Below are 54,897 nucleotides of genomic sequence, written 5' to 3'. Positions count from 1 at the left end.
AATTGATCGACGATCCAGTGAATAAGATCTAAGTTATTCACAATTATTTCGCGCTAGATAGTGAGATCAACACATCTTGCCCCAAGATTGCCCACACAATGATCCACATTTGGTCAAAAATGCACAGATCTTGCTTCTGGTGATAACTCTGTGAATGAAATTTCTGTGCTTGATTCTTTTTGATCGTATTTCCCCACTTTTTGATGACGCTTTCATCGCTCATGCTTCTCGATTGGCGACGATTTATACCAAATAGGATCTTATTACTCTCTGGACTAGGTTATTGCACTTGGTTATTTATTTAATTGAGCTAAGTGACAGTAGTATTTCCTACCATAAAAGTTTGGAGATGTATTATGAAACACTGGATTAAGATGGCGGTTGCTGTTATCGCTTTGTCTGCTACAACCGCTCAAGCGACAATCGACACTGCCGCAACTGAAGTAAAAGTCGGCATGTCAGGCCGCTACTTCCCATTTACCTTTGTTAAGCAAGACAAGCTTCAAGGTTTCGAAGTCGATATGTGGGATGAAATAGGCAAACGTAACAACTACAAGATCGAATACGTCACCGCAAACTTCTCTGGTTTATTTGGTCTGCTAGAAACCGGTCGTATCGATACTATCTCAAACCAAATTACGATGACGGACGCACGTAAAGCAAAATTCTTATTCGCTGACCCTTACGTCGTCGATGGTGCGCAAATCACAGTGCGTAAAGGCAATAACAACATTCAAAACGTTGAAGATCTCGCAGGAAAAACCGTTGCGGTTAACCTAGGTTCTAACTTTGAACAGCTCCTACGTAACTATGACAAAGACGGCAAGATCAACATCAAGACCTACGACACGGGAATTGAACACGACGTCGCACTGGGTCGTGCAGATGCATTCATCATGGATCGCCTTTCTGCGCTAGAGCTGATCAAGAAAACTGGTTTGCCTTTAGAACTTGCTGGTGAACCTTTTGAAACCATCGAGAACGCTTGGCCATTCGTGGACAACGAAAAAGGTCGCAAACTTCAGAATCAAGTGAATAAAGCACTCGCTGAAATGCGCGCCGACGGAACAGTAGAGAAAATTTCTGTGAAATGGTTTGGTGCCGACATCACTAAGTAAAACTTCTCTTCTTTTAGGGTGCGGAACGTTATCTCGCACCCTTTTTTAACTCAATGACAAGGTGGAACTTCGTAGTCCACCTTTTCTTTTCTCAAGGTAATACGTCGTATGGGATTTGATTTTAATTACATGTTGGAGCTATTACCGATACTGCTCAAGTATCTTGGTACCACCATGGAAATGGCAACATGGGGATTGATGTTTTCACTCATTTTGGCCGTGATTTTAGCTAACATTCGCGTATTCAAGCTGCCAGTTCTCGATCAATTGAGTCAACTTTACATCAGCTTCTTTCGCGGAACACCGCTCTTAGTACAGCTGTTTTTGCTTTACTACGGCTTACCGCAAGTCTTTCCATTTATGGTGGGATTGGATGCCTTTTCAGCGGCAGTCATTGGTTTAACTCTGCACTTCGCCGCGTATATGGCAGAAAGCATTCGTGCCGCCATCATTGGTATTGATCGCAGCCAAATGGAAGCGAGCTTATCTGTCGGTATGACGACGCCCCAGGCAATGCGTCGTGTCATTCTGCCTCAGGCAACTCGTGTCGCGCTGCCATCGCTAATGAACTACTTTATCGACATGATTAAGTCGACTTCCCTCGCATTCACACTTGGCGTGGCAGAAATCATGGCCAAAGCACAGATGGAGGCGTCCTCTAGCTTCCGTTTCTTTGAAGCTTTCCTAGCCGTTGCACTGATTTACTGGGGCGTAGTGGTTATTTTGACTCGAGTGCAGATTTGGGCAGAAACGAAATTAAATAAGGCGTATGTACGATGATCAAACTAGAAAATATCCACAAGCGCTTTGGTGATACAGAAGTGCTCAAAGGCATCGATCTCGACATAAAACAAGGCGAGATCATTGTGATTATCGGCTCTAGTGGTACAGGTAAATCAACGCTACTTCGCACTGTGAACTTCCTTGAGCAAGCAGACCAAGGCCGAATTACCATTGATAATATTTCTGTTGATACGCAGAAGCACACTAAAGCAGAAGTGTTGGCATTACGCCGTCGAACTGGGTTTGTTTTCCAAAACTACGCGTTATTTGCTCATATGACGGCTCGCCAAAACATTGCAGAGGGCTTGATCACCGTGCGTGGTTGGAAGAAAGACGACGCTCATAAGCGCGCGCAAGAGATTCTGGATGACATTGGCCTTGGTGATAAAGGCGAAAGTTATCCAGCGGCACTGTCAGGTGGTCAACAGCAGCGAGTAGGTATCGGTCGAGCCATGGCGTTGCAGCCAGAATTGCTACTATTTGATGAACCAACTTCTGCATTGGATCCAGAATGGGTCGGAGAAGTTCTCTCATTAATGAAGAGGTTAGCGAATCAACATCAGACGATGCTGGTGGTCACACACGAAATGCAATTCGCCAAAGAAGTCGCCGACAGAGTGATCTTTATGGCCGATGGTAATATTGTCGAACAAGGTTCTCCACAGGATATTTTCGACAATCCACAAGATCTTCGTTTGCAAAAATTCCTTAACCAAGTGGGAATAGAGTAAAGATCAAGCATCAAGATCAATCGATCCTTGAGATTTTACTCACACTACGTATAATCGCCCGGCCGGAATTTCATACGCATGAGTCATTGACACATTATGTGAGTGTGATTACAATTCCGCCTCTTTGTTGAGAGGCGTCGGTTGTTCTTCTCTATATAAAGAGCTTCTTTATATAAAGAAAGCATATTGCCCACGCCGGGTTTAACAAGAACCTAAAACTACTGATCAGTAAAGGTAATTATCATGAAACGCACTTTTCAACCTACAGTTCTAAAGCGCAAGCGTACTCACGGCTTCCGTGCTCGCATGGCAACTAAGAACGGTCGTAAAGTTATTAACGCACGTCGTGCAAAAGGCCGTGCGCGCCTATCAAAATAATCGCTAGTTTATTTTGAACACGTACGCGTTTAATCGGGAGTTACGTTTGTTAACTCCCGAGCATTATCAAAACGTCTTTCAGCAAGCTCATCGAGCTGGCTCGCCTCATTTCACCATCATTGCTCGTAATAACGACCTATCTCATCCTCGACTAGGTTTAGCCGTTCCGAAAAAACAAATCAAAACTGCCGTTGGCCGAAATCGTTTTAAACGTTTGGCTCGCGAAAGCTTTCGTAACAAACAACATCAGCTTCCAAATAAAGATTTTGTTGTGATTGCTAAGAAAAGCGCGCAAGATTTAAGCAATGAGGAAATTTTAAAGTTGTTTGATAAGCTATGGCATCGCCTGTCTCGCCCCTCTCGTGGATAGCCATTGGGCTCATTTATCTCTACCGTTGGTTTATAAGCCCTCTGATTGGTCCTCGCTGCCGATTTACTCCAACCTGCTCAACTTATGCTTTAGAAGCACTGAGAGCTCACGGTTTTGTAAAAGGGTGTTGGTTATCAGGCAAACGTCTATTAAAATGCCACCCTTTGAATGAAGGGGGGTATGACCCCATTCCACCAGTCCAAAAACAAGACAGAGATAAATAACGATGGATTCTCAACGTAATATCCTGCTCATCGCTCTGGCACTGGTTTCTTTCTTGCTATTCCAACAATGGCAAGTCGCAAAGAATCCAGCACCTCAAGCGGTTGAACAGGCTCAATCAAGCAGTACTCTACCTGCACCATCTTTTGCGGATGAGCTTGATCCAGTTCCGGGTCAACAACAAGCATCAGCAAAAACTATCACAGTAACGACTGATGTTTTGACTCTGTCGATCGACACCGTTGGTGGCGATGTGGTACATGCCGATCTAAACAAATACGATGCTGAACTAGATTCATCCGATCCTTTCGTTCTGCTTAAAGACACTCAAGGTCACCAGTTCATCGCCCAAAGCGGTCTAGTGGGTCCTCAGGGTATCGATCTAAGCAGCACGAACCGTCCTCACTACAACGTGAGTGCAGACAGCTTTACGCTCGCTGACGGTCAAGATGAACTGCGCGTTCCAATGACTTTCACGACAAACGGCATCGAATACACGAAAACTTACGTTCTGAAACGTGGCAGCTACGCGTTAAACGTAGAGTACGATATCGTGAACAACTCTGGTAACAACGCAACCTTTGGTATGTACGCTCACCTGCGTCAAAACCTAATGGATGCGGGTGGCAGCATTACAATGCCAACTTACCGTGGCGGTGCTTACTCGACAGAAGACGTTCGTTACAAAAAATACAGCTTTGAAGATATGCAGGACCGTAACCTGTCTATCAACCTAGCAAACGGTGAAGGTTGGGCAGCAATGATCCAGCACTACTTCGCTGCCGCGTGGATCCCACGCAACGAACCAGGCACAAACCTATACACTCGTGTTATTGGTAACCTAGGCGATATCGGTGTACGTATGCCGAACAAAACCATCGCAACAGGTGATCAAGCTCAGTTTGAAGCAACACTTTGGGTTGGCCCTAAACTGCAAAAAGAAATGGCTGCAGTGGCACCAAACCTAGACCTAGTAGTGGACTACGGCTGGCTATGGTTCATCGCGAAACCACTTCACTCACTGCTTGCTTTCATTCAAAGCTTCGTGGGTAACTGGGGTGTGGCAATCATCTGTTTGACCTTCATCGTTCGTGGTGCAATGTACCCACTAACGAAAGCGCAATACACGTCTATGGCGAAAATGCGCATGCTACAGCCTAAGCTGCAAGCAATGCGTGAGCGCATCGGTGATGACCGTCAGCGCATGAGCCAAGAAATGATGGAACTGTACAAGAAAGAGAAAGTGAACCCACTGGGTGGCTGTCTACCTCTTATCCTACAGATGCCTATCTTCATCGCGCTATACTGGGCACTAATGGAATCGGTTGAGCTTCGTCACTCGCCATTCTTCGGTTGGATTCACGACCTTTCAGCGCAGGACCCATACTACATCCTGCCACTACTGATGGGTGCGTCAATGTTCCTAATCCAGAAGATGAGCCCAACGACGGTAACGGATCCAATGCAACAGAAGATCATGACCTTTATGCCGGTTATGTTTACGTTCTTCTTCTTGTTCTTCCCATCAGGTCTAGTTCTATACTGGTTGGTGTCGAACATCGTTACGCTAATCCAGCAAACTTTGATCTACAAAGCGCTGGAGAAAAAAGGCTTACACACCAAGTAACCTTTGCATAAAAACATGAGAAAGGCGGCCAAAAGGTCGCCTTTTTGTTTTTGGCTGATTACAATTCAGCTAATTAATGGTTATGGCTCCCTAGGCTCTGTTGACCTATAGCCCAGCTCAAAAGGCAAGATTATGACTACAGATACGATTGTCGCCCAAGCAACCGCACCAGGCCGTGGTGGTGTTGGCATTATTCGTGTTTCAGGCCCTAAGGCCAACCAAGTGGCGCTCGAAGTAACGGGTAAGACACTCAAGCCACGCTATGCCGAATACCTGCCATTTCAAGCAGCGGATGGAACTGTACTCGACCAAGGCATTGCACTGTACTTCCCTAACCCACATTCTTTTACAGGTGAAGACGTACTTGAACTGCAAGGCCACGGTGGCCCAGTAGTAATGGATATGCTTATTAAGCGTATCTTGGGTATTGACGGTGTGCGTGCCGCTCGACCTGGTGAGTTCTCAGAGCGTGCATTCTTAAACGATAAGATGGATTTAACCCAAGCAGAAGCGATCGCGGACTTGATTGATGCAAGCTCTGAAGAAGCGGCAAAATCGGCGTTACAATCATTGCAAGGTCAGTTCTCACAGCGTATTCAAACGTTAGTGGAGTCTTTAATCTATCTGCGTATATACGTAGAAGCGGCCATCGACTTCCCAGAAGAAGAAATCGACTTTCTTGCCGATGGTAAAGTATCAGCAGATTTGCAAACCATCATCGACAACCTAGAAGCGGTGCGCAAAGAGGCCAATCAAGGCGCGATTATGCGTGAGGGGATGAAAGTCGTGATCGCCGGTCGTCCTAACGCTGGTAAATCAAGCCTACTTAACGCATTGTCAGGCAAAGAGTCCGCCATCGTAACTGATATCGCAGGTACCACTCGTGACGTCCTACGTGAGCATATCCACATTGATGGCATGCCTCTGCATATCATTGATACAGCTGGTCTGCGTGATGCTTCTGATGAAGTAGAGAAAATCGGTATCGAGCGTGCATGGGATGAAATCGCCCAAGCAGACCGTGTTCTGTTTATGGTAGATGGCACCACAACCGACGCAACGGATCCAAAAGAAATTTGGCCGGACTTTGTCGATCGCCTGCCAAGTAACATGGGCATGACAGTGATCCGCAATAAAGCGGATCAAACAAATGAAGAGATGGGGATCTGCCATGTTAACGATCCAACTCTGATTCGCCTATCAGCAAAAACGGGCGCTGGTGTTGATGCCCTGCGTACGCATTTAAAAGAGTGCATGGGCTTCTCTGGTAATACAGAAGGTGGGTTTATGGCGCGCCGTCGTCACCTAGACGCCCTCGAACGTGCCGCTCAGCACCTCCAAATAGGCCAGGAACAGCTTGAGGGCTTCATGGCTGGAGAAATCCTAGCAGAAGAGCTACGTATTACTCAGCAGCACCTCAATGAGATTACCGGTGAGTTCAGCTCTGATGACCTCCTCGGCCGAATCTTCTCTTCATTCTGTATCGGTAAATAACCAAAACGCGCGGTGTTAAGCATAAGTTTAACACCGCGCTTCTTTTTATGCTGACGCACGACAGTTATCCAAAGCGCCAGTATGGCTCAATAAAGGAAGACACATGATCCACATTATAACAGGCAGTACGCTAGGTGGCGCAGAATACGTTGGTGATCACATTAGTGATCTCCTCAACGAAAACGGATTTGAAACAACGATCCACAACCAACCCGAACTGACCTCGATCGATAATCAAGGCACATGGCTTGTGATCACCTCTACTCATGGTGCGGGTGATTACCCAGATAACATTCAACCGTTTATTGCTGCTTTACAAAATACACCACCAAAGATGACGAATGTAAAGTTTGCGGTAATCGCCATCGGTGACTCAAGCTATGACACATTCTGTGCCGCTGGTCAGCACGCATATGACTTACTAGAAGATATTGGTGCAACACCGATGGCTGATTGCTTTAAAATAGATGTACTTAGCCACGCAGTTCCTGAAGACGCTGCAGAAGCATGGTTGCAAGAGAACTTAAGCCAATTTTCAGCTTAACCTGTCTTTCATAGAGTCGCGTCGCGGCTCTATTTTCTCTCCTGACTACGACCCCCTCTTCATTTTTCTTGTTCAACCGCTCAAAAAACGCCCAAACCATCTGTGGATAAGTCAGGGAAGATCCAGTGATTTTCCTTTAGTTATCCAAATAATAACTTAGATCCGTTTTTACCCCTGTGCATAACCATCGATTTTGATCTCAGGTAATCCTCGATCTGATCAACGCATGATCACAAGATATGATCCAAAAAAGATCCATGATCTTGTTGATCATTTTTCAGTTATCCACAGAAATGGTCGATCCTAATAATAGATCTAATAAAAGATCATATATATAGATCTTATATATATAGTCTTTGAGACTAAAATTTGAAAAGCGAGAAAACGATTCTCTCTCTCCGATAAAAAAGGTAAAATACCGCTCTTTTTTATCTGCCCATTAAATCCTTTGAATACCTGAGGTCAGTTCATGCTTTATCACGAAAACTTTGACGTCATTGTTGTCGGTGGCGGACACGCAGGAACGGAAGCCGCGCTCGCATCTGCACGCACAGGACAAAAAACGCTCCTTCTCACCCATAACATCGATACATTAGGCCAAATGTCTTGTAACCCAGCGATTGGTGGTATCGGTAAAGGTCACTTAGTAAAAGAAGTGGATGCTATGGGCGGTCTAATGGCACAAGCCATTGACCATGCAGGTATTCAATTCCGAACACTTAATGCCTCAAAAGGCCCTGCGGTTCGTGCAACTCGCGCTCAAGCAGACCGCGCATTGTACAAAGCGTATGTACGCAATGCGTTAGAAAACGCGCCAAACTTAACGCTATTCCAACAATCGGTCGATGATCTGATTGTGGAACAAGATCGTGTCACTGGCGTTGTGACTCAAATGGGTCTTAAGTTCCGTGCAAAAGCGGTAGTATTAACGGTCGGTACTTTCTTGGGGGGTAAGATCCATATTGGTCTTGAAAGTTCAGCGGGTGGCCGTGCAGGGGATCCTCCATCGATCGCATTAGCGGATCGACTACGTGAACTACCATTCCGAGTGGATCGTTTGAAAACGGGTACACCACCGCGTATTGATGCTCGCAGCGTTGATTTCTCGGTGCTTGAAGCTCAACATGGTGACAATCCAACACCTGTATTTTCATTCATGGGCAAACGTGAACATCATCCGCGTCAAATCCCATGTTTTATTACGCACACCAATGAGCAAACTCATGAGGTGATCCGCAACAACCTAGATCGTAGCCCAATGTATGCAGGCGTGATCGAGGGTATCGGTCCGCGTTACTGCCCTTCTATCGAAGACAAAGTGATGCGCTTTGCAGATAAAAACAGTCACCAAATCTTCATTGAGCCAGAAGGTCTCACGACACACGAACTTTACCCGAATGGTATCTCCACGAGTTTGCCATTTGACGTGCAAGTTCAAATCGTTCGCTCAATGAAAGGGTTTGAAAATGCGCACATCGTTCGTCCAGGTTACGCAATTGAGTACGATTTCTTCGACCCACGTGATTTGAAGCAAACTTACGAAACCAAATTCATCAGTGGTTTGTTCTTTGCGGGTCAAATCAACGGCACGACGGGTTACGAAGAAGCAGCCGCACAAGGTCTAATGGCGGGTCTGAACGCGAGTTTGTACAGCCAAGACAAAGATGGCTGGAGTCCACGTCGTGACCAAGCCTACGTCGGCGTATTGATTGATGACTTGTCAACAATGGGTACCAAAGAGCCTTACCGTATGTTTACCTCTCGCGCGGAGTACCGTTTGTTACTGCGTGAAGACAATGCCGATCTGCGTTTGACAGAAAAAGCGCGTGAACTTGGTTTGATTGATGATGCTCGTTGGGCACGTTTTAATGAAAAAATCGATAACATGGAGACTGAGCGTCAACGTCTAAAATCGACGTGGATGAACCCGAATTCTGTCGGTATCGATGAGCTGAACAAGTTATTGAAGACTCCAATGGCACGTGAAGCAAGCGGTGAAGATCTTTTGCGTCGCCCAGAGATCACATACTCACAGCTCACTCAGCTCGATGCATTCGCACCTGCTCTGGAAGATCAACAAGCGGCTGAGCAGGTTGAAATTCAAGTGAAGTACGATGGTTACATTAAGCGTCAGCAAGATGAGATCGAAAAATCACTGCGCCATGAGAACACTAAACTGCCAACAGACTTGGATTACAAAAACGTAAAAGGTCTGTCGAATGAAGTGGTTGCTAAATTAAGCGATGCAAAACCAGAGAGTATTGGTATTGCATCTCGCATTTCTGGCATTACGCCAGCGGCAATCTCTATTCTGCTTGTGCATTTGAAAAAACATGGTTTGTTGAAAAAAGGTGAGGAAGAGTAATGAGCGCTTTACGCACCAAATTGGATGCTCTGATCGCACAAACGGATTTAGAAGTATCTGAAAAACAACGCGAGCAGTTAGTCGGTTACGTCGAACTGCTTGATAAGTGGAACAAGGCATACAACTTAACGTCAGTGCGCGATCCACTTGATATGTTAGTGAAACATATTCTTGATAGCATCGTCGTTAGCACTCACTTGCCGGGTGAGCGTTTTATCGATGTGGGCACCGGTCCTGGGCTGCCAGGTATCCCGCTTGCCATTATGAACCCCGGAAAGACGTTCTTTTTGCTTGATAGCCTTGGTAAACGTATTCGCTTTATCAAGCAAGTTATCCATACGTTGGGGCTTCAAAATGTGACGCCAATTCAAAGTCGTGTGGAAGAGTTCCAGCCAGAAGAAAAATTTGATGGCGTTTTGAGTCGAGCTTTTGCTTCAATGACGGATATGGTGGAATGGTGTCATCATCTGCCTAAACAAGATTCTGGGGTGTTTCTCGCATTGAAGGGACAACACCCTAAAGATGAAATAGATCTGCTTCCTGAATGGTGCAGTGTGACCGAGATCATATCTTTAGCTGTTCCTGAGTTGGAAGGTGATCGTCATCTAGTAATCTTATCGCGCAAGGAAAATTAGCGAGGTAATCGTGGGTAAAATCGTAGCAATCGCCAACCAGAAAGGTGGGGTCGGCAAAACAACAACGTGCATTAACTTAGCCGCTTCGATGGCAGCAACAAAGCGCAAGGTTTTGGTGATCGATCTCGACCCCCAAGGGAATGCTACGATGGCCAGTGGTGTCGATAAATACATGGTCGACGCCACCGCGTATGATCTTCTTGTAGAAGATGCCCCGTTTGATCAGGTCGTATGCACCGAAACATCTGGAAAATATGACCTGATTGCAGCAAATGGCGATGTTACCGCTGCTGAAATCAAGTTGATGGAAGTGTTCGCTCGAGAAGTGCGTTTAAAAAATGCACTTGCGTCAGTTCGCGATAACTATGATTTCATCTTTATCGATTGTCCCCCTTCTCTAAACCTTCTTACAATCAATGCTATGGCCGCAGCGGATTCTGTGCTGGTGCCGATGCAATGTGAATACTTTGCGTTAGAAGGTTTAACTGCTCTTATGGATACAATCAGCAAGTTAGCGGCCGTGGTCAATGAAAACCTCAAAATCGAGGGTTTACTGCGTACTATGTACGATCCTCGTAACCGCCTGTCTAATGAAGTATCCGACCAACTTAAAAAACACTTTGGTAGTAAAGTTTACCGTACTGTGATCCCACGTAATGTGCGTTTGGCCGAAGCGCCGAGCCACGGTAAACCTGCAATGTACTATGACAAGTACTCTGCTGGCGCCAAAGCGTATCTTGCTCTAGCGGGCGAAATGCTCCGCCGCGAAGAAATCCCAGTTTAACTCTAACCTAAGGAATTCATCCTATGTCTAAGCGTGGTCTTGGAAAAGGACTGGACGCGCTGCTTTCGACCAGTTCATTAGCGCGTGAAAAACAGCATATAGCATCGCACAGTCAAGCGTTGTCGGCTGACGGCGAGCTCGTGGATTTAGCGATTAGCCAATTGCAGCCAGGTGTGTACCAACCGCGTAAAGATATGGCACCAGAAGCGCTAGAAGAGCTGGCGGCTTCGATTCAGTCGCAAGGCATCATTCAGCCTATCGTGGTTCGCCAAGTGCCGAGCGGTCAGTTTGAAATCATTGCGGGTGAGCGTCGATGGCGCGCTGCAAAACAAGCGGGCTTGAAGCGTGTACCTTGTTTGGTCAAGAAAGTCGAAGATCGCGCGGCGATTGCGATGGCGTTGATTGAAAATATTCAGCGCGAAGACTTAAACGTTATTGAAGAAGCGCAAGCACTTGAACGCCTACAAGACGAATTCACGCTTACGCATCAACAAGTTGCCGATGTGATTGGCAAATCAAGAACGACGGTAAGTAACCTATTACGTCTAAATCAATTAGAGAATGACGTAAAAGGTCTGGTTGCCAACAAAAAATTAGAAATGGGTCATGCTAGAGCGCTATTGGCGTTAGATGGCGAGCAACAAGTCGAGATTGCACAGCTTGTTGCCAAGAAACAAATGACCGTTCGCCAAACCGAACAGTTAGTAAAAAAGTGCTTAGCCCCACAAAATGAGCAAAAAGCGCAACAAGAAGATATCGAAGCAGAGCAAATGTCGCATAAATTGAGTCTGCTGCTTGATGCTAAGGTTTCCGTTGTTCGCGCTGCAAGTGGCAAAGCGAAGCTAACGATAAGTCTTGATGAGCCTCACAAATTGGAGCAACTAATTGCCAAGCTAGAGGCCTAAGTGAGATAATTGATTTAGGTCAATTAATTAAAATAATCGAATTTTGTGTAAAAGTTGTCGGTTTGTAAACAAAAATGTAAGTTTTTGATGCAATATAATTGCATTCAAGCGGACTCACCGTATAATTTTTGCCAATTTCCCAGCACAGTGAGTTTAGTGCGAAGTGGATATTATTAGAGGTACGAATACATGGTAGCTGCGTTAGCTAGACCAGGACGAGAGCTCGCAAAGCAATTGTTAATGATCCAGTCTGGCGCGGTTATTTTTGTGGCTGCAGGAATGGCGATAGCCGTAAATCCTGAATGGGGACTTTCAGCGCTAGTGGGCGGTGGCATTTTTGTTGTTGCCAATGCCGTCTTTGCGTTATGTGCTTTTATGTTTAGTGGGGCTCGCGCTGCCAAGCGTGTCGCGGCGTCTTTCTATGCGGGTGAAGTTCTGAAAATCCTCATCACGGTTGTGTTGTTCTACGTAGCCTACATGTATATGCAGGTGGAACTTGTTCCCCTCAAACTAACCTATTTGCTGGTACTAGGTATTAATATCTGTGCACCAGTGCTATTCATTAACAACAAAAAATAGGATGAGTTATGGCTGCGCCAGGTGAAGCGCTAACATCGTCCGGATACATTGCCCACCACTTATCAAACCTTTCTTTAGCTAAGTTAGGCTTGGTAGCGGATGAAGCAAGTTTCTGGAACGTACATATCGATAGCCTGTTTTTTTCTTGGTTTACGGGTTTAATTTTCTTAGGAATTTTTTACAAAGTAGCGAAGAAAACAACAGCAGGTGTACCGGGTAAGCTTCAGTGTGCTGTAGAAATGATCGTTGAATTTGTCGCGGAAAACGTCAAAGACACGTTCCATGGACGCAACCCACTGATCGCGCCTTTAGCACTGACTATCTTTTGTTGGGTATTCTTGATGAACGTGATGGACTTAGTCCCGATCGACTTCTTGCCTTACCCAGCAGAGCATTGGCTAGGTATCCCTTATCTTAAGGTTGTACCGTCTGCTGATGTGAATATCACCATGGCTATGGCTCTAGGCGTTTTTGCATTGATGATTTACTACAGCATCAAAGTAAAAGGTCTAGGTGGATTCGCAAAAGAACTTGCACTACATCCATTCAATCACCCACTGATGATCCCGTTTAACCTACTGATCGAAGTGGTATCGCTACTTGCGAAACCTCTTTCACTTGGTATGCGTCTATTCGGTAACATGTTTGCGGGTGAGGTTGTATTCATTCTTTGTGCGGCAATGCTACCATGGTACTTGCAATGGATGGGTTCACTACCGTGGGCAATCTTCCATATCTTGGTTATTACGATTCAAGCCTTCGTATTCATGATGTTGACAATTGTTTACCTGTCAATGGCACACGAAGATTCTGATCATTAATTTTTTAAGCTTTTTATTTGGGCACTAAGCCAACAACTATAAATTGGAGATAGTAATGGAAACTTTACTGAGCTTTTCTGCAATCGCCGTAGGTATTATCGTCGGTCTTGCTTCTCTTGGTACAGCGATTGGTTTCGCACTGCTAGGTGGTAAATTCCTAGAAGGTGCAGCACGTCAACCAGAAATGGCTCCTATGCTACAAGTTAAGATGTTCATCATCGCTGGTCTACTTGATGCGGTTCCAATGATCGGTATCGTAATCGCGCTACTATTCACATTCGCAAACCCATTTGTGGGTCAACTAGCAGGCTAATTAACAACTCTGTTAATTGTATTTTTGTAGTTGATTCTTAAAAGGGAGTAGCTGTTGTGAATATAAACGCAACTCTGCTAGGTCAAGCAATCTCGTTCGCACTATTTGTGTGGTTCTGCATGAAGTATGTATGGCCGCCAATTATGCAAGCGATTGAAGAGCGTCAGAAGAAAATTGCTGATGGTCTTCATGCAGCTGAACGCGCTGCAAAAGACTTGGATCTAGCACAAGCCAACGCTTCTGATCAGTTGAAAGAAGCGAAGCGCACAGCAACAGAGATCATCGATCAAGCGAATAAACGTAAAGCTCAAATTATTGATGAAGCACGTGAGGAAGCTCAGGCAGAACGCCAGAAAATCCTAGCGCAAGCGGAAGCAGAACTTGAAGCAGAACGTAATCGTGCACGTGATGACCTGCGCAAACAAGTTGCTACTCTGGCTGTAGCTGGTGCTGAGAAAATCCTTGAGCGTGCGATCGATAAAGACGCTCAAAAAGATATTCTCGACAACATTACTGCAAAACTTTAAGTTTGGGGGCGCATATGTCTGATTTGACTACAATCGCACGCCCCTATGCTAAAGCAGCTTTCGACTTTGCTGTAGATAAAGACCAATTGGACCAATGGGGCCAAATGTTGTCTTTCGCTTCAGAAGTTGCCAAAAACGAACAAATGAAAGAGCTTTTAACGGGTTCTGTTTCTGCTGAAAAAATGGCAGAAATCTTTGTTGCGGTTTGCGGTGAACAAGTTGATGCACATGGCCAAAACCTGATTAAGGTGATGGCTGAGAATGGCCGTTTAAAGGCTCTTCCTGATGTTTGTGAACAATTTTTTGTTCTGAAACAAGAGCATGAGAAAGAAATCGATGTTGAAGTTATTTCAGCGTCAGAACTTTCTGATGAACAACAAGCAAACATCAGCACCAAACTTGAAGCGCGTCTTGAACGCAAAGTGAAGCTGAATTGCAGTGTAGATGAGACCCTACTTGGTGGGGTTATTATTCGAGCCGGAGACCTAGTCATCGATAACTCAGCGCGTGGTCGTTTGAACCGCCTGAGCGATGCATTGCAGTCTTAATGGGGATTGGAGCATGCAACTTAATTCCACGGAAATTAGCGATCTGATCAAACAACGTATCGAATCTTTCGAAGTTGTTAGTGAAGCTCGTAATGAGGGTACTATCGTATCGGTAAGCGATGGTATCATCCGCATCCACGGCCTAGCGGACGTGATGCAAGGTGAAATGATTGAATTACCGGGTGGCCGTTATGCACTAGCACTTAACCTTGAGCGTGACTCGGTTGGTGCGGTAGTAATGGGCCCATATGCTGACCTTAAGGAAGGCATGAAAGTTACAGGTACTGGCCGCATTCTTGAAGTGCCAGTTGGTCCAGAACTACTAGGCCGCGTAGTAAACACGCTAGGTGAGCCTATCGATGGTAAAGGTCCAATCGAAGCGAAACTGACTTCACCTGTAGAAGTGATTGCACCAGGTGTAATCGACCGTAAATCGGTAGATCAACCTGTGCAAACTGGTTATAAGTCTGTTGACTCAATGATCCCAATCGGTCGTGGTCAGCGTGAACTTATCATCGGTGACCGCCAGATTGGTAAAACAGCAATGGCGATCGATGCGATCATCAACCAGAAAAACTCAGGTATTTTCTCAATCTACGTAGCAATTGGTCAGAAAGCTTCGACCATCGCTAACGTAGTACGCAAACTAGAAGAGCATGGCGCACTAGCGAACACTATCGTTGTTGTGGCATCAGCTTCTGAGTCTGCTGCACTGCAATACCTAGCGCCATACGCTGGTTGTGCAATGGGTGAATACTTCCGCGATCGCGGTGAAGACGCACTGATTGTTTACGATGATCTATCTAAACAAGCGGTAGCTTACCGTCAGATCTCTCTACTACTAAAACGTCCACCAGGCCGTGAGGCATTCCCAGGTGACGTATTCTACCTACACTCGCGTCTACTAGAGCGTGCAGCTCGTGTAAACGAAGAGTACGTAGAGCGTTTCACTAACGGCGAAGTGAAAGGTAAGACAGGTTCTCTAACTGCGCTTCCTATCATCGAAACTCAAGCCGGTGACGTTTCAGCATTCGTACCGACTAACGTAATCTCGATTACCGATGGTCAGATCTTCCTACAAACTGAGCTATTCAACGCAGGTGTACGTCCAGCGGTTGACCCAGGTATCTCAGTATCTCGTGTAGGTGGTTCAGCTCAGACGAAAATCATCAAGAAGCTATCAGGCGGTATCCGTACTGCACTAGCTCAGTACCGTGAACTAGCGGCATTCGCACAGTTCGCATCTGACCTTGATGAAGCAACGAAGAAACAGCTAAACCATGGTCAAAAAGTTACAGAGCTAATGAAGCAGAAGCAGTACGCTCCTATGTCTGTATTTGACCAAGCACTAGTGATCTTCGCGGCAGAGCGCGGCTACTTAGCAGATGTTGAACTAAGCAAACTGCTAGATTTCGAAGCGGCTCTACTATCGTTCGCTCGCGCTCAATACGCTGAACTAGCGTCTGAGATCGACAAGACGGGTGCATACAACGATGAAATCGAAGCTCAGTTTAAAACGCTGACCGACGATTTTGTAGCAACCCAAACTTGGTAATTAGGTCGGTGGCAGTTTCTGCCACCAACTAACGGAGAGTAACGATGGCCGGCGCAAAAGAGATACGTAATAAAATCGGTAGTGTTAAAAGCACGCAGAAAATTACGAAAGCGATGGAAATGGTAGCAGCTTCAAAAATGCGTCGTTCTCAAGACGCAATGCAAGCTTCTCGTCCATACGCTGAAACAATGCGTAAAGTGATCGGTCATTTGGCTAACGCAAATCTAGAGTACCGTCATCCGTACCTAGAAGAGCGTGAAGCTAAACGTGTTGGTTACATCATCGTTTCAACAGACCGTGGTCTGTGTGGCGGTTTGAACATTAACGTGTTCAAGAAAGCCGTTTCAGACATGCAAGCATGGAAAGAGAAAGGCGCTGAAGTTGAGCTAGCTGTGATTGGCTCAAAAGCAACGGGTTTCTTTAGACATGGTGGCGCAAAAGTTGCGGCACAGGTTTCAGGTTTGGGTGATAACCCAACGCTTGAAGACCTTATCGGTTCTGTTGGCGTAATGCTTAAGAAATACGATGAAGGTGAACTGGACCGTTTATACGTAGTGTTCAACAAATTTGTGAATACTATGGTTCAGCAACCAACGATCGATCAATTGCTTCCTTTGCCTAAATCGGACAGCGAAGAGATGCAGCGTGAGCATTCATGGGACTACATCTACGAACCTGAACCAAAACCTCTATTAGATACGCTACTTGTGCGTTATGTAGAGTCTCAGGTATACCAAGGTGTGGTAGAGAATCTTGCTTGTGAGCAAGCGGCTCGAATGATTGCAATGAAGGCTGCAACGGACAACGCAACCAACTTGATTGAAGATTTAGAACTTGTGTACAACAAAGCTCGTCAGGCTGCGATCACACAAGAACTGTCTGAAATCGTTGGTGGTGCATCTGCGGTTTAAGCTTAGGTAAAACGAATTAGTTTAGAGGATTAACGATGGCTACAGGTAAGATCGTACAGATCATCGGTGCGGTAGTCGACGTAGAGTTCCCACAGAGCGATGTACCAAGTGTATACGACGCTCTAAACGTAACGGACTCAAAAGAGCGTCTAGTTCTTGAAGTTCAACAACAGCTAGGCGGTGGCGTAGTTCGTTGTATCGTAATGGGTAGCTCTGATGGTTTACGTCGTGGAGTTGAAGTGGTTAACACTGGCGCTCCAATTTCAGTACCAGTAGGTACTAAAACACTAGGTCGTATCATGAACGTCCTAGGTGACGCGATTGATGAGTGTGGTGAGATCGGTGCGGAAGAGACTTACTCTATCCACCGTCAAGCACCAAGCTACGAAGAGCAATCAAACGAAACAGCACTTCTAGAAACAGGTGTTAAGGTAATCGACTTGGTTTGTCCATTCGCTAAGGGTGGTAAAATCGGTCTATTCGGTGGTGCAGGTGTCGGTAAGACCGTTAACATGATGGAACTTATCAATAACATCGCACTACAACACTCTGGTCTATCCGTATTTGCGGGTGTTGGTGAGCGTACTCGTGAAGGTAACGATTTCTACTTTGAGATGCAGGAAGCGGGCGTTGTAAACGTTGAGAAGCCTGAAGAATCAAAAGTAGCGATGGTTTACGGTCAGATGAACGAGCCACCAGGTAACCGTCTACGTGTTGCACTGACGGGTCTAACAATGGCAGAGAAGTTCCGTGACGAAGGTCGTGACGTACTGCTATTCGTAGATAACATCTACCGTTACACACTAGCAGGTACAGAAGTATCAGCACTTCTAGGTCGTATGCCATCTGCGGTAGGTTACCAGCCAACACTTGCAGAAGAGATGGGTGTACTTCAGGAGCGTATCACGTCAACTAAGCATGGTTCTATCACGTCTGTACAGGCGGTATACGTACCTGCGGATGACTTGACTGACCCGTCTCCAGCAACCACGTTTGCGCACTTGGATGCAACGGTTGTACTTAACCGTAACATCGCTGCAATGGGTCTATACCCAGCAATCGACCCACTAGATTCTACATCTCGTATGCTAGATCCATTGGTTGTTGGTCAAGAGCACTATGATGTTGCGCGTGGCGTTCAACAAACGCTTCAGCGTTACAAAGAGCTAAAAGACATCATCGCGATTCTAGGTATGGACGAGCTATCTGAAGACGATAAGCAAGTTGTATCTCGTGCACGTAAGATTGAGCGTTTCCTAACTCAGCCTTACCACGTAGCGGAAGTATTTACAGGTGACCCAGGCGTTTACGTACCTCTTAAAGAGACTCTACGTGGCTTTAAAGGTCTACTAGCTGGTGAATACGATGACATTCCAGAGCAAGCGTTCATGTACTGCGGTACGATCGACGATGCGATTGAGAATGCTAAGAAGCTATAAGGCTAACTAGGAGGCGATATGGCACCAATAACCTTTCACCTAGACGTGGTAAGCGCAGAGAAGCAAATTTTCTCAGGTCGTGTTGAGACGTTTCAGGTGACCGGTAGTGAGGGTGAGCTTGGTATTTTCCATGGCCACACTCCGCTGCTGTCCGCTATTAAGCCTGGTATGGTGCGTATTGTGAAACAGCACGGCCACGAAGAGTTCATTTATGTCTCTGGTGGTATGGTCGAAGTTCAGCCGGGTACTGCTACAGTACTGGCTGATACAGCGATTCGTGGTGAAGATCTAGACGCAGCTAAGGCTGAAGAAGCTAAACGCCGCGCTGAGGAGCAAATCCAGAATCAGCACGGTGATATGGACTTCGCACAAGTGGCCAGCGAACTGGCTAAAGCCATTGCTCAGCTACGAGTTATCGAGCTGACGAAACAGCGCCGTTAATAGCAGTGTTGTTTTAATAGTGATAAAGGCGGTCATTCGACCGCCTTTTTGCTTTTTTTTCGACGTAAATTTTTTTTCAGCAATTAACTAATTGTCGATTAGTGTCTAAAATGGCAACCAATTTTGGTACAACGTCTATAGGTAAATTATGAAATTTAGCGCGGTTATCCTCGCTGCGGGCAAAGGGACTCGCATGTACTCTAATAAGCCAAAGGTACTTCATACCTTGGCTGGCAAGCCGATGGCGAAACACGTTATCGACACTTGCAGTGGTTTAGGTGCTCAGAATATTCATTTGGTCTATGGGCATGGTGGCGACCAAATGCAGACGACGCTAGCGAAAGAGCCAGTGAATTGGATTCTGCAAGCGGAGCAGCTAGGAACTGGTCACGCGGTTGATCAAGCATCGCCTCATTTTGAAGATGATGAGAAAATCCTCGTTCTTTATGGTGATGTTCCGCTGATTTCAGAAGAAACCATTGAAAGCTTGCTTGATGCTCAGCCTACGGGCGGTATTGCATTGCTTACGGTTGTGCTTGATAACCCAACCGGCTATGGCCGTATTGTTCGTAAAAATGGCCCTGTGGTTGCGATCGTAGAACAAAAAGATGCGACCGAAGAACAAAAAATGATTAAAGAGATCAACACTGGCGTTATGGTGGCGACTGGTGGTGATCTGAAGCGTTGGTTGTCTGGCTTAAACAACCAAAACGCACAAGGCGAATACTACTTAACCGACGTGATTGCGGCTGCGCACGACGAAGGTCGTGCCGTTGAAGCGGTACATCCTGTGAATGCGATTGAAGTTGAGGGTGTAAACGACCGTGCTCAACTGGCTCGTCTTGAGCGTGCATTCCAGTCAATGCAAGCCCAGAAACTGTTAGAGCAGGGCGTGATGCTCCGTGATCCTGCGCGTTTTGATCTCCGCGGTGAACTTCAATGTGGCATGGACTGTGAGATCGATGTGAACGTGATCATCGAGGGCAGTGTATCACTGGGTGATAATGTTGTGATCGGTACTGGCTGTGTTCTTAAAGACTGTGAAATCGACGATAACAGCATTGTTCGTCCGTACAGTGTGATTGAAGGGGCAACGGTTGGTGAAGAGTGTACGGTTGGACCATTTACTCGTCTTCGTCCTGGTGCGGAGATGCGTAACGATTCTCACGTGGGTAACTTCGTAGAAGTAAAAAACGCACGTATTGGCGAAGGTTCTAAAGCGAACCACCTAACTTACTTAGGTGATGCTGAGATTGGACAACGTACTAATATCGGCGCAGGTACTATCACTTGTAATTACGATGGTGCGAACAAATTTAAGACCATCATTGGTAATGACGTGTTTGTTGGCTCAGATAGTCAACTTGTTGCGCCGGTTAGTATTGCTGATGGTGCAACGATTGGTGCAGGCACCACGTTGACTAAAGATGTGGCTGAAAATGAACTCGTGATCACTCGTGCGAAAGAGCGAAAAATTGCCGGTTGGCAACGTCCAGTAAAGCAAAAGTAAGCCTGAGTTGCTTTCTTTGAGCAATAAAAAACAAAGCCGCTCATCATGAGCGGCTTTGTTGTATCTTAATGTGGTTTGTTATTGATCAGAGCTCTTCTTCTCTAACCACTCGTGCGTTGTCTGGAGTAGTGAAATGCTTAGACAGGTCGCGGTTAGACAGAATGTAACCCATCCACATCCCCCCCATACAGATTACAATAGCAATACCTGTCACCATTTGAGCTTGGCTTGCCATTGAAGCAACCAGTGCGCTAGATAGGCTGCTCACGGTAATTTGCAGGCTATTTTGCAGACCAGCAGCCGTTGCAGGGCTTTGCTGTGCGCTTGCTAACGCGCGGTTGACTACAATTGGGTACATCGCACCGTTTGCTACAGCGATTAAGCAAAATGGCGCTAGGATTGGCCAGATGGACGTTAATTCCCATTGTGATGCGATGAAAATCAGTAACGCAGCGACGCTGAATAGACCAATTAACTGACGCAGTACTTTCTCATCTCCAAACTTGCGTACACCAACTTTACCGAAGTAGCCACCAGCCATGAAAGCGATAGTTTGTGGAATAAAGCTCAAGCCAATGTCTTTCGCTTCGTAACCGAGTTGTGACATGATTTCTGGCATGCCTGTTAGGTAAGCAAAGAATGCTGCAGAAGCTGTCGCAAACATGAATACGTTACCTAAGTATGTTTTAGAGCTAAGCAGTGCCTTGATATCAGTAGACATACTGGTTTGTTTTACTTCTACGGCTTCATTTTTTTGTAGCATGGTTGCTGTCACTAGCAAAACACCCATGAAAGTCAGTGCGACGAAGATACTGTGCCAGCCAAAATTATCTGCCAGCAAGACACCGAGCTGAGGGGCCAACGCTGGTGATAAAGCCACTAGTGGCATAATGGTCGCAAAAATTTGCTGACTATTACTCGAGTGACGCTTTATCACCATCGCTTGCCAGATCACTGCTGGAGCACATACGCCGATTGCTTGAACAAAGCGCAATGCCAATAGTTGCCATACTTGATCGCTAAATGCTAAACCAAATGATGCAATGGTAAAGACTACTAAGCCTGCTGCCAGTGTATTACGGTGTCCAAACTTGTCTGAAGCTAAACCCCACATCAACTGACCAAAAGCCATACCAATAAGAAATACGGTCAATGATAGTGCGATTTGTTCTGGTCCTGTCGCAAAGTCGACTTCCATCGCTTTGAATGCAGGTAAGTACATGTCGGTCGCAATAAAGCCGAGCATGGATAGGGCAGCAAGGTAGATAAGCTGGAGTTTTGATATTTTCATGATTCAACCAATCAAATTATTTAATCATTTTTTGTTCAGTATGAGTTGTCACTCACCCCGATATATTTACCTCGCCATTCTATTTTTCGATTTTAAGAAAATAAAACGCTAAAATTGTTAGTTATCAATCAAAATTTTTGAAGGCTTGATGTTCATGTTCTCTAAATCTTCATTGGAAATGCTCGATACCGTTGCTCGTTTAGGCAGTTTTACTGCCGCAGCTGAGGTGTTGCATAAGGTGCCATCAGCAATCAGTTATGGTGTGCGGCAAGTGGAGCAAGAGCTGGATGTCGTGCTATTTCGGCGCTTACCAAGGAAAGTAGAATTGACCCCAGCTGGTGAGTTATTCATTGAAGAGGCTCGGTTATTGCTAAGGCAAATGGCTGAAGTTAAAGCACAAACTCGCCGTGCAGCTCAAGGTTGGCAGTCAACGCTTAAGCTCACTCTCGATAATGTGGTTAAGCTCGATAAGCTAAAGCCTTTAGTTGAAGATTTCTATCGAGAGTTCGAGTTCGCAGAGCTACAAATCAATATGGAAGTGTTCAATGGATCTTGGGAAGCGATAGCTCAGGGACGTGCCGATATTGTCGTCGGAGCCACCTCAGCGATTCCGGTTGGTGGGGATTTTGAAGTTAAAGACATGGGCGTGCTAGATTGGGCATTCGTGATGGCACCCGCGCATCCCTGTGTGCGTCAACAAGTGCTAACGGAAGCGTTTGTAAGTCAATTTCCGGCGATATGCCTAGATGACACCTCGAATGTGCTGCCAAAACGTCATACTGGGCATTACCCTAAACAACGTCGTTTGTTACTACCAAATTGGTATAGTGCGATTGAATGCTTAAAGAATGGTGTCGGGGTCGGGTACATGCCACGCCATATCGCCATGCCATTGATCAATGATGGAGTGCTGGTGGAAAAAGTATTGCCGGACGATAAGCCGATTAGTCAGTGTTGCTTAGTCTGGCGAAAAGACGATAACCATAAGCTAATACAGTGGATGGTGGACTATCTAGGTGCTCCAAACCAGTTGCATCAAGATTGGTTACAGTATTAATAAAACAGCCATCTTCTGTTGAAGATGGCTGCTTCAATATCGTTAAGACACATGGGAGTTAAGACAAAAAGAACTTGTACGATGGGTTATCTGTTTCGTCTTTACATTGGTAGCCAAGTTCTCGTAAATGCGTAGAAAACTGCGCTAAGTCGCTTTCATCTAGCTCAAAACCACACAAAACACGACCGTAGTCTGCGCCATGGTTGCGATAATTGAATAAACTGATATTCCAATGGGTGCCAAGTGTGCTTAGGAATTTGAGTAGCGCACCAGGGTATTCAGGAAATTCAAAGCTGTAGAGGCGCTCTTTGAGCGGTTTCGATGGTTTTCCGCCGATCATATAACGTATGTGCAGTTTCGCCATTTCGTCATCAGAAAGGTCAACGACAGGGTAGCCACCATCTCGTAGGTCGTGAATGATGTTTTCGAGCTCTTCCTGTCCACCTTGCAAACGAACACCGACAAAGATATTCGCGAGTGCGTCGTCGTTATAACGATAGTTAAACTCTGTCACTGCACGACCGCCAATCAAGTTACAGAACTCAAAGAATGCACCTTGACGCTCTGGGATGGTGACAGCAAGCAGGCCCTCGCGCTTCTCACCCAGTTCACAGCGCTCGGAAACATAACGCAAACCATGGAAGTTAGTGTTTGCGCCAGACAGTACGGTACCTAGACTCTTACCTTTCAACTTGTGCTGTTCAGCAAACTTCTTCAAACCCGCCAGAGCAAGTGCGCCAGACGGCTCAGCAATGGCGCGAGTGTCTTCAAAGATGTCTTTTACCGCGGCGCAGATTTCGTCACTGGAGACCGCGATGTGGCCATCAATGTACTTCTGACACAGGCGGAATGTCTCTTCACCAATGCGCTTTACTGCGACGCCATCGGCAAACATGCTGACTTGATCAAGTACGACTGGTTCTCCCGCATCCAGTGCCGCTTTTAGGCACGAGGAGTCCTCTGGTTCGACGGCAATCACTTTGATTTCTGGCATTAATTGTTTCACCAGTACTGCCACGCCAGCGGCTAAACCACCACCACCGACAGGAACGAAAATGTAATCAAGGTGACCATTTTGCTGCAGCATTTCCATGCCGATGGTGCCTTGACCCGCAATTACCAATGGATGGTCGAATGGTGGTACAAAGGTGTAACCATGCTGCTCAGAAAGACGTTCGGCTTCGGCTTTTGCTTCATCAAAGTTGCTGCCGTGGAGCACCACATTGCCACCAAAACTGCGCACTGCATCGACTTTAATATCTGGTGTGGTCTTAGGCATCACGATGGTGGTTGTGATACCAAGCTTAGTGCCTGAAAGTGCCATGCCTTGTGCGTGGTTGCCCGCGGATGCCGCAATGACGCCCGCGGCTTTTTGTGCCTCAGATAAACTTGCCACCATGTTGTATGCGCCACGCAGCTTGAATGAGTGCACAGGCTGGCGATCTTCACGCTTGATTTGCACATGATTACCGATACGCTCAGTAAGGCGAGGCATATCTTGTAGTGGTGTCACCGTTGCGACTTCGTACACAGGCGCTCGGAGGATTTGGCGCAGATAGTCTGCGCCAGTTTGAGGCTCTTGCCCTGAAAATAGAGAATCGGTCATAAGCTAACCCTCTAGCTTCGACTTGTCTCGTACCGCGCCTTTGTCAGCACTGGTCGCCATACTTGCGTACGCTTTGAGTGCAAATGAAACTTCACGTTGGCGGTCAACAGGTTTCCAGCCTAGCTCGTCTTGTTTTGCACGGCGCTCAGCAAGTTCTTGTTCAGAAACTTGGAGTGAAATTGAACGGTTTGGAATATCAATCGCGATCATATCGCCTTGTTTAACCAAACCAATAGCACCGCCGTTTGCGGCTTCTGGAGAGGCGTGACCGATAGATAGACCTGATGTTCCGCCAGAGAAACGACCGTCAGTTAGAAGCGCGCACTCTTTACCAAGACCCATTGATTTTAGGTAAGTGGTTGGGTAAAGCATTTCTTGCATGCCCGGACCACCTTTAGGACCTTCGTAGCGGATAACAACCACATCGCCTGCTTTTACTTTGCCACCCAAGATGCCTTCTACGGCGTCTTCTTGGCTTTCAAATACTACGGCAGGGCCTGTGAACTTATGAATGCTCTCATCAACGCCTGCTGTTTTAACGATACAGCCATCCAGTGCGATGTTGCCTGATAGAACGGCTAGACCACCTTCTTGGCTAAAGGCGTTTTCTTTGGTGCGAATACAACCTTCTGCACGGTCGTCATCAAGACGATCCCAGCGACAGTCTTGTGAGAAAGCTTGAGTGGTACGAATGCCAGCAGGGCCAGCTCGGAAGAACTTAAGTACGTCTTCGTCTTCTGTTTGAATGATGTCGTATTTCGCCAGCTGTTCTTTCATTGAAAGACCAAGTACGGTACGCGCATCATTGTGGAGTAAGCCCGCACGATCTAATTCGCCAAGGATTGCCATTACACCACCAGCGCGGTGCACGTCTTCCATATGATATTTCTGGGTAGATGGTGCCACTTTACACAAGTGTGGCACTTGGCGAGACAGGCGATCGATATCTTCCATATCGAAATCCACTTCACCTTCTTGCGCCGCAGCTAATAGGTGCAAAATGGTGTTGGTCGAGCCACCCATTGCAATATCCAGTGCCATCGCGTTTTCGAACGCATCAAACGTAGCGATGTTGCGTGGCAGTGCTGATTCGTCATCTTGTTCGTAGTAACGACGAGTCAGTTCAACGATACGACGACCTGCATTAAGGAACAGTTGTTCACGGTCTGCGTGCGTTGCCAGCATAGAGCCGTTGCCAGGTTGAGAAAGACCCAGTGCTTCCGTTAGGCAGTTCATCGAGTTTGCGGTAAACATGCCTGAACACGATCCACAAGTTGGACATGCACTGCGCTCGATCTGCTCGCTTTGCTCATCAGACACTTTTGGATCCGCGCCTTGGATCATTGCATCAACAAGGTCTAGCTTGATGATCTGATCTGAAAGCTTGGTTTTACCCGCTTCCATCGGGCCACCAGAGACAAAGATAACAGGGATGTTAAGACGCATAGATGCCATCAACATTCCCGGAGTGATTTTGTCACAGTTAGAGATACACACCATCGCATCAGCACAGTGTGCGTTCACCATGTACTCCACAGAGTCAGCGATCAGTTCACGAGATGGCAGTGAGTACAGCATACCGCCGTGACCCATTGCGATACCATCATCAACCGCGATGGTATTGAATTCTTTAGCGATGCCGCCGGCTTTTTCGATTTCACGTGCTACAAGCTGACCCATGTCTTTTAGGTGTACGTGACCCGGAACAAATTGAGTAAACGAGTTTACAACAGCGATGATTGGCTTACCGAAGTCTTCATCTTTTACGCCGGTTGCACGCCACAGTGCGCGAGCCCCCGCCATGTTACGACCATGTGTGGTGGTAGCTGATCTATATTTTGGCATTTCCTAATCCTTCTTACTTCTGTTCTGGGTACACATAGTCTAACCAGCCCCACTTATCTTCTGTGGTGCCGTTAAATAGGCCAAAGTAGGCCGCTTGCAGTTCTTTAGTGATTGGGCCGCGTTTACCGGTGCCCACTTCAATTTTGTCGATGGTTGCTACTGGCACAACTTCGGCTGCGGTACCTGTCATAAAGACTTCATCGGCAAGGTAAAGTGCTTCACGCGCAATGTTCGCTTCGCGCACTTCATAACCTTTATCGCGTGCGATGGTCATGATTGAATCACGAGTGATGCCCGGCAAAATTGCACTGGTTGCTGGTGGTGTGGTGATCACGCCGTCTTTGATAACAAAGATGTTTTCACCCGCCCCTTCCGATAGATAACCATCGACGCTCAGAGCGATACCCTCGTCGTAACCGTGACGACGTGCTTCACCGCCAACCAACAGTGAAGATAGGTAGTTACCGCCTGCTTTAGCCGCAGTAGGGATGGTATTTGGTGCTGCACGGTTCCAGCTTGAAATCATGGCATCAACGCCAGCTTCTAGCGCTTCTTCACCCAAGTAAGATCCCCAAGGGAAAGCCGCAATGATCAGGTCCATCTCTGTGCCAACTGGAGGACATACGCCTAAGCCAACATTACCGACAAAACCCAATGGACGAATGTAAGCACTGTCGAGTTTGTTCTGGCGAAGGGTTTCGCGTGTTGCTTCCATGATTTCTTCTACAGAGAATGGGATCGGGAAGCGGTAAATCTTGGCAGAGTCTTTTAAACGTTGTGCATGCTCACGGTGACGGAAAACAATTGGTCCTTTTGGCGTGTTGTAGCAGCGTACGCCTTCAAATACAGAGGTGCCGTAGTGCATTGCGTGAGTCAGAACGTGAACGTTCGCCTCTGCCCACGGAACCATCTCACCATTAAACCAAATGAAATCTGCAGTTTTCGTTGCCATTTATTGCCTTCCTTATGCACTCACGTGTTGTTGTAAGTTGTGATTTGGGAGTTCATCGTTGCGGATCTTAAGTACCTCAACGGTGCGAATGTCCCACAACTTCTCAATTTGATTGACCAAAAACGAGATAGGTCGATCGCTGTCGACGATGATCTCGACGCTGGCTACTTTGCTTTCGTGGTTTTGGGTAGCAGCGACTTGTTTGATCACAAAGCCTCGGTGACGAATCACACGAAGAACGCGCTCCAACAATACCGGTTTATCATCGGCTTTGATGTCGAGTAAATATCTGTCCATGCGATTGTCTCCTAAGTGTTTTCCAACATATCACTGTTTGATGCACCAGGTGGTACAAGTGGCCACACGTTCTCTTCTTCGTCGATTAAAACGTGAAGCATGTAAGAAGTCTTACTTTCTAGCATCTCTTTGAGAGCCGGTTCGACTTCTTCTTTCTTGGTGATGGTTTTGCCCGGGATATCGAACGCTTTGGCAAGCATCACGAAGTCTGGGTTGTCATCAAGAATGGTTTCGCTGTGGCGGCCATCAAAGAACAGCGACTGCCATTGGCGAACCATGCCAAGACGTTGGTTATTAAGAAGGACAATCTTCACTGGGATCTGACGACGCTTCAGCGTGCCCAATTCCTGCACGTTCATCATAAATGAGCCGTCACCTGTAATAAGGATAGACTGATCATCAGGACGTGCGACTGCAGCGCCCATCGCCGCTGGTAAGCCAAAGCCCATGGTGCCAAGGCCAGCAGAAGTGATGAAGTTTTGCGGATCGCGCGGTTGGATGTGTTGTGCTGCCCACATCTGATGTTGACCTACATCGGTCGAAACCATTGAGCTATCCGGCATCATGTTTGACAACTGTTTAAGTAGCAGTGGTGCGTAAATCAACTCGCCCGGGTGGTCGTAACGCCATTTGAATCCGCTTCGTAGGCTTTCACTGTGATGTACCCAAGGGGTGATGTCTTGAGTTAGCTCTAATAGAGGAAGAATCTTGCTGATCTCACCACGAAGTGGTGCATTGGCATGGCGTAGCTTATGAATTTCAGCCGCATCGATATCGATATGGATGACTTTGGCATTGGGTGCAAACGTGTCGAGCTTACCCGTCACTCGGTCATCAAAACGTGCCCCAACCACGATTAAAAGGTCACACTCTTGAACCACTAGGTTGGCAGCTTTGGTGCCGTGCATACCCAACATGCCTAGATAGTGTGGGTCGTGTCGTTCAATGGTACCCAAACCTTTTAGTGTGCTTACCGCAGGCATTGGGTTTAAGCGTAGAAACTCGCGTACTGAGTCTGTCGCTTTGGCAATTTGTACACCACCACCGACGTATAAAACCGGACGAGTTGAAGCGGATAGTACTTCTTGAGCTCGCTGGATATCGGCGTCACTCGCTAATGGAGCAGCTGGTGGAACAAAAGGAGGCAGTAATTCGGTTGGTGCTTGGGCGAGCTGAACGTCTTTGGCGATATCGACAATCACTGGACCAGGACGACCCGTTTTGGCTACTTCGAACGCTTCGGCTAGCGTTGGGGCAAGGTCTTCAATCTCGGTCACTAGATAACTGTGTTTGGTGCAGGCTAGAGACATTCCGATCACATCCATTTCTTGGAAAGCATCAGTACCAATATGAGAACTTGCAACCTGGCCAGTAATGGCGACGAGAGGAACGGAATCGAGAAAAGCATCGGCAAGGCCAGTAACAAGGTTGGTGGCCCCTGGTCCGGAAGTGGCCATACAAACGGCAACGTCTTGTGTCGAACGAGCCATTCCGATGGCGGCCATTGCGGCTCCTTGCTCATGACGGCATAAGATGTGTTCTACACCACCGTCATACAATGCATCGTATATTGGCATGATGGCTCCACCAGGATAGCCAAATACGGTCTTGATGCCTTGCTGTCTTAAAGCGGCTACGACAAGTTGTGCTCCTGTCATCGTAAACCTCCTTTGCTACGTTGTGGCTCGTAGCTATCGCCATGTGTTTTGCACTTCATGTGCACTCCCATTCTTCCCGTTAAGCTGTCCGATGGTTAGACAGATGACAACCTATTAGCTGTAAAAACCTAGTTGTAAAAAAACCCCCGGACTTTTCAGTGCGGGGGTTTTTTTTATTGTGTGGTTATCTTTCGCCCACAATACCCCGCGCGGTGCCAATAATGACCACGATAATCAGGGCTAGCAGTGAGTTGATGTGAGCGAATGAGTTCATCTGTCTGTCGTTCTTTCGTTAAATTTTATTGTGTAATGTTCTACGAAATTGTTTGCGTCACTAGTGGTAACACACAAATCTGCTGCATGACAAGCAAAAAGTCATTCTTTTTTCACATTTCGTCACCATCTGGACACGGTATATAACATATATATATAGAAAACATCTGGTTGTATAACGTACAGAGAAATGAGGGAATTATGGGGCTGGCGATCATTCATAGTCGGGCAAGTGTGGGAGTGCAAGCGCCCTCAGTAAGCGTGGAGGTTCACATTAGTAATGGAATGCCCGGGTTTACGCTAGTCGGGTTGCCTGAGACTACCGTTAAGGAATCTAAAGATAGGGTCCGTAGCGCTATTATTAACTCGAACTTTCAGTTTCCTGCTAAGAGAATTACGGTCAATCTAGCGCCTGCTGACCTGCCTAAAGAGGGAGGGAGGTTTGACTTACCTATCGCCTTGGGTATTTTGGCTGCTTCAGAGCAAATTGCGACAAATACCCTCAAAAATTACGAATTTGTTGGTGAACTTGCGCTTTCTGGTGGTTTGAGACCAGTAAAAGGCGTTCTTCCGGCGGCTCTTGCCGCAAATAAAAGTCAGCGTCATTTAGTGGTACCTCATGACAACGGCGATCAAGCGGCTTTAGTTGGGAAAGAACAACACAAATCGGCCCTGTCGTTACTTGAAGTTTGCGCGGAACTTTGCGGTCAACACCGTCTTGAATTGCACCAAACGTCTAAGCGCCATGTCGTGGAACATCATGGCCGAGATTTGCAAGATATTATTGGTCAACAACAGGGAAAGCGGGCATTAGAAATTGCGGCAGCGGGAAACCATAACCTGCTTTTTCTTGGCCCACCTGGTACAGGTAAAACCATGCTGGCTTCGCGACTGTGTGATTTATTGCCCGAAATGACTGACGAAGAAGCGATGGATACCGCGTCCGTAGCCTCATTGACTCAAAGTGAAATCAACGAGCACAATTGGAAAACACGGCCGCTGCGTAGTCCGCATCATTCAAGTTCAATGGCTGCGTTGGTTGGGGGAGGATCTGTCCCTCGACCTGGAGAGATTTCTTTGGCACACAACGGATTATTGTTCTTAGATGAAATGCCCGAATTTGATCGCAAGGTGCTCGACTCTTTGCGAGAACCGTTAGAGTCAGGCGAAATCATTATTTCTCGAGCGCAAGGTAAGACACGTTTTCCTGCTCGTTTTCAATTGATTGGGGCACTCAATCCAAGCCCCACAGGGTATTACGAGGGTAATCAAGCACGGACCAATCCTCAGGCTATTTTGCGTTATCTTAGTCGTTTATCTGGCCCGCTGCTTGATCGTTTTGATATGTCTTTAGAAATACCGTCTCTTCCGAAAGGGACGCTTGTAGAGGGTGGGGATAGAGGTGAACCAACGGCAGTTGTAAAAGAGCGAGTGAATCAAGCTAGGGAGTGTATGCTTAATCGCAATGGTAAGGTGAATGCGTTGCTAGGAAGCCGCGAGATAGAAGCTTTTTGCCCTTTGCAAAAAAACGATGCAGAGTTTTTAGAGAATGCACTTCATCGACTTGGACTCTCGATTCGTGCTTATCACCGCATTATTAAAGTGGCTCGAACGATCGCGGATCTTGAAAGTTCAGAGCAAATTGAACGTTCTCATTTAGCTGAAGCGTTAGGTTACCGTGCGATGGACCGATTGCTTAAACAGCTGACGGCACAAGCCGTATAAATGCGGGATTGAAGATGCAGCGAGCCCTGTCAAACTCGCTGCAAAGATAAGTTAGAAAGTGTAGTTCAAGCCCAAAGATAGGAGGTACTGCTCCTCATCATAGAACGTGATATTGGAGTTGGTGCTACTGAAGCCCGCGAGTGAAATAAAAGACCAATCTTGCCAATCAAATACGTCTTTAAATTCGTAGGCAGCAAACAAACTCAATTGATCGTCATCACGAGTTTTACCAAAAGTGCTGCTAGCAGATTCAAAATCTTTGATCTTGTAGCCTGCTGTTAAAGCAATACTGTGTCGATTGATGAACTGGAATAAGCTTAAATCGAACCCATATGAGTCAAAAGATTCTGCATCGCCATCGGCATCATGATGAACGTAGGTAAATGCAGGTTGAAGCATTGATGTACGACTGAGTGGAATTCGGTAATCGCCTTTAATGTGGTAAATCTTGGCGTCACGCGCCAGTGATGGGTCTATCACCGTATCCTTTTTTACATCTTTATCTGCATACGCCAAATCAAGGTTAAAGTTGTCATGTAAGAAGCGGTTGATTTGGAAACGAAATGCATTACCACCCTCATCAGTGGTCTTTCTTGTCTGGTTCGTGAGGTAAGGGTTTTGCCAAGTTTCCCCATCTAAGATAGTGGGTAAGTAAGAAAAGTCGAGAACGGTACCTGAGCTGAGCTGATATTTGTAGCCAAGTTGGAATGCTAATGTACCAATGGCGATGTCTGAACGGGTGGTACCGACATAGACTTGTTGGTTCAGTTTGGAGCCCCAAGTATACGCGGCGTTGCCAAGAGGAGCTGCGATAAAAGAACCGTCACTTTCGGCGCTATCGTTGAGTGAGTTAATGGTGCTGCTGTTGTCAGTATTAAAATGAGATTTTGATGAGATAAAACCTGCATTTAAGGAAACTTCACCACTAAAACCAGCGGTTTCTGCAAGTTGAGCCTGCACTGAGCTGACGATGAAAGCCAATGGGATTATGGCTAACCTTGATTTCATTCGCGTTCTCCTTGTATGTCGAATGAAGAGCTTTTTGAGCATGAGTTCACTTTTTTATCATGAAAACAAATCTGACCATTCTTACACATATTCCAATGTGTCAGCGGATTCGTATAATTACACGCTGTTTTATTGTCCATGCGCGCGAATTACTGATTGGGTACCATGTTGGCATATTTGTTACTTATTTTTAACGTTTCTTTTGTGATTATTAATTCTGCGGTTTGTTCTATCACAATTTGTATCCTTGCCATTTTTAAGCTTTTGCTACCTACACCGAAGCTTAAAGCCAAAGGAACAGAGTTAGCCAACAAAGTTATGTGGGTATGGGCAACCATTAATGCCGGCATTCTTTCACTCTCGAATCGGATTGAATGGGATGTTCAAGGCGGAGAGCATTTAAAAAAAGATGGTTGGTATTTGTTGATCAGTAATCATCTTAGTTGGACTGATATTGTTGTACTGTGTTGCGTGTTTAAAGATCGCATTCCGATGCCAAAGTTTTTCCTCAAGCAGCAATTATTGTATGTGCCGTTTATTGGTTTAGCTTGCTGGGCGCTCGATATGCCATTTATGCGTCGTTATTCTCGTGAGTATTTGCTTCGTAATCCTGGCAAGCGTGGGCAGGATTTGCAAACGACACGTCGCTCATGTGCCAAGTTCAAGCATACTCCAACCACGGTTGTAAATTACGTCGAGGGCACGCGTTTCACGGTAGAAAAACAGAATCGAAGCCGTGCTAGCTATCAACATTTATTGGCGCCAAAATCGGGTGGGATCGCTTATACATTGGCCGCGATGGGGGATCAGTTTGAGAGCATCATTGATGTGACATTGGCCTATCCAGAGAATAGGGGTAAGCCATTTAAGGATGTATTGATGGGCCGCATGACGAAAATCGTTGTGCGCGTTAATGTGTTACCTGTCGATGAACGCGTATTGGGCGATTACTTTAATGACAAGTCATATAAGCGTCAGTTTCAGAAGTGGTTGGGGGACGTGTGGCAAGAGAAAGATCAATTACTTCAAGACATTCACAAATAAAAATGGGGAGCACTATGCTCCCCATTTTTATGTTTGTCTAAGTTACTTCAGTGTGAGTAAGTAGTTTACTAGTGCGAAGTATTCGTCCATCGACTTGATGCCCTGTGCTTGAACAAGGTATTTGTTGTTAACGATGACGGCTGGAACGCCTGTTAGACCGCTGCTTTCAAATTGCTTGTCCATGCGGCGAACCATTGAATCTACCGCAAAGCCTTTAAATGCAGCATCAAATTTCTTCTCATCCACACCTTCGTCTATGAAGATTTGGCGAAGCTCTGCATCGTCACGTGGTGCTTTACGCATGTTTTGAATGCGGTTAAACATTACTGGCACCATCTTGTCTTCAATCTTAAGAGCAACCATAGTGGCGTAAGCTTTGCTCATTGATGGCCCCATGTTGCCACCCATAAACGACACATGGTTTTTTTGTAGCTTCACGCCCTCAGGTAGTTGCTGCTTTAACTGTTGAATGATAGGTTCAAAGGTATGGCAGTGTGGGCAGTAGAAAGAGAAGAACTCGGTGACTAGCGGCTTTTTCGATGCCTCTAAATCCAATACTTTGTAATGTTCACCTTCTTTGAATTGCGCTGCATGTGCCGATAGGCTCAGCATTAGCATAGAAAACAGTGCGAACAGCTTTTTCATTTAATTATCTCCATTTTGAAATGTTCGGTCTGACTTACCATTGAGGCATTAAAGACAAGGGTGCTTCTTCTAAGTTGGCAATCTGTTCTTTAAATGCAAGGACCTGACCTTCCCAGTATTTTGGCTCATTGAACCATGGAAAAGCGAGCGGAAATGCCGGGTCATGCCAACGTTTTGTTAGCCATGCCATATAGTGGACCATTCGTAGACCGCGAAGAGGCTCAATTAGTTTCAGCTCTGCTGAGTTAAAATCGCAAAACTCTTGATACCCCTCCAATAGGATATCGAGTTGCATCAATTTATCTTGACGCTCACCACTGAGTAGCATCCACAAATCTTGTACCGCAGGGCCGTTACGCGAGTCATCTAAATCGACAAACATCGGACCATCACGCCATAAAATGTTGCCTGGATGACAGTCGCCGTGCAGCCGAATCGTGTCAAAGCTGCTTTGCCAATGACTCTCAATGGATTTGATCAGCATATCTAAATCATTGAAGAAGCTGTTTTCCAAATGCATTGGGATCATGTTGGCGTTTTGCAGAATCTCTTTTGGTTGGTAGAGGTACTCTTGCAAGCTAATCGTTGGGCGATGTTGGAATGCTTGTCGGCTACCGACCTTATGAATACGACCAAGAAAGCGGCCTACGCCCTCTAGTTGGTCTAGGTTATCGACTTCAAACTGACGACCACCAACGCTCTCAAACAAAGCAAAGCTGTAACCTTGATAGTGATGCAGAGTTTGCTCATTAATGCGAACGGGCGGTGCAACAGGAATTTCGTTATCGATCAACTCAAGCGTGAAATCGTGCTCTTCTTGAATTTGCTCATTGCTCCAGCGCTCTGGTCGGTAGAACTTGACCACATAGCGTTGACGCTCTTCATCGGTAAACTGATAAACACGGTTCTCGTAGCTATTGAGCGGTAAAAAACCTGACTCTGCTCGAATGCCGATGCTTTCCAGCGCGTACCACATGAAGTCTGGAGTCAGAGCGTCGAAGTTAAAGGTACCTTGGGACATATAAATAAAAAGGCTCATTACTGAGCCCTTTTCCATTGATTGTCGAAGTCGAATCTATAACTGTTTGATAAAACGGCTCTCTACTTCGATAGTGAATTCATTGCTCTTATTCGTGAGTATAAACTGAATTGTTGTGATCGCAGAGCTTAGCTTGTCAGGATCGGCGCCAAGGCTCATTGGTAAATTGAGAACTTCACCAGGTTCTACATAGATAGTTTGTTTTCCGTACCAACTCACATCATTCAAACCTTCCACATTCAGGGTGTACTCTTGTACTTGCTGAGTTTTGTTGATCACTTTGAGGGTGTAGGTATTTTCTACCTCTCCAGCGCTGTTGACTCTGAACAGTTGGTTGCGATCTCGCAGTACGCTCATGCCAGCTGGGTCAACAGAAGCAACTTGTAAGAAGAACAAACCAATCATCACCAGCAATACCGCACCATAGCCAAGTAATTTTGGACGCATGATCTTGGTGCTTTTACCGGATAGGCGATGCTCGGTGGTGTAGTTGATAAGGCCTTTTTCATACCCCATTCGTTCCATGGTTTTGTCACACGCATCAATACATGCACCACAGTTGATACACTCATACTGGAGACCATCGCGGATATCGATGCCTGTTGGGCAAACCTGAACACACAAATCACAGTCGATACAGTCCCCTAAGCCGAGTTGCTTTGGATCGGCTTTGCGAGAACGAGGGCCACGTTGCTCACCGCGGTTTGTGTCATAGCCAACAATAAACGTGTCCTTATCGAACATTGCGGATTGGAAGCGCGCATAAGGGCACATATGAATACACATGATCGAGCGCATCCACCCAGCATTACCGTAAGTACATATAGCAAAGAACATCACCCAAAAGACTGGCCAGAACTCAGCATTAAAGGTGAAAAAGTCGATCACTAATTGCTTCATAGGAACAAAATAGCCAACAAAGGTAAAACCAGTGGCGAGCGCAATGGCAAACCAAGCAATATGTTTAACGGTCTTTCGCATCGCCAAATTGGCGGTCAGTTTGTTGGAGTCTTGTTTGCGGCGCTTGTTGGCACTGCCTTCCAGTTTTTCTTCAAACCAGATGTATATGAAAGTCCAGACTGTTTGCGGACAAAGATAGCCACACCAAACTCGACCTAAGAATGTGGTGATAAAGAATAAGCCAAATGCTGCTATTACAAATAACAGCGCAAGTAGCGTGAGGTCTTGTGGGTATAGCGTTGTGCCAAAGAAATTGAACTGTTGGTTACCGATGTCTAGCAAAATGGCTTGGCGTTCGCCATATGGAATCCATGGAACCAAAGCAAATAATAGCAGTAAAAACCAGCCACCATAACGGCGTAGTTTTTGATAGGTGCCTTTACTTTCTCGCACATAGATTTGATTGCTTGGGTTAAAACGATCCCCTTTTCCTTTGTGGGTCTTGGGGTTAAACGTTTCGGGAGTCACATCTTTGATATCGATTTTATCCTGACTCATGCACACATCCTTCTTTCGGCACGTTTATACTGTACGGTGACATTTCTAGTGATATCACTCGAGAACATTGCTGTGCTGCTCATGTTTCTACTCATATTTGACTATAAGTTTGATAGGTGAACAGAATTATTTTAGCAATAACTGATGAACGGCGATTATACATTCAATAACAATTGCGTTTCTTTAACGCAGTCAACGTTTAACAACAAAAGTTAGGTAAGTTAACGTATGCCAATTGTCGACAATAACGGGTTATTGTTGCTTGCTTAACGCTGTTTAAAATTTTGATTGCAAAATAATGACTTCTCGAAACTGTTAGCCTTATTCTCAAGCGTTTTTCTGCGCGAATTCTGAACAGTTATTGATTGTGATTGGTGTTACTGATTGATGAGTGACAAAAAAGCGACTCAATTGAGTCGCTTAGAAAAGAGTTCGTTGTTGATACGATTATTCGATGATGCCGCGCGCACGTAAGATTGCGGTTTTAAAGTCATCTTCTTGGTCTTTTTTCAGACCAGGGATCATTTCATCTTTGTCGCTGTTGCGCATTTTCAGGTGATAGATCAGTACATCGTCCGTAAGATCTTCCAGTTTTCCTGTGTAACCTGCTTCATTTGCCAGTTTAACAATGAACTGTAATAGGTTCATTTCTTGGTCTTTATGCCACTCTGGCTCAATTAGCTCAAGCAACTCTTCAATTCGATGACACTTCATTTCTTTCTCCACAATCTTTATAGGTGTTATTTGTTATTAAAGGTATCAAATTGCTCGGCGAAGACCAAATAAGAAAAGAGTATGAGGAAAGAAAAAAGCGCGGCAATAGACCGCGCTTTTTAATTAAGCTGCTTTAATAACTTTGTTTGGAACACTTGGTACAATCGCTGTCTTCTCAACCAGAGTCATTGTTGGCGCAACTTGTTTCGCCTTAAACGCAGAAGTAAAACCACTGCGACGGCGCATTGCACTACGATTTGTTTGTGCGAACCTGACGGTTGTTGGGCGCATTCTTTTACCTAACTGTCAGGCATTTCCATTGCCAATTTAATGGCCTGAAACATTATGAGTTGAGCTTCAACTGCTTGAAGGGTGGCTCTTCTGGCTTTCGCCAATCCAAATAACGAATCAGGAATAATGATATGCATGCATACCGAGTATAGGTTAGCACTACGCCAATAATTGGTCGATAGTTGAACAGTTGAATTGTATGGATTTTGTGGTTTTATAGAGATAATTGAGGCAAAAAATCTATTTTGATCCCATGATCAGCAGTAGTAGTATGAGATCTCGACAAAGGAGGTGCATATGTCATTTTTGAAGAAGACACTTGCAAGTTTTGGGATCGGCAGTGCCAAGGTGGACTCTATCCTGAACCAAGACGTGCTTTATCCCGGTCAGAATATGGACGTTTCTATTCACGTGTATGGTGGCTCAACAGAACAAGCGATTGATAATATCGATCTCAAGCTGTGTTGTCGTTATATTGCAGAAGCTCCCGATGATCGGGGCGCTCGCGAAGCAAACCCTATGCGTCGTATTCCACAAACGTATGTATTGGCGAAGTGGAGTCTTCCCTATGCGTTTACTATTCATCCCGGGGAAGACCGAACGTTTGAAGTCAAACTTGATGTACCGTGGAATACCCCTGTCACTATCGGTGATGCCAAAGTGTGGTTAGAAACCGGCTTGGACGTTGCCATGGCTCTTGACCCGACTGACAAAGACACGCTTACCGTTAGACCCGACCCACTTATGGATGCCATTTTGTCGGCTTTAGAATCTCAGGGGTTACGTATTCGTCAGGTTGAATGTGAAGAAGTAAAAGGCTTCGACTTACCTTTTGTGCAAGAGTTTGAGATGGTACCAATCGATGGACCATATCATGGAGTGTGGCGTGAACTAGAATTTGTCGCGCACCGTGATGAGCAAAACCTAAAGCTCTGGTTTGAAGTTAATCGTACCCGAAGTGGCGTAAGTGGCATGTTGGCAAGTTTATTAGGAAGTGGAAAACTCAAACGAGAGTTGAGCATTCCAGTGAATACTAATTTGGATAACGTCGGCCCAATAGTGTTGAATTACCTTGAACAAACGACAGCAGTTCAAGAGTCTTAATTTTGGCTTACACGTGTACGCTTAATATGCCATACTAGAGTGAATATTCGAAACTCTAGTATAGGCGTGTTCATGTCAGAACCACAGAAAGCTCAATACAGTCAGGGCGAAGAGCTGGCCAATTCGATCACTCACGGGATAGGGATGATCTTTGGTATCGTCGGTTTGATACTGCTTTTAATAAAAGCGGCCGATCACCAAGCCGATACTCTCACTATGACCAGTATGGCAATTTATGGCTCTAGCATTATTGTCCTGTTTATGGCCTCTACGTTATATCATGCGATCCCTCATCCACAGGCCAAACGTTGGTTAAAAACTTTCGACCATTGCGCCATTTATCTTTTGATTGCGGGCAGTTACACGCCGTTTTTATTGGTGAGTCTGCGTACCCCATTGGCCATTGGGTTGATGATGGTGATTTGGACCATCGCGCTAATCGGCATCATTATGAAAGTCGCGTTTGTGTATCGATTTAAGAAGTTGTCACTGATGACGTATTTAGTGATGGGGTGGTTGTCGCTGATTGTAATCTATCAACTTGCTGTTCATTTAGATATTGGTGGTTTGACGCTATTGGCAGTCGGTGGGTTGGTGTATTCGGTTGGGGTGATTTTCTACGTTGCTAAACGGATTCCATTTAATCACGCGATTTGGCATGGCTTTGTCTTGGCGGGTTGTGTGTGCCACTTCTTCGCCATTTACTACTTTGTCGAGCCTATCTAACGATGAAATCAAATGGATAAACTCGACAAAGAAATGGTGAACTATTAGCGCGTTTTCACTTCTAGAACTTCGGCAGAGAATTGGTATTGCTGCGATTGTGGCACCGCGAGTTTAATTGCTTTGCCTTGCTCTGCTTGTTGTGGGCGTAAGTAAGTATCCGCCATGCGTTTGATGGATTGCCAAACGGTGATGTTATCTTTCACCAACAGCTTGCCAGACATATCGAACACTTGTACTTCTACTTCCACCTGAATCACCGATTGAGAGCTTTGGTTGGTGATTGAGGTTGGTAGTATCAACTCACCATCGTCATAGCTGGCGGAACCAATCAGCACATCCACTCCAGAATCAGACAACTGCATGGTTGGCTTTTTCGCGTTCACGACAACGGTGGTGCCCACTTTCTTGTTAACGACTGGAATAGTCGCTATTTCTGGAGCCGTTACGGCTTCTAAGGCTGTTGTTGATGCAGCAACCGCCGCTGCTTCAACCGCTTCTGCTTTCTCTAATGTGGTTTCTGGTGTCGCTTTCTTTACAACATACTCCCACGTGAAGTCATCGTTCAATTTTACTTCACGACCATCTGCTAATTTCACCACTTCTGCGGCGTAAGCGGATGAAGTGGCAAGTAGAGTCGCCAGAGTGATCCATGTTTTCATTGTTATACCTTTTATTTAAGTCTGCTTATCGGCGCCAAAATGCAGGGAAGAACAGAACAAGAATAGTCAAAATTTCCAGACGGCCCATCAACATACCAAAGCTGAGTAGCCACTTGGCGGTGTCTGGCAATGAGGCAAAGTTTCCAGTAGGGCCAATCCTAGTGCCCATCCCCGGCCCGACGTTCGCTACTGCGGTAATGGAGCCAGAAATACTGGTCACAGGGTCTAGGCCAAGCGCACTCAAACACCCTGCGATAAAGATGATAGTGATAAAGAACATTAAGCCGAATGCGACGACAGAACGCACGATGTCATCATTCACTGGTCGTTGGTTGTAGCGTTGGACAAAAATGCCTGATGGGTGAATGAGCTTCATTATTTGCTTGTTTAATAAGGTCATTGCAATCTGGAAGCGGAAGATTTTAATACCTCCAGATGTAGAGCCAGAACACGCGCCAGCCATTAGCAAAAATGCAAATAGCGTCGCAGGTAATGCGCCCCAAGCGGTAAAGTCATCAAGACCAAACCCTGTTGTTGTTACGACAGACACAACGTTGAACATAGAGACGCGCAGTGCATCAAGAACAGTGTAGCCGTTATGAATGACCAACCAAGCGGCAACCACTAAGCTTGAAAACAAGAACAGATAACCAAACCCGCGAACCTGTGCATCTTTCAATAAAGCATCCAGGCTGCGTTTGCGTAAAGCGGCGACGAAGAGCAGGAAAGGTAAACCACCTAAGAACATGAATACGGTTGCGACCCAATGGGCTCCGTGAGAGAAGTTATTCATTGAACTGTCTGATGTGGAGTAACCGCCGGTTGATAAGGTCGTAAACGCATGGTTAATGGCTTCGAACAGGTTCATGCCCGTCAGCAAGTAACCCACAATACATAAGCCTGTTAGCATCAAGTACACCAATACGATGTTTTTAGCGACCGTCTTCGCTCTTGGGCTACTTTTATCTGACCAGTCAGACGATTCAGTTTGGAACAGTTTCATGCCGCCGACATTGAGCATCGGTAGGATGGCGACGGCCATAACGATAAAGCCTATGCCCCCTAGCCATTGCAAGATAGAGCGCCATAGCAAGATACTTGGAGCCATGTCATCTAGGCCACTTAATACCGTAGAACCTGTTGTCGTTAAGCCTGACATGGTTTCGAAGTAGGCATCGGTAAAGCTGATGTGGTTAATAAAAATAAACGGGAGTGCAGCAAAGGCACTGGCGATGGTCCACACCAAACTGGTGATGAGAAACATATCGCGTACGCTGAGTTTGAAATTGGCGGTTCGGCCAATGGTTAAACAGATAAATGCGGCAAGGTGAGTTATAACAACGGCTTGGGCGAAATCAAGGAACCCGCCTGTACCCGTGAAAAACGCGACCAAAGTCGGCACGTACATAAAAAGGGCCAGTTTGGATAAAACCAGCCCGATAACAAACAGTACGGGACGTAAGTTGACCATAGGAAAATCCTAAAGGAAGAATGGACTTGGCTGGAACAGCGCTTCGACGTCTGGTACGTATTTTTTGTCGACCAGGAACATCACTACGTGGTCATCTTGTTCGATGACAGTACGGTCGTGTGCGATAAGAACTTCTTCGCCACGAACGATAGCACCAATGGTGGTTCCTGGTGGGAGTTTGATATCGCCAATCGCGCGACCCACCACTTTGGATGTGGTTTCGTCACCGTGCGCAACGGCCTCGATGGCTTCTGCTGCGCCGCGGCGTAGAGAAGATACGTTAACAATGTCTGCACGACGAACGTGCGTCAGTAGTGCAGAGATGGTTGCTTGTTGAGGAGATATCGCCACATCAATCACGCCGCCTTGTACAAGGTCGACATAAGCGCCACGCTGGATAAGTACCATTACTTTCTTCGCACCCATGCGCTTTGCCAACATCGCCGACATGATATTGGTTTCATCTTCGTTAGTTAACGCGATGAACACATCTACTTGGTCGATGTTTTCTTCGGTAAGCAGTTCTTGATCCGCCGCATCACCACAGAAGACGATGGTGTTTTCTAGTTGCTCTGATAACTGTTCTGCACGTTGGTAGTTGCGTTCAATCAACTTTACGCTGTAGCTTTGTTCAAGGCGTTTCGCCAAGCTTGCACCGATGTTACCACCACCAACAATCATGATGCGGCGGTAAGGTTTCTCGAGGCGCTGAAGCTCACTCATCACCGAGCGGATATGGTTACTTGCAGCCACGAAGAACACTTCATCATCGGCTTCAATTATGGTGGTGCCTTGCGGACGAATAGGACGACCCTGACGGAAGATTGCAGCAACACGGGTATCAATGTGCGGCATGTGCTCACGTAGTGCAGACAGTGCGTTACCAACCAATGGGCCACCATAGTAGGCTTTCACGGCGACTAGGCTGACTTTCTGCTCGGCAAAGCTAACCACTTGCAGTGCGCCTGGGTATTGGATGAGGCGCTCGATGTAGCTCGTTACCAGCTCTTCTGGTGCGATAAGGTGGTCGACAGGAATAGCTCCAGACTTAAATAGGGCTTCTTTTTCTGCCAGATACTCTGGAGAACGAATACGTGCAACACGGTTTGGGGTATTGAACAGAGTGAACGCAACCTGACAGGCTGCCATGTTAGTCTCATCGGTGTTGGTTACTGCGACAAGCATATCGGCGTCTTGTGCACCCGCTTCATGCAGTACGTCTGGATGACTGGCGTGACCGTTAACCACTCGTAGGTCGTATTTGTCTTGTAACTCACGCAGTCGGTCGCTATTTTTGTCGACGATGGTGATGTCGTTGTTCTCACCAACTAGATTTTCCGCCAGTGTGCCGCCAACCTGACCAGCACCAAGAATAATGATCTTCATACTCTTTACTCGTTATCTGAAAAAGGCGATTGAATTCACTTCAATCGCCCTATTTAGCATGCTGTTACGCGTGTTTTTTTGTTAGCACTGCGTAGTAGAAACCATCCATATCTCCTTCGCCTGGTAGAATCTGACGACCAGGTTGCTTTGGATCGGAGTCCACTAATTGCGCGTCCGCAGTACGTGCTAAGAACGCTTTTACTTGTTCCACGTTTTCTTGTGGTGTGATTGAACAAGTTGCGTAAACTAGGGTGCCGCCAGGTTTCAGTTGCGTCCACATTGCGTCGAAAATTTCGCTCTGTAGCTCTGCAAGTGCGGCAATATCATCAGCACGACGTAGCCATTTGATATCTGGGTGACGACGAATCACGCCCGTCGCCGAACACGGTGCATCCAACAAAATGCGATCAAATTGTTCGCCTTGCCACCATTCTTGAGGATGACGTGCATCGCCGCAAACCACTTTTGCCTGAAGGTTGAGGCGCTTCAGGTTTTCGTGCACACGTTTAAGGCGTGTGTCATCGCAGTCGATGGCAACCACTTCGCTGCCAGACGTACGCTCAAGAATGTGCGCTGTTTTACCACCAGGAGCTGCACAGCAGTCTAGGATCAGGTCACCATCTTTTGGTTCAAGGTAGTTAATCGACAGTTGTGCCGCCGCATCTTGTACCGATACCCAACCTTTTTCAAAGCCCGGTAGTTTCATCACATCGCATGGCGCCGCTAATTTTAAGGCATCCATTGCTTGAGTGTGAGGCGTGCTATCAATGTTCTCATTATTGAGTAACGCTAGGTACTCATCACGAGTGTGGTGCTGGTGGTTTACACGCAGCCACATTGGCGCTTTCTGGTTGTTCGCTTCAACAATGCTTTCCCATTGTTGTGGGTAAGCGTCTTGTAATAGCTTTAACAACCATCCTGGATGACCATATTTGCCCGCATTATTGCTCACACTAATTTGGTCTAATTCTTCTTGATTGCGTTGGTAGTTACGCAGTACCGCGTTGATAAGGCCACGCAAACGCGGACCTTTTAAATCCGTAGTCCCTTCAACCGTTTCACCCACGGCAGCGTGCGCAGGAATACGCATGAAGCTTAGTTGGTAAATACCAACCAAAATAAGGTGATGGAAGACACGTTGCTTGCCTTTGAGAGGCTTGTCCATCAGTTGGTTTGCAATGGTTTCTAAGCGAGGAAGGTAACGTAGAGCACCGTAACAGATCTCTTGCAGCAGAGCATGGTCACGAGGTCGTATGTTTTGTTGAGCCGCTGGAAGGGCGCTTGAAAGTGAGTGGCCCTTGTCGACGACAAGATACAAGACGTTGGCAGCCGCAGCGCGAACATTCATGATGAGTACCTTAAAGTAAAGGAGGGCATCTCTGCCCTCTAAAAGTTCGTATTATTGGTTTTTTGACACCGTTGTCTGGTTTTTAAACCAGTTGAGTACCAACTTCAAACCAAGATGCACGTGAGTTCAGGATGTCCTGAACTGACATGGCTTTTTTACCCGGAACTTGCAACTGTTCCAATGCCAGTACGCCGTTGCCTGTCGCAACGTAAATACCGGTTTTATCCGCTTGTACAATCGTGCCCACAGGCTTGTCGCTAGTTTGCTCAGCAACACGGCTTTGCCATACCTTGATGCTGTTTTCAGCAACTTCAAAGTGACTCATTGGCCATGGGTTGAATGCACGAACGCAACGCTCAATGTGTGCTGCGTCGTCGTTCCAATCGATGCGCGCTTCTTCTTTGCTTAGCTTCTTCGCGTAGTTTGCAAGCTCATCGTCTTGCTTCACCGGCTCTGCTTTACCAGCAGCGATGTCTGCTAAACAATCAATCAGAGCATCAGGGCCCAAGCCAGCAAGTTTCTCGTACATTGATGCGCTAGTGTCGCTTGCTTCAATCGGCAATGTCGCGATTTTTAGCATGTCGCCAGTATCCAGACCAATGTCCATCTGCATGATGGTGACGCCAGTTTCGGCATCACCAGCCCAAATTGAGCGTTGGATCGGTGCCGCACCACGCCAACGAGGAAGAATCGAGCCGTGTACGTTGATACAGCCTAGTTTAGGTGTGTCTAGAACGATTTGTGGAAGCAATAGACCATAAGCGACAACAACCATGATGTCGGCGTTCAGATCGGCAAGCTCTTGCTTTGCTTCATCTGACTTGAAGTTTTCTGGCTGATAAACTGGAATATCATGCTCAAGAGCGATGGTTTTTACTGGGCTTGCAGTAAGCTTTTTACCACGACCTGCTGGGCGGTCTGGTTGAGTATAAACCGCGATTACTTCGTGCTCCGAAGACAACAACGCCGCCAAGTGACGGGCGGCGAAATCCGGAGTACCTGCAAAGACAATACGTAAAGACTGACTCAAGGTAGGCTTCCTCTATTTGTTTGTATCGAGATTAAGCGCTTTGCTGCTTCTCGTTAAAGCGTTTGATTTTTGCTAGTTTGTCTTGGATACGCTTGCGCTTTAGTGGCGATAGGTAATCAACGAACAATTTACCTTGTAGGTGATCCAGTTCGTGTTGAACACAAATAGCGAGTAGATCGTCAGCGTCAAAAGTGTACTCTTTGCCATCGCGATCTAGGGCTTTAACGGTAACTTCAGCAGCGCGAGACACTAGTGCACGAGCACCTGGTACTGATAGACAGCCTTCTTCGATGCCATCTTCGCCACGCTTTTCCAGAATCTCAGGGTTGATGAGCACCATTGGTTCATCACGATTTTCTGAAATATCAATTACTACGATACGTTGGTGGATATCTACCTGCGTTGCTGCCAGGCCAATACCTTCTTCGTCGTACATGGTTTCAATCATGTCATCGACAATTTTTTGAATCTCAGGTGTCACCGCCTCGACAGGCTTTGCAACGGTACGCAGGCGATCATCTGGGAATGTTAATACTTGTAATACAGACATATTCACTCGAAATATTGAACTGTGCCGTAACAGCACAAACCTTGTTGGCTCAATTCTAGACATTTTATAGCCTAAATGACAGCATCCTTGCACCAATTTCCATTCAGTTAACGGACAAAAAGACCAAGGGTGAGGGCCATGAATCGAATTCTTTATGATGCTTCATGTGCAGTTTTTCTGATACTTTTGGCTTTCAATGCATTGGCAAGTAAGGGCTCGCAACCTTTGAGTCTTAAAGCGAATGCTCCCAAATTCTATGTCGTTTCAAGAGGTGATACTCTCTGGAGTATTTCGTCTCTGTATCTTGCTAGTCCGTGGCATTGGCCTCGTTTGTGGCAAGCAAACCCTGAAATTAATAACCCAGACCTAATTTATCCTGGTGACACCATTGTGTTGGATTGGGTCAACGAACAACCGGTTTTGAGCGTAAAACCGATTAAAAAGCTTAGCCCTAAGATTCGCATTATTGAGAAGAAACCGATAGTCGCACCCCTTGAACCACTGGTGTTGTCTGGGTTTCAGAACAATAGGTTGATTGATAATAATGCTTTGACTGCTGCCGCAAAAGTGATCGGAAATAAATCTGGCCACAAGTATCTAACGGCGGATGAGACGGTTTACATTAGCGGTGCACACTCGGCGGTTCAGTGGGCTATTTTTCGTCGTTTGGAGACGTATCATAGACAAGATGTTTCTCAAAATGTTACGTCTCTACGGTTGATCGCAAGAGGAACGTTGGTTGAATCTTCAAGTGCCTTTTCTGGATTAAACATTACTTCTCAACAACAAGAGATTCTGCGCAATGATGTTGCGTTGCCTTTATTAAATAATGTGTCCCACAATTCCACATCCACCCTTTCACCATCATCAGTGAACCTCTCTGTTAATGTACTTGGTAACTTAGATAACACTCATTTTAGCTCGACCAACCAAATTGTTGTTGTAGATAAAGGATCTAAGGATGGCCTGCGCCTAGGTAGCGTGTTTGAACTTAAAGAAGCAGCGCGTCCGGCGCTTGACGGTGAGAGCTCCTTTGTTACAGAAAGCGGTGTATTTGACACTCAGTTTGTTTTCCCTCGTATCAAAGTCGGAGAATTAGTTGTTGTCGATCTGTATGACTATTTTAGTTTCGCGTTAATTACCAAGAGCACGAGGCCGATTGATAAAAACGTGTTTTTGGCCCCTCTTTCAGTTGAGAGTTCTTATTCGAATGAAAATACAAAATGAGAGTGACCTTGCTGCTTGGTTAAAACTAACGTGTTTACCGGGGATCGGCGCGGTAAAGCTGAATAAGTTGTTGAGTAAAGATTCGCCAAGCAATATCGTCCAGTATTCAACCTCTGAGCTGCAACTTTTAGGGTTTACCGACAAGCAACTACAAGCGTGGTCTATGGTTGATAAAGAAGTGGATGCTTGTTTAGCTTGGTTAGCGTCATCTTCCCAGCATTCAATTCTTACCTTGGCTAACCCCCGGTATCCACCGCTATTAAAGCAAACGGTCGCTCCGCCTCCTTTGTTGTTTGTTAAAGGTGATGCGAGCTGTTTATCCTTGCCACAAATCGCCATGGTTGGTAGTCGCAACGCCAGTGTGAATGGTTTGCAACATGCACGCAGTTTTGCTTCAGAACTCGTTCAGCATGATCTGATCGTGACCAGTGGATTGGCTTTAGGTATTGATGGTCATGCGCATGATGGAGCTTTGCAAGCCGGTGGTAAAACGATCGCAGTGCTAGGCTCAGGATTAGAGCAAGTGTATCCAGCAAGGCATCGTAGTCTGGCGCAGCGGGTGATAGAAAGCGGTGCGTTAGTGTCGGAGTTTCGCCCGGAAGCAAAACCGAGAGCAGAAAACTTTCCGCGTCGAAATCGAATTATAAGTGGCTTATCCTTAGGTGTTTTAGTTGTTGAAGCGGCAGAAAAAAGCGGCTCTTTGATAACGGCACGTTATGCCCTTGAGCAAGGGCGTGAAGTGTTTGCGTTGCCTACGTCAATCAATGCCCCGAATGCGACGGGGGGTAATCAGTTGATTCGTAGTGGTGCCTGCCTCGTACAAAATACCCAAGAGGTGCTAAATGAAATACAATCTTTACTCAATTGGTCTGTTAGTCAGAGTGTAGATTTGTTTTCTACGCCAATGAGTGAAGAAGAATTGCCATTTCCTCAGCTGTTCGCTAACGTAGGAAATGAGGCTACACCAGTTGATATTCTTGCAAACAGGACCAATATATCTGTCCAAGAAGTCATGATGCAGCTCTTAGAGCTTGAGCTTTCAGGGCATGTTGTTGCAGTATCCGGTGGCTATATTCGAAAGGGGAGGGGCTAGCTATGATGATGGATATACTTATGTATCTATTCGAAACCTACATCCATAGCGATGCAGATTTACAGGTCGATCAAGACGAGTTGGAAGATGAATTGCTTCGAGCAGGTTTCCAACAAAAAGATATCTACAAAGCCCTTGTCTGGTTAGAAGAGTTGGCAGCGTTACAACAAAGTGATGCACATTCTGCTATCTCATCGTGTATCGCATCGGCATCGACTCGTATCTATACGGCATCAGAGATGCAGCGTTTGGACCTCGAATGTCGTGGTTTTTTATTGTTCCTTGAGCAAATCAATGTTCTGACCACAGAAACACGAGAGATGGTTATCGATCGTGTGATGGGGCTGGAAACTAATGAGTTTGAGCTTGAGGACCTTAAATGGATCATCCTTATGGTGCTGTTTAATGTTCCGGGCAACGAAAACGCCTACACGCTGATGGAAGAGCTGCTGTACACCAAGGAACAAGGTATTCTTCATTAATATCTTCGCTTGAGCGGTGAGTATGAGTAGTAAAATCGATCACAACCTTTTCTCGGCACACGAGCATGCGCTTGAGCGCGAACCTTGCCCTAAATGCGGTGGGGAAGTTTCGCTTAAGCACGGTAAACACGGCCCTTTTCTAGGTTGTAGCCAATACCCAAGTTGCGATTATATTAAGCCGCTACACAGCAATGACGGTCACATCGTGAAAGAGTTGGGTGTACCTTGCCCTGAATGTGGCAATGAGTTGGTACTCCGCCAAGGGCGCTACGGTATGTTCGTTGGTTGTAGCCATTACCCTGCATGTCATCATATTGAGTCGATTAACCAACCTGAGCCAGAGCAGCAAGCGAAAGAGCAACATGCTTGCCCAGAATGTGGCAAAGGACATTTGGTTGAGCGTAAGACTCGATTTGGTAAAACATTCTACGCGTGTGATAATTATCCGAAGTGTAAGTTTGCGGTGAACTTGCCACCTGTAAGAGGCCGCTGTGAGGAATGTGGGTTTACCTTGTTGGTAGAAAAGAAACTGGCCAGCGGGGTTAAACTGCAATGCGCGAGCCGTAAGTGCCACCATACTCAATCACAATAACTTTCAGTACGAATTAAAAAGGGTCGCATCATGCGACCCTTTTGCTATTTATTCCGATGCTTTTCTAGGCTTGCCACTGCTTGGCAAATTCATGTACAGCAGGGAAAGCCTGTTCATCCAGAACCTCTGCTAATGCACAAAGTTTGCGATTAAGTTCGCCTGTGTAGTCACCACATACGTTGATGTGGCCCATCTTGCGACCCGCACGTTTTTCTTTGCCGTACCAATGAATGTGGCAACCATTCATCGCTAGCAATGCTTCTGGTAGTATGTCTTCACCAAGAATATTAATCATCGAGGTTTCACGAACCAGTTTCGTGCTACCCAAAGGCATGCCACACACGGCGCGTAGGTGGTTCTCAAACTGACAAGTTTCTGCACCTTGCTGAGTCCAGTGACCAGAGTTGTGTACGCGTGGTGCGATTTCATTAACCAGCAACGTGCCGTCAACGTCGAAGAACTCGAGGGCTAACACACCAACGTAGTTCAAACTGTTGGCAACGGCCGTGAACATCTGTTTCGCTTGTTCTTGCAACTTAGGTGCATCAATTGCTGTTGAGAGGCTTAATACACCATTGGTGTGAACGTTCTCTGCCAGAGGGTACACTTCAACGCTGCCATCTTTACCACGAGCACCAACCAGTGAAACTTCGCGGTTAAAAGGAACAAATTCCTCAGCAACAATCGCTTGAGTTGGTGTTGCCGCGATGCACTCTGCCATCTCTGTCCAAATGTCTTCGACTTGAGAAGTTTCTTTTAAGCGCCACTGGCCTTTACCATCGTAACCACCCAACGCACTTTTCAGAACCATTGGCATACCAACGTGTTCAATTGCGCGGTCAAAGTCTTCACGAGTTTCGATTACGTAGTATTTCGCGTTACGCACGCCAGCATCATCAAGTAATGCCTTTTCAACACGGCGATCACCGCCTGCTTTGATGGCTTGCGTACTTGGTAAGAACTTACCGCTCGCTTCGCAAACATCGAGCACATCATGTGGGATATGCTCGAACTCAGCAGTAATGACGTCGACTTGTTCAATTGCATTCTCTAAGCCGTTGCCTAGTACGTGCTGAGTCAGTGGATGAACGATGTTACCGCTGCTCACATCGTAAGCTGAGATTTGAATATTCAGTGGCGCACCAGCCAGAGACATCATACGAGCTAGTTGACCCGCACCAAGAACCAGTACATGCATCTGATTAATCCTCAGCAGGGTTTGGGTTCGCCAATACGGTTTCCGTTTGTTCGTTACGGAACGCTTCGACTTTTGCCATGATCGCTTCATCATGTGTACCAAGGATTTGAGCTGCTAGGATGCCAGCATTTGCTGCGCCAGCTTCGCCAATCGCCAATGTACCAACCGCAATACCCTTTGGCATTTGTACGATAGAAAGCAGTGAATCCATGCCTTTCAGTGCACGAGACTGAACTGGAACGCCAAGTACAGGTACGCTGGTAAACGCTGCTGCCATGCCTGGTAGGTGAGCGGCTCCGCCTGCACCCGCGATGATGACTTTAATACCGCGTTCTTTGGCACTGCTTGCGTAATCAGCCAATAATTGAGGAGTACGGTGAGCTGACACCACCTTTGTTTCGTAAGACACGCCAAATTGATCCAGCATGTCTGCTGCTAGTTTCATGGTTGGCCAATCTGATTTAGAACCCATGATGATACCGACTTTCATCTCAAACTCCTTCAAGCTGCAAAATTAGGTGAGCTGATAAATTTGTGCGCATTATACGGGGATTTTTACCTCAAGCAAACGTTTGCGTGTGTTTGTAAATGGTATTGATACATTTTATAAACAAATTGATTTAGTCTCTGAGAATGAATATTTGTACACTTAGTGCAAACACAACAGATAAGACTATCAGGAAGTAATTGGTGGATAACTTTGAACAGGTGCTTGAAGCACTACAAAAAGGCGAAGTGATTGCCTATCCAACAGAAGGCGTATTTGGTGTCGGCTGTGATCCAGATAACCCAGAAGCGATTCAAAAGTTGCTAGAGCTAAAGCAGCGCCCAGTAGAGAAGGGGCTCATTCTTATTGCGGCTAGCTATGAGCAGCTTTTGCCTTATGTTGATGAATCTCAGTTGACTCAAGAGCAGTTAGATAAAGTACACGCAACGTGGCCTGGTCCATACACTTGGATCATGCCTGCGAGTGACAAAGTTTCTCATTGGGTATCGGGTCAATTTGATTCGATTGCCGTACGTGTGACGGATCATCCTTTAGTACAAAAGATGTGTAATGCGTTCGGAAAGCCGCTAACCTCTACCAGCGCGAATCTTACTGGCCTGCCTCCTTGTATGACGACGGAAGAAGTCGAAGAACAGTTAGGTGACCGACTTGTGGCGATCTTACGTGGTGAAACCAGTGGTCGTGACAAGCCTAGTGAAATCCGTGATGCTAAAACCTCGCAAATATTAAGACAGGGCTAACCCTGCTAGTCAGCAATCAATAGGTACTACACGTATGTCAGCAATTGATAAGCACGCCGTAAAGCAGTTCTTGATGTCACTTCAGGATTCCATTTGTCAGCAACTAGAACAAGAAGATGGAAAGGCCGTCTTTGTCGAAGATGCTTGGCAACGTGAAAAAGGAGAGCGTCTTGGTGGTGGTGGCCGTACTCGCGTATTGCGTGATGGCCATATCTTCGAGCAAGGAGGAGTGAACTTCTCTCATGTAGAAGGTAATGAAATGCCAGCGTCTGCGACGGCGCATCGCCCAGAGCTAGCTGGTCGTCGTTTTGAAGCGATGGGTGTTTCTCTGGTTATCCATCCTCACAACCCCTATGTACCGACTTCACATGCCAACGTCCGTTTTTTTATTGCAGAGAAAGACGGTGAAGACCCAATTTGGTGGTTTGGTGGTGGTTTTGACCTAACACCTTTCTACCCATTCGAAGAAGATTGCCAATTATGGCACGACACTGCAAAACAGCTTTGTGCGCCATTTGGTGACGACGTTTACGCAGAGCACAAAGCGTGGTGTGACAAATACTTCTTCTTACCACATCGTAATGAAACTCGTGGTGTCGGCGGTCTATTCTTTGATGACCTAAACCTGTGGGAGTTTGATAAGTGCTTTGACTACATCAAAGCGGTTGGTGAGGGATATTGCCAAGCTTATCTACCGATCGTTTCTCGTCGTAAAGACATTGAATACGGTGAGCGCGAGCGTGAGTTCCAACTGTATCGCCGTGGTCGCTATGTTGAGTTCAACCTTGTGTATGACCGCGGTACTCTATTTGGCCTACAAAGTGGCGGGCGTACAGAGTCGATTTTAATGTCGATGCCGCCACTTGCACGATGGGAATACAGCTATGAGCCGCAAGCTGGCTCTCCAGAAGCAGAGCTTTACGAACGATACTTACAACCTCGCGAGTGGTAAGTTCTGAATCTCCTTTTCTATATAGATAGATAGTGATAGGGTCATCTGTAATCAGGTGGCCCTGTTTTTTCTCTATAAGTAAGGAATAAAGGTAAGGAAATGACTCAGCAAATTGATCGCTATGCCGTGTTTGGTAACCCTATCGGACACAGTAAGTCGCCATTCATTCACACCTTGTTTGCTCGTCAAACCAATCAGTCTTTGGTGTACACCGCAGAAAGTGCACCTGTTGATGGCTTTATTGACGCAGCTAAAGTGTTTTTTGCTGAAGGTGGCAAGGGGTGCAACATTACCATGCCATTTAAAGAAGACGCTTATCAATTTGCTAGCCGTCTGACTGAGCGTGCTCAGTTGGCGGGCGCAGTCAACACTCTCAAGAAGTTAGATGATGGTGAAATCATTGGTGATAACACTGATGGCGCAGGTTTAGTGCAAGATCTGCTTCAACACCAAGTTGTATTGGAAGGGGCGCGAATCTTAATTATTGGTGCCGGTGGTGCAGCACGTGGAGTGATTAAACCACTCCTCGATCAAAAGCCGACTTCCTTAACCATTACCAACCGTACCTTTAGTAAGGCACAGGAGCTTGCAGAGCTGTTTGTCTCTCACGGTCCTATCGTCGCCAAAGAGATGGAAAGTATTGATGAAGAGTATGATGTCATCATTAACTCCACTTCTGCTTCTCTTAGTGGAGAACTGCCTGCTATTTCATCCTCTATCTTTGCTGTTAATAGTACGAGCTATGACATGATTTATGGCAAAGGGGGGACGAGCTTTAACTTATGGGCAAAAGAAAATGGTGCTGCTCAAGCGTATGATGGTCTCGGTATGTTAGTGGGGCAGGCAGCGGAAAGCTTTATGCTATGGCGTGGTTTACGACCTGGCGCAAAACAAATTCTTAGAGAACTAAGAAAGAACCTTGAAGGTCAATAATCAATGAATCAATCTATCCTATTCCCTGACATGCAGTCTTGGGATGAAGCATCGCAATCGGTAAATTTTGCTGCGCAGCAATCTGGTGCGTTGATTGAGTGCTATGTCACTAAACAAAAGTTAGAAAAGCTCAGTGGTTCACTGATTGAAACTGAGCAAGCGGCAATTAAAGTGTTTACTGATTACCGATTCGATCTAGAAGAAATCGCCGAAGAGCTAATAGAAGATGAAGCCTTCGATGAAGAAGGCCATATCATCATTGATTAGTTTACTATTGCTAACCAACTATATTATTCGTCGTTGATGTCTTTTACTTCATTTATGTAGTCATTTTTGTTCTGTACGTAGTTATTGGCAGATTTTTGTAAGAAAGCTCGTTCTTTCTCTGATAAAAGGCGAGCTTGTTTTACTGGACTACCAACATATAAGTAACCACTCTCTAGTACTTTTCCCGGTGGAACTAAACTGCCAGCGCCAATCATTACTTCTGACTCTACAATAACATTATCCAACACTATCGCGCCCATACCCACTAACACGCGATCGTGAATCTCGCAGCCGTGAAGCATCACCTTATGTCCAATAGTTACGTCATTGCCAATAATGAGCGGGTAGCCGTTTGGATTCTCTGTATTCTTATGGGTGACGTGGAGAACACTACCATCTTGGATATTTGTCCGTTCGCCAATGTGGATATGATTCACGTCACCACGAGCTGCGACCAATGGCCAGATACTAGAATCATCACCAATTCGGATATCACCGACTAAAACAGAGGTTGAGTCGACATATACACGTTTGCCCAACTGAGGACGTATACCTTTATAGCTTCTAATTGAACTCATCTTTACTCCTTATAAAGCGTTAATAACGGTAATATCTGATGAGAAGAGTAGCAAAAATGCACCTTTTAGAATAAAAAACATTCAAACGATAAAAAAATCAAAAAAAACGTAAAAAAGGGCTTGCCAATGTGATCGCAATCTCTATAATGCCACCTCGCTGACACGGCAACGCTCCGAAAGGAACGCAAGCCAAGTTAGCAAGCCAATTAGCCAAGTGGAAACGCTTGAAAGAAAGTTTAAAAAAAGTGGTTGACACTAAACTTTATCTCGCTAAAATGGCCGTCCGATTTGAGCAAAGCTCAATAGGAAAGCTCTTTAACAATATAGACCTATCAATCTGTGTGGGCACTCGTTGATGATAATCCAATTAGATACCTCGGTATCAAATTAGGTTTCAATGAACTGAGTGACCAAACGAGTCGAAAGACTTGGCACAGTCAATTCATTATCGTTCTGTTGGAACGATAATAGCTTTAAAATTACTTCTTACTTTTGAGTAAGAGCAGTTTTGAAGTCAGTATTCATTGAGCCGAACAAAATCTTAAATTGA

Annotated in this window: 57 protein-coding genes and 1 rRNA gene (1 of these 58 only partly in view); 37 read left to right on the top strand and 21 right to left on the bottom strand. The window is 46.0% G+C overall.

Annotated features, from left to right (window positions below; genetic code table 11):
* Positions 1-356 precede the first annotated feature (356 nt).
* From VA249_RS14675 to glmU, 23 genes are all read left to right on the top strand, one after another.
* A complete protein-coding gene (locus VA249_RS14675; protein ID WP_221068398.1) occupies positions 357-1,118 on the top strand; it encodes an amino acid ABC transporter substrate-binding protein in 762 nt (253 codons plus the stop codon).
* Positions 1,119-1,226: 108 nt separating this feature from the next.
* Positions 1,227-1,898, top strand: coding sequence for an amino acid ABC transporter permease (locus tag VA249_RS14670; protein ID WP_221068397.1), 672 nt, complete (start codon positions 1,227-1,229; stop codon positions 1,896-1,898).
* A complete protein-coding gene (locus VA249_RS14665) occupies positions 1,895-2,632 on the top strand; it encodes an amino acid ABC transporter ATP-binding protein (RefSeq protein WP_128809804.1) in 738 nt (245 codons plus the stop codon). The genes VA249_RS14670 and VA249_RS14665 overlap by 4 nt, the downstream gene beginning before the upstream one ends.
* A gap of 243 nt (positions 2,633-2,875) precedes the next feature.
* Entirely contained in the window at positions 2,876-3,010 is a 135-nt protein-coding gene (rpmH, locus tag VA249_RS14660) for a 50S ribosomal protein L34 (protein ID WP_005378825.1), read from the top strand.
* A gap of 46 nt (positions 3,011-3,056) precedes the next feature.
* Positions 3,057-3,380: a ribonuclease P protein component gene (gene rnpA / locus VA249_RS14655; RefSeq protein WP_241214344.1), complete on the top strand. Its 324-nt coding sequence runs from the start codon at positions 3,057-3,059 to the stop codon at positions 3,378-3,380.
* Positions 3,347-3,604, top strand: a complete 258-nt coding sequence (gene yidD, locus VA249_RS14650; RefSeq protein WP_099080494.1) for a membrane protein insertion efficiency factor YidD — start codon at positions 3,347-3,349, stop codon at positions 3,602-3,604. The genes rnpA and yidD overlap by 34 nt, the downstream gene beginning before the upstream one ends.
* 2 nt (positions 3,605-3,606) lie before the next feature.
* Positions 3,607-5,229 carry a membrane protein insertase YidC gene (gene yidC, locus VA249_RS14645; protein ID WP_221068396.1) on the top strand — a complete coding sequence of 541 codons (1,623 nt, stop codon included), beginning with the start codon at positions 3,607-3,609 and terminating at the stop codon, positions 5,227-5,229.
* A 132-nt stretch (positions 5,230-5,361) separates the two neighbouring features.
* Positions 5,362-6,723 carry a tRNA uridine-5-carboxymethylaminomethyl(34) synthesis GTPase MnmE gene (mnmE, locus tag VA249_RS14640; RefSeq protein ID WP_128809801.1) on the top strand — a complete coding sequence of 454 codons (1,362 nt, stop codon included), beginning with the start codon at positions 5,362-5,364 and terminating at the stop codon, positions 6,721-6,723.
* Between the two features lie 103 nt (positions 6,724-6,826).
* Positions 6,827-7,267 carry an FMN-binding protein MioC gene (gene mioC / locus VA249_RS14635; RefSeq protein ID WP_128809800.1) on the top strand — a complete coding sequence of 147 codons (441 nt, stop codon included), beginning with the start codon at positions 6,827-6,829 and terminating at the stop codon, positions 7,265-7,267.
* Positions 7,268-7,736: 469 nt separating this feature from the next.
* A complete protein-coding gene (gene mnmG, locus VA249_RS14630; protein ID WP_221068395.1) occupies positions 7,737-9,632 on the top strand; it encodes a tRNA uridine-5-carboxymethylaminomethyl(34) synthesis enzyme MnmG in 1,896 nt (631 codons plus the stop codon).
* Positions 9,632-10,267, top strand: coding sequence for a 16S rRNA (guanine(527)-N(7))-methyltransferase RsmG (rsmG, locus tag VA249_RS14625; RefSeq protein WP_221068394.1), 636 nt, complete (start codon positions 9,632-9,634; stop codon positions 10,265-10,267). Before mnmG ends, rsmG begins: the two co-directional genes overlap by 1 nt.
* Positions 10,268-10,277: 10 nt before the next feature.
* Positions 10,278-11,051, top strand: a complete 774-nt coding sequence (locus VA249_RS14620) for a ParA family protein (RefSeq protein WP_221068393.1) — start codon at positions 10,278-10,280, stop codon at positions 11,049-11,051.
* 23 nt (positions 11,052-11,074) lie between these two features.
* Positions 11,075-11,956: a ParB/RepB/Spo0J family partition protein gene (locus VA249_RS14615; protein WP_128812202.1), complete on the top strand. Its 882-nt coding sequence runs from the start codon at positions 11,075-11,077 to the stop codon at positions 11,954-11,956.
* Positions 11,957-12,145: 189 nt separating this feature from the next.
* Entirely contained in the window at positions 12,146-12,535 is a 390-nt protein-coding gene (locus tag VA249_RS14610; protein ID WP_128812200.1) for a F0F1 ATP synthase subunit I, read from the top strand.
* Between the two features lie 8 nt (positions 12,536-12,543).
* Positions 12,544-13,356, top strand: a complete 813-nt coding sequence (atpB, locus tag VA249_RS14605) for a F0F1 ATP synthase subunit A (RefSeq protein ID WP_010444751.1) — start codon at positions 12,544-12,546, stop codon at positions 13,354-13,356.
* A gap of 55 nt (positions 13,357-13,411) precedes the next feature.
* On the top strand, positions 13,412-13,669 hold the full coding sequence (atpE, locus tag VA249_RS14600) for a F0F1 ATP synthase subunit C (protein ID WP_005372317.1): 258 nt from the start codon (positions 13,412-13,414) through the stop codon (positions 13,667-13,669).
* Positions 13,670-13,725: 56 nt separating this feature from the next.
* Positions 13,726-14,196, top strand: coding sequence for a F0F1 ATP synthase subunit B (atpF, locus tag VA249_RS14595; protein ID WP_128812198.1), 471 nt, complete (start codon positions 13,726-13,728; stop codon positions 14,194-14,196).
* Between the two features lie 14 nt (positions 14,197-14,210).
* Positions 14,211-14,744: a F0F1 ATP synthase subunit delta gene (gene atpH, locus VA249_RS14590; protein WP_211915680.1), complete on the top strand. Its 534-nt coding sequence runs from the start codon at positions 14,211-14,213 to the stop codon at positions 14,742-14,744.
* A 13-nt stretch (positions 14,745-14,757) separates the two neighbouring features.
* Positions 14,758-16,299 carry a F0F1 ATP synthase subunit alpha gene (gene atpA, locus VA249_RS14585; protein ID WP_128812194.1) on the top strand — a complete coding sequence of 514 codons (1,542 nt, stop codon included), beginning with the start codon at positions 14,758-14,760 and terminating at the stop codon, positions 16,297-16,299.
* Between the two features lie 44 nt (positions 16,300-16,343).
* On the top strand, positions 16,344-17,210 hold the full coding sequence (gene atpG, locus VA249_RS14580) for a F0F1 ATP synthase subunit gamma (RefSeq protein WP_128812192.1): 867 nt from the start codon (positions 16,344-16,346) through the stop codon (positions 17,208-17,210).
* 35 nt (positions 17,211-17,245) lie between these two features.
* Positions 17,246-18,649 carry a F0F1 ATP synthase subunit beta gene (atpD, locus tag VA249_RS14575; RefSeq protein ID WP_128812190.1) on the top strand — a complete coding sequence of 468 codons (1,404 nt, stop codon included), beginning with the start codon at positions 17,246-17,248 and terminating at the stop codon, positions 18,647-18,649.
* Positions 18,650-18,667: 18 nt separating this feature from the next.
* Positions 18,668-19,090: a F0F1 ATP synthase subunit epsilon gene (locus VA249_RS14570; RefSeq protein WP_099080480.1), complete on the top strand. Its 423-nt coding sequence runs from the start codon at positions 18,668-18,670 to the stop codon at positions 19,088-19,090.
* Positions 19,091-19,238: 148 nt separating this feature from the next.
* Positions 19,239-20,600, top strand: coding sequence for a bifunctional UDP-N-acetylglucosamine diphosphorylase/glucosamine-1-phosphate N-acetyltransferase GlmU (gene glmU / locus VA249_RS14565; protein ID WP_221068392.1), 1,362 nt, complete (start codon positions 19,239-19,241; stop codon positions 20,598-20,600).
* An 85-nt stretch (positions 20,601-20,685) separates the two neighbouring features.
* On the opposite strand, the gene punC is transcribed toward glmU, so the two are convergent.
* Complete coding sequence (gene punC, locus VA249_RS14560) at positions 20,686-21,891, bottom strand: purine nucleoside transporter PunC (protein ID WP_221068391.1); 1,206 nt, start codon at positions 21,889-21,891, stop codon at positions 20,686-20,688.
* A 154-nt stretch (positions 21,892-22,045) separates the two neighbouring features.
* Here punC and punR point away from each other — a divergent pair, with 154 nt between their 5' ends.
* Positions 22,046-22,948, top strand: a complete 903-nt coding sequence (punR, locus tag VA249_RS14555) for a DNA-binding transcriptional activator PunR (protein WP_221068390.1) — start codon at positions 22,046-22,048, stop codon at positions 22,946-22,948.
* A 58-nt stretch (positions 22,949-23,006) separates the two neighbouring features.
* Here punR and ilvA read toward each other — a convergent pair whose 3' ends face one another.
* From ilvA to ilvG, 5 genes are read right to left on the bottom strand one after another with little or no spacing between them, the layout of a single operon-like run.
* Positions 23,007-24,554, bottom strand: a complete 1,548-nt coding sequence (gene ilvA / locus VA249_RS14550; RefSeq protein WP_211915686.1) for a threonine ammonia-lyase, biosynthetic — start codon at positions 24,552-24,554, stop codon at positions 23,007-23,009.
* A gap of 3 nt (positions 24,555-24,557) precedes the next feature.
* Positions 24,558-26,399, bottom strand: coding sequence for a dihydroxy-acid dehydratase (ilvD, locus tag VA249_RS14545; protein WP_221068389.1), 1,842 nt, complete (start codon positions 26,397-26,399; stop codon positions 24,558-24,560).
* Between the two features lie 13 nt (positions 26,400-26,412).
* On the bottom strand, positions 26,413-27,351 hold the full coding sequence (gene ilvE / locus VA249_RS14540; protein WP_005429790.1) for a branched-chain-amino-acid transaminase: 939 nt from the start codon (positions 27,349-27,351) through the stop codon (positions 26,413-26,415).
* Positions 27,352-27,363: 12 nt separating this feature from the next.
* Entirely contained in the window at positions 27,364-27,648 is a 285-nt protein-coding gene (gene ilvM / locus VA249_RS14535) for an acetolactate synthase 2 small subunit (RefSeq protein ID WP_005440786.1), read from the bottom strand.
* Between the two features lie 11 nt (positions 27,649-27,659).
* Complete coding sequence (gene ilvG, locus VA249_RS14530; protein WP_221068388.1) at positions 27,660-29,306, bottom strand: acetolactate synthase 2 catalytic subunit; 1,647 nt, start codon at positions 29,304-29,306, stop codon at positions 27,660-27,662.
* 474 nt (positions 29,307-29,780) lie between these two features.
* On the opposite strand from ilvG, the gene VA249_RS14525 reads away from it, so the two are divergent.
* The gene (locus tag VA249_RS14525; RefSeq protein ID WP_221068387.1) at positions 29,781-31,304 is read left to right on the top strand and encodes a YifB family Mg chelatase-like AAA ATPase; all 1,524 of its coding nucleotides are present in this window, start codon (positions 29,781-29,783) and stop codon (positions 31,302-31,304) included.
* 51 nt (positions 31,305-31,355) lie between these two features.
* Here the strand turns inward: VA249_RS14525 and VA249_RS14520 are convergent, their stop codons facing one another.
* Positions 31,356-32,312 (bottom strand): DUF2860 domain-containing protein, encoded by a 957-nt coding sequence (locus VA249_RS14520; RefSeq protein ID WP_128812174.1) that lies wholly within the window; start codon positions 32,310-32,312, stop codon positions 31,356-31,358.
* A 165-nt stretch (positions 32,313-32,477) separates the two neighbouring features.
* On the opposite strand from VA249_RS14520, the gene VA249_RS14515 reads away from it, so the two are divergent.
* The gene (locus tag VA249_RS14515; protein ID WP_221068386.1) at positions 32,478-33,356 is read left to right on the top strand and encodes an acyltransferase; all 879 of its coding nucleotides are present in this window, start codon (positions 32,478-32,480) and stop codon (positions 33,354-33,356) included.
* 42 nt (positions 33,357-33,398) lie between these two features.
* Here VA249_RS14515 and VA249_RS14510 read toward each other — a convergent pair whose 3' ends face one another.
* The 5 genes from VA249_RS14510 to VA249_RS14490 form a co-directional block, all read right to left on the bottom strand.
* Positions 33,399-34,001, bottom strand: a complete 603-nt coding sequence (locus tag VA249_RS14510) for a thiol:disulfide interchange protein DsbA/DsbL (RefSeq protein ID WP_221068385.1) — start codon at positions 33,999-34,001, stop codon at positions 33,399-33,401.
* A 34-nt stretch (positions 34,002-34,035) separates the two neighbouring features.
* Positions 34,036-35,022: a serine/threonine protein kinase gene (locus tag VA249_RS14505; protein ID WP_221069969.1), complete on the bottom strand. Its 987-nt coding sequence runs from the start codon at positions 35,020-35,022 to the stop codon at positions 34,036-34,038.
* Positions 35,023-35,076: 54 nt separating this feature from the next.
* Positions 35,077-36,498: a cytochrome c oxidase accessory protein CcoG gene (ccoG, locus tag VA249_RS14500; protein ID WP_221068384.1), complete on the bottom strand. Its 1,422-nt coding sequence runs from the start codon at positions 36,496-36,498 to the stop codon at positions 35,077-35,079.
* A gap of 447 nt (positions 36,499-36,945) precedes the next feature.
* The gene (locus VA249_RS14495; protein ID WP_128812172.1) at positions 36,946-37,212 is read right to left on the bottom strand and encodes a YihD family protein; all 267 of its coding nucleotides are present in this window, start codon (positions 37,210-37,212) and stop codon (positions 36,946-36,948) included.
* Between the two features lie 123 nt (positions 37,213-37,335).
* Entirely contained in the window at positions 37,336-37,503 is a 168-nt protein-coding gene (locus VA249_RS14490) for a hypothetical protein (protein ID WP_128812170.1), read from the bottom strand.
* Positions 37,504-37,800: 297 nt separating this feature from the next.
* Here VA249_RS14490 and VA249_RS14485 point away from each other — a divergent pair, with 297 nt between their 5' ends.
* Together VA249_RS14485 and trhA are read left to right on the top strand one after the other, a co-directional pair.
* Positions 37,801-38,607, top strand: a complete 807-nt coding sequence (locus VA249_RS14485; RefSeq protein ID WP_221068383.1) for a sporulation protein — start codon at positions 37,801-37,803, stop codon at positions 38,605-38,607.
* Between the two features lie 72 nt (positions 38,608-38,679).
* The gene (gene trhA / locus VA249_RS14480; RefSeq protein ID WP_128812168.1) at positions 38,680-39,333 is read left to right on the top strand and encodes a PAQR family membrane homeostasis protein TrhA; all 654 of its coding nucleotides are present in this window, start codon (positions 38,680-38,682) and stop codon (positions 39,331-39,333) included.
* Positions 39,334-39,377: 44 nt separating this feature from the next.
* Here the strand turns inward: trhA and VA249_RS14475 are convergent, their stop codons facing one another.
* From VA249_RS14475 to def, 6 genes are all read right to left on the bottom strand, one after another.
* Positions 39,378-39,992 (bottom strand): DUF3157 family protein, encoded by a 615-nt coding sequence (locus VA249_RS14475; RefSeq protein WP_221068382.1) that lies wholly within the window; start codon positions 39,990-39,992, stop codon positions 39,378-39,380.
* 25 nt (positions 39,993-40,017) lie between these two features.
* On the bottom strand, positions 40,018-41,463 hold the full coding sequence (locus VA249_RS14470) for a TrkH family potassium uptake protein (protein ID WP_221068381.1): 1,446 nt from the start codon (positions 41,461-41,463) through the stop codon (positions 40,018-40,020).
* Between the two features lie 9 nt (positions 41,464-41,472).
* Positions 41,473-42,849 carry a Trk system potassium transporter TrkA gene (trkA, locus tag VA249_RS14465; protein WP_221068380.1) on the bottom strand — a complete coding sequence of 459 codons (1,377 nt, stop codon included), beginning with the start codon at positions 42,847-42,849 and terminating at the stop codon, positions 41,473-41,475.
* 64 nt (positions 42,850-42,913) lie between these two features.
* Positions 42,914-44,197 carry a 16S rRNA (cytosine(967)-C(5))-methyltransferase RsmB gene (gene rsmB / locus VA249_RS14460; RefSeq protein WP_221068379.1) on the bottom strand — a complete coding sequence of 428 codons (1,284 nt, stop codon included), beginning with the start codon at positions 44,195-44,197 and terminating at the stop codon, positions 42,914-42,916.
* An 82-nt stretch (positions 44,198-44,279) separates the two neighbouring features.
* Positions 44,280-45,227 carry a methionyl-tRNA formyltransferase gene (gene fmt, locus VA249_RS14455; RefSeq protein WP_221068378.1) on the bottom strand — a complete coding sequence of 316 codons (948 nt, stop codon included), beginning with the start codon at positions 45,225-45,227 and terminating at the stop codon, positions 44,280-44,282.
* Positions 45,228-45,258: 31 nt separating this feature from the next.
* A complete protein-coding gene (gene def / locus VA249_RS14450) occupies positions 45,259-45,777 on the bottom strand; it encodes a peptide deformylase (RefSeq protein WP_221068377.1) in 519 nt (172 codons plus the stop codon).
* Positions 45,778-45,915: 138 nt separating this feature from the next.
* On the opposite strand from def, the gene VA249_RS14445 reads away from it, so the two are divergent.
* Genes VA249_RS14445 through VA249_RS14430 form a run of 4 tightly spaced genes read left to right on the top strand, consistent with a single transcriptional unit; the run spans position 45,916 to position 49,171 of the window.
* On the top strand, positions 45,916-47,004 hold the full coding sequence (locus tag VA249_RS14445) for a LysM peptidoglycan-binding domain-containing protein (protein ID WP_221068376.1): 1,089 nt from the start codon (positions 45,916-45,918) through the stop codon (positions 47,002-47,004).
* Entirely contained in the window at positions 46,988-48,097 is a 1,110-nt protein-coding gene (gene dprA, locus VA249_RS14440; RefSeq protein ID WP_221068375.1) for a DNA-processing protein DprA, read from the top strand. Before VA249_RS14445 ends, dprA begins: the two co-directional genes overlap by 17 nt.
* A gap of 2 nt (positions 48,098-48,099) precedes the next feature.
* Positions 48,100-48,579 carry a DUF494 family protein gene (locus VA249_RS14435; RefSeq protein ID WP_275946046.1) on the top strand — a complete coding sequence of 160 codons (480 nt, stop codon included), beginning with the start codon at positions 48,100-48,102 and terminating at the stop codon, positions 48,577-48,579.
* A gap of 22 nt (positions 48,580-48,601) precedes the next feature.
* Positions 48,602-49,171 (top strand): DNA topoisomerase family protein, encoded by a 570-nt coding sequence (locus VA249_RS14430; protein WP_221068374.1) that lies wholly within the window; start codon positions 48,602-48,604, stop codon positions 49,169-49,171.
* 64 nt (positions 49,172-49,235) lie between these two features.
* Here the strand turns inward: VA249_RS14430 and VA249_RS14425 are convergent, their stop codons facing one another.
* On the bottom strand, positions 49,236-50,369 hold the full coding sequence (locus tag VA249_RS14425; RefSeq protein ID WP_221068373.1) for a 5-(carboxyamino)imidazole ribonucleotide synthase: 1,134 nt from the start codon (positions 50,367-50,369) through the stop codon (positions 49,236-49,238).
* A gap of 4 nt (positions 50,370-50,373) precedes the next feature.
* Positions 50,374-50,859, bottom strand: coding sequence for a 5-(carboxyamino)imidazole ribonucleotide mutase (gene purE / locus VA249_RS14420; protein WP_005440742.1), 486 nt, complete (start codon positions 50,857-50,859; stop codon positions 50,374-50,376).
* Between the two features lie 200 nt (positions 50,860-51,059).
* Here purE and tsaC point away from each other — a divergent pair, with 200 nt between their 5' ends.
* The 4 genes from tsaC (at position 51,060) to VA249_RS14400 (ending at position 53,769) form a co-directional block, all read left to right on the top strand.
* A complete protein-coding gene (gene tsaC, locus VA249_RS14415) occupies positions 51,060-51,617 on the top strand; it encodes an L-threonylcarbamoyladenylate synthase type 1 TsaC (protein WP_020196744.1) in 558 nt (185 codons plus the stop codon).
* A gap of 34 nt (positions 51,618-51,651) precedes the next feature.
* Complete coding sequence (gene hemF, locus VA249_RS14410) at positions 51,652-52,569, top strand: oxygen-dependent coproporphyrinogen oxidase (protein ID WP_221068372.1); 918 nt, start codon at positions 51,652-51,654, stop codon at positions 52,567-52,569.
* Between the two features lie 99 nt (positions 52,570-52,668).
* Positions 52,669-53,502, top strand: coding sequence for a shikimate dehydrogenase (gene aroE / locus VA249_RS14405; protein ID WP_221068371.1), 834 nt, complete (start codon positions 52,669-52,671; stop codon positions 53,500-53,502).
* Between the two features lie 3 nt (positions 53,503-53,505).
* Entirely contained in the window at positions 53,506-53,769 is a 264-nt protein-coding gene (locus VA249_RS14400) for a DUF1488 family protein (RefSeq protein ID WP_009708001.1), read from the top strand.
* Positions 53,770-53,792: 23 nt separating this feature from the next.
* Here the strand turns inward: VA249_RS14400 and VA249_RS14395 are convergent, their stop codons facing one another.
* A complete protein-coding gene (locus VA249_RS14395) occupies positions 53,793-54,347 on the bottom strand; it encodes a gamma carbonic anhydrase family protein (RefSeq protein WP_221068370.1) in 555 nt (184 codons plus the stop codon).
* A gap of 543 nt (positions 54,348-54,890) precedes the next feature.
* Between VA249_RS14395 and VA249_RS14390 the strand changes: the two genes are divergently transcribed.
* Positions 54,891-54,897: ribosomal RNA gene (locus VA249_RS14390) — 16S ribosomal RNA — on the top strand; it runs 1,548 nt beyond the window's last position.

Source organism: Vibrio alfacsensis (genome assembly GCF_019670485.1).
GTDB lineage: Bacteria > Pseudomonadota > Gammaproteobacteria > Enterobacterales > Vibrionaceae > Vibrio > Vibrio alfacsensis.
This window is presented reverse-complemented; position numbering and strand designations above follow the sequence as displayed.

What these genes read in the sequence shown, in the direction of transcription:
- VA249_RS14670 (WP_221068397.1), top strand. Translation starts at nt 1,227, where the DNA reads ATGGGATTTGATTTTAATTACATGTTGGAGCTATTACCGATACTGCTC.
- rsmG (WP_221068394.1), top strand. Translation starts at nt 9,632, where the DNA reads ATGAGCGCTTTACGCACCAAATTGGATGCTCTGATCGCACAAACGGAT.
- ilvD (WP_221068389.1), bottom strand. Translation starts at nt 26,399, where the DNA reads ATGCCAAAATATAGATCAGCTACCACCACACATGGTCGTAACATGGCG.
- ilvM (WP_005440786.1), bottom strand. Translation starts at nt 27,648, where the DNA reads ATGGACAGATATTTACTCGACATCAAAGCCGATGATAAACCGGTATTG.
- trkA (WP_221068380.1), bottom strand. Translation starts at nt 42,849, where the DNA reads ATGAAGATCATTATTCTTGGTGCTGGTCAGGTTGGCGGCACACTGGCG.
- punR (WP_221068390.1), top strand. Translation starts at nt 22,046, where the DNA reads ATGTTCTCTAAATCTTCATTGGAAATGCTCGATACCGTTGCTCGTTTA.
- purE (WP_005440742.1), bottom strand. Translation starts at nt 50,859, where the DNA reads ATGAAAGTCGGTATCATCATGGGTTCTAAATCAGATTGGCCAACCATG.
- VA249_RS14615 (WP_128812202.1), top strand. Translation starts at nt 11,075, where the DNA reads ATGTCTAAGCGTGGTCTTGGAAAAGGACTGGACGCGCTGCTTTCGACC.
- glmU (WP_221068392.1), top strand. Translation starts at nt 19,239, where the DNA reads ATGAAATTTAGCGCGGTTATCCTCGCTGCGGGCAAAGGGACTCGCATG.
- VA249_RS14525 (WP_221068387.1), top strand. Translation starts at nt 29,781, where the DNA reads ATGGGGCTGGCGATCATTCATAGTCGGGCAAGTGTGGGAGTGCAAGCG.
- VA249_RS14445 (WP_221068376.1), top strand. Translation starts at nt 45,916, where the DNA reads ATGAATCGAATTCTTTATGATGCTTCATGTGCAGTTTTTCTGATACTT.
- hemF (WP_221068372.1), top strand. Translation starts at nt 51,652, where the DNA reads ATGTCAGCAATTGATAAGCACGCCGTAAAGCAGTTCTTGATGTCACTT.
- mnmG (WP_221068395.1), top strand. Translation starts at nt 7,737, where the DNA reads ATGCTTTATCACGAAAACTTTGACGTCATTGTTGTCGGTGGCGGACAC.
- ilvA (WP_211915686.1), bottom strand. Translation starts at nt 24,554, where the DNA reads ATGACCGATTCTCTATTTTCAGGGCAAGAGCCTCAAACTGGCGCAGAC.
- atpD (WP_128812190.1), top strand. Translation starts at nt 17,246, where the DNA reads ATGGCTACAGGTAAGATCGTACAGATCATCGGTGCGGTAGTCGACGTA.
- VA249_RS14610 (WP_128812200.1), top strand. Translation starts at nt 12,146, where the DNA reads ATGGTAGCTGCGTTAGCTAGACCAGGACGAGAGCTCGCAAAGCAATTG.
- dprA (WP_221068375.1), top strand. Translation starts at nt 46,988, where the DNA reads ATGAAAATACAAAATGAGAGTGACCTTGCTGCTTGGTTAAAACTAACG.
- atpA (WP_128812194.1), top strand. Translation starts at nt 14,758, where the DNA reads ATGCAACTTAATTCCACGGAAATTAGCGATCTGATCAAACAACGTATC.
- VA249_RS14470 (WP_221068381.1), bottom strand. Translation starts at nt 41,463, where the DNA reads ATGGTCAACTTACGTCCCGTACTGTTTGTTATCGGGCTGGTTTTATCC.
- rpmH (WP_005378825.1), top strand. Translation starts at nt 2,876, where the DNA reads ATGAAACGCACTTTTCAACCTACAGTTCTAAAGCGCAAGCGTACTCAC.
- VA249_RS14425 (WP_221068373.1), bottom strand. Translation starts at nt 50,369, where the DNA reads ATGCATGTACTGGTTCTTGGTGCGGGTCAACTAGCTCGTATGATGTCT.
- atpH (WP_211915680.1), top strand. Translation starts at nt 14,211, where the DNA reads ATGTCTGATTTGACTACAATCGCACGCCCCTATGCTAAAGCAGCTTTC.
- VA249_RS14490 (WP_128812170.1), bottom strand. Translation starts at nt 37,503, where the DNA reads ATGCGCCCAACAACCGTCAGGTTCGCACAAACAAATCGTAGTGCAATG.
- VA249_RS14430 (WP_221068374.1), top strand. Translation starts at nt 48,602, where the DNA reads ATGAGTAGTAAAATCGATCACAACCTTTTCTCGGCACACGAGCATGCG.
- VA249_RS14570 (WP_099080480.1), top strand. Translation starts at nt 18,668, where the DNA reads ATGGCACCAATAACCTTTCACCTAGACGTGGTAAGCGCAGAGAAGCAA.
- punC (WP_221068391.1), bottom strand. Translation starts at nt 21,891, where the DNA reads ATGAAAATATCAAAACTCCAGCTTATCTACCTTGCTGCCCTATCCATG.
- atpG (WP_128812192.1), top strand. Translation starts at nt 16,344, where the DNA reads ATGGCCGGCGCAAAAGAGATACGTAATAAAATCGGTAGTGTTAAAAGC.
- trhA (WP_128812168.1), top strand. Translation starts at nt 38,680, where the DNA reads ATGTCAGAACCACAGAAAGCTCAATACAGTCAGGGCGAAGAGCTGGCC.
- VA249_RS14515 (WP_221068386.1), top strand. Translation starts at nt 32,478, where the DNA reads ATGTTGGCATATTTGTTACTTATTTTTAACGTTTCTTTTGTGATTATT.
- atpB (WP_010444751.1), top strand. Translation starts at nt 12,544, where the DNA reads ATGGCTGCGCCAGGTGAAGCGCTAACATCGTCCGGATACATTGCCCAC.
- VA249_RS14505 (WP_221069969.1), bottom strand. Translation starts at nt 35,022, where the DNA reads ATGTCCCAAGGTACCTTTAACTTCGACGCTCTGACTCCAGACTTCATG.
- VA249_RS14400 (WP_009708001.1), top strand. Translation starts at nt 53,506, where the DNA reads ATGAATCAATCTATCCTATTCCCTGACATGCAGTCTTGGGATGAAGCA.
- VA249_RS14495 (WP_128812172.1), bottom strand. Translation starts at nt 37,212, where the DNA reads ATGAAGTGTCATCGAATTGAAGAGTTGCTTGAGCTAATTGAGCCAGAG.
- mnmE (WP_128809801.1), top strand. Translation starts at nt 5,362, where the DNA reads ATGACTACAGATACGATTGTCGCCCAAGCAACCGCACCAGGCCGTGGT.
- VA249_RS14665 (WP_128809804.1), top strand. Translation starts at nt 1,895, where the DNA reads ATGATCAAACTAGAAAATATCCACAAGCGCTTTGGTGATACAGAAGTG.
- yidD (WP_099080494.1), top strand. Translation starts at nt 3,347, where the DNA reads ATGGCATCGCCTGTCTCGCCCCTCTCGTGGATAGCCATTGGGCTCATT.
- ilvG (WP_221068388.1), bottom strand. Translation starts at nt 29,306, where the DNA reads ATGACAGGAGCACAACTTGTCGTAGCCGCTTTAAGACAGCAAGGCATC.
- rsmB (WP_221068379.1), bottom strand. Translation starts at nt 44,197, where the DNA reads ATGAATGTTCGCGCTGCGGCTGCCAACGTCTTGTATCTTGTCGTCGAC.
- VA249_RS14520 (WP_128812174.1), bottom strand. Translation starts at nt 32,312, where the DNA reads ATGAAATCAAGGTTAGCCATAATCCCATTGGCTTTCATCGTCAGCTCA.
- VA249_RS14675 (WP_221068398.1), top strand. Translation starts at nt 357, where the DNA reads ATGAAACACTGGATTAAGATGGCGGTTGCTGTTATCGCTTTGTCTGCT.
- aroE (WP_221068371.1), top strand. Translation starts at nt 52,669, where the DNA reads ATGACTCAGCAAATTGATCGCTATGCCGTGTTTGGTAACCCTATCGGA.
- VA249_RS14475 (WP_221068382.1), bottom strand. Translation starts at nt 39,992, where the DNA reads ATGAAAACATGGATCACTCTGGCGACTCTACTTGCCACTTCATCCGCT.
- ccoG (WP_221068384.1), bottom strand. Translation starts at nt 36,498, where the DNA reads ATGAGTCAGGATAAAATCGATATCAAAGATGTGACTCCCGAAACGTTT.
- VA249_RS14395 (WP_221068370.1), bottom strand. Translation starts at nt 54,347, where the DNA reads ATGAGTTCAATTAGAAGCTATAAAGGTATACGTCCTCAGTTGGGCAAA.
- ilvE (WP_005429790.1), bottom strand. Translation starts at nt 27,351, where the DNA reads ATGGCAACGAAAACTGCAGATTTCATTTGGTTTAATGGTGAGATGGTT.
- def (WP_221068377.1), bottom strand. Translation starts at nt 45,777, where the DNA reads ATGTCTGTATTACAAGTATTAACATTCCCAGATGATCGCCTGCGTACC.
- VA249_RS14510 (WP_221068385.1), bottom strand. Translation starts at nt 34,001, where the DNA reads ATGAAAAAGCTGTTCGCACTGTTTTCTATGCTAATGCTGAGCCTATCG.
- VA249_RS14435 (WP_275946046.1), top strand. Translation starts at nt 48,100, where the DNA reads ATGATGATGGATATACTTATGTATCTATTCGAAACCTACATCCATAGC.
- VA249_RS14485 (WP_221068383.1), top strand. Translation starts at nt 37,801, where the DNA reads ATGTCATTTTTGAAGAAGACACTTGCAAGTTTTGGGATCGGCAGTGCC.
- mioC (WP_128809800.1), top strand. Translation starts at nt 6,827, where the DNA reads ATGATCCACATTATAACAGGCAGTACGCTAGGTGGCGCAGAATACGTT.
- yidC (WP_221068396.1), top strand. Translation starts at nt 3,607, where the DNA reads ATGGATTCTCAACGTAATATCCTGCTCATCGCTCTGGCACTGGTTTCT.
- atpE (WP_005372317.1), top strand. Translation starts at nt 13,412, where the DNA reads ATGGAAACTTTACTGAGCTTTTCTGCAATCGCCGTAGGTATTATCGTC.